38 protein-coding genes, 3 pseudogenes and 1 riboswitch (1 of these 42 only partly in view) are annotated in these 42,425 nt (G+C 72.4%); of the genes and pseudogenes, 11 read left to right on the forward strand and 30 right to left on the reverse strand.

Features of this window, described 5'->3' with window-relative positions; genetic code table 11:
• The 3 genes from ACFYOJ_RS21805 to ACFYOJ_RS21815 all read left to right on the forward strand — a co-directional run.
• Positions 1-1,001, forward strand: the 3' end of a protein-coding gene (locus ACFYOJ_RS21805) for a hypothetical protein (RefSeq protein ID WP_356554616.1). It extends 1,057 nt beyond the left edge of the window; the window shows 1,001 of its 2,058 coding nt (coding positions 1,058-2,058); its start codon lies beyond the left edge, outside the window; it ends in the stop codon at positions 999-1,001.
• Positions 998-1,789: a hypothetical protein gene (locus ACFYOJ_RS21810; protein ID WP_356554615.1), complete on the forward strand. Its 792-nt coding sequence runs from the start codon at positions 998-1,000 to the stop codon at positions 1,787-1,789. The genes ACFYOJ_RS21805 and ACFYOJ_RS21810 overlap by 4 nt, the downstream gene beginning before the upstream one ends.
• A 431-nt stretch (positions 1,790-2,220) precedes the next feature.
• The gene (locus ACFYOJ_RS21815; protein ID WP_356554614.1) at positions 2,221-2,361 is read left to right on the forward strand and encodes a hypothetical protein; all 141 of its coding nucleotides are present in this window, start codon (positions 2,221-2,223) and stop codon (positions 2,359-2,361) included.
• 405 nt (positions 2,362-2,766) lie between these two features.
• Here ACFYOJ_RS21815 and ACFYOJ_RS21820 read toward each other — a convergent pair whose 3' ends face one another.
• From ACFYOJ_RS21820 to ACFYOJ_RS21830, 3 genes are all read right to left on the reverse strand, one after another.
• Entirely contained in the window at positions 2,767-4,002 is a 1,236-nt protein-coding gene (locus tag ACFYOJ_RS21820; protein ID WP_388597533.1) for an MBL fold metallo-hydrolase, read from the reverse strand.
• A gap of 165 nt (positions 4,003-4,167) precedes the next feature.
• The gene (locus ACFYOJ_RS21825; RefSeq protein WP_356554752.1) at positions 4,168-4,953 is read right to left on the reverse strand and encodes an SGNH/GDSL hydrolase family protein; all 786 of its coding nucleotides are present in this window, start codon (positions 4,951-4,953) and stop codon (positions 4,168-4,170) included.
• Between the two features lie 229 nt (positions 4,954-5,182).
• Complete coding sequence (locus ACFYOJ_RS21830; protein ID WP_356554612.1) at positions 5,183-6,127, reverse strand: LysM peptidoglycan-binding domain-containing M23 family metallopeptidase; 945 nt, start codon at positions 6,125-6,127, stop codon at positions 5,183-5,185.
• A 4-nt stretch (positions 6,128-6,131) separates the two neighbouring features.
• Positions 6,132-6,290: riboswitch (cyclic di-AMP (ydaO/yuaA leader) on the reverse strand.
• Between the two features lie 462 nt (positions 6,291-6,752).
• Here ACFYOJ_RS21830 and ACFYOJ_RS21835 point away from each other — a divergent pair.
• Positions 6,753-7,550, forward strand: a complete 798-nt coding sequence (locus ACFYOJ_RS21835) for a tyrosine-protein phosphatase (protein WP_356554611.1) — start codon at positions 6,753-6,755, stop codon at positions 7,548-7,550.
• A gap of 23 nt (positions 7,551-7,573) precedes the next feature.
• Here the strand turns inward: ACFYOJ_RS21835 and ACFYOJ_RS21840 are convergent, their stop codons facing one another.
• From ACFYOJ_RS21840 to ACFYOJ_RS21930, 19 genes and pseudogenes are all read right to left on the reverse strand, one after another.
• Positions 7,574-7,693 carry a DUF6126 family protein gene (locus tag ACFYOJ_RS21840; RefSeq protein WP_356554609.1) on the reverse strand — a complete coding sequence of 40 codons (120 nt, stop codon included), beginning with the start codon at positions 7,691-7,693 and terminating at the stop codon, positions 7,574-7,576.
• A complete protein-coding gene (locus ACFYOJ_RS21845; RefSeq protein ID WP_356554608.1) occupies positions 7,690-8,355 on the reverse strand; it encodes an XRE family transcriptional regulator in 666 nt (221 codons plus the stop codon). Before ACFYOJ_RS21845 ends, ACFYOJ_RS21840 begins: the two co-directional genes overlap by 4 nt.
• 76 nt (positions 8,356-8,431) lie before the next feature.
• Complete coding sequence (locus ACFYOJ_RS21850) at positions 8,432-9,817, reverse strand: aspartate aminotransferase family protein (RefSeq protein ID WP_356554606.1); 1,386 nt, start codon at positions 9,815-9,817, stop codon at positions 8,432-8,434.
• 39 nt (positions 9,818-9,856) lie between these two features.
• Positions 9,857-10,195 (reverse strand): annotated as a pseudogene (locus ACFYOJ_RS21855) (1-deoxy-D-xylulose-5-phosphate synthase N-terminal domain-containing protein); the annotation flags it as partial.
• A 245-nt stretch (positions 10,196-10,440) separates the two neighbouring features.
• A complete protein-coding gene (hpnH, locus tag ACFYOJ_RS21860) occupies positions 10,441-11,463 on the reverse strand; it encodes an adenosyl-hopene transferase HpnH (protein ID WP_356554604.1) in 1,023 nt (340 codons plus the stop codon).
• 6 nt (positions 11,464-11,469) lie between these two features.
• Complete coding sequence (locus ACFYOJ_RS21865; RefSeq protein WP_356554602.1) at positions 11,470-12,111, reverse strand: 1-hydroxy-2-methyl-2-butenyl 4-diphosphate reductase; 642 nt, start codon at positions 12,109-12,111, stop codon at positions 11,470-11,472.
• Complete coding sequence (gene shc / locus ACFYOJ_RS21870; protein WP_356554600.1) at positions 12,111-14,171, reverse strand: squalene--hopene cyclase; 2,061 nt, start codon at positions 14,169-14,171, stop codon at positions 12,111-12,113. The genes ACFYOJ_RS21865 and shc overlap by 1 nt, the downstream gene beginning before the upstream one ends.
• 118 nt (positions 14,172-14,289) lie before the next feature.
• Positions 14,290-15,429 (reverse strand): polyprenyl synthetase family protein, encoded by a 1,140-nt coding sequence (locus ACFYOJ_RS21875; protein ID WP_356554599.1) that lies wholly within the window; start codon positions 15,427-15,429, stop codon positions 14,290-14,292.
• Positions 15,426-16,862: a hydroxysqualene dehydroxylase HpnE gene (hpnE, locus tag ACFYOJ_RS21880; RefSeq protein ID WP_356554598.1), complete on the reverse strand. Its 1,437-nt coding sequence runs from the start codon at positions 16,860-16,862 to the stop codon at positions 15,426-15,428. Before hpnE ends, ACFYOJ_RS21875 begins: the two co-directional genes overlap by 4 nt.
• On the reverse strand, positions 16,859-16,996 hold the full coding sequence (locus tag ACFYOJ_RS21885) for a DUF6380 family protein (RefSeq protein WP_356554596.1): 138 nt from the start codon (positions 16,994-16,996) through the stop codon (positions 16,859-16,861). Before ACFYOJ_RS21885 ends, hpnE begins: the two co-directional genes overlap by 4 nt.
• A complete protein-coding gene (gene hpnD / locus ACFYOJ_RS21890) occupies positions 16,993-17,943 on the reverse strand; it encodes a presqualene diphosphate synthase HpnD (protein ID WP_356554595.1) in 951 nt (316 codons plus the stop codon). The genes ACFYOJ_RS21885 and hpnD overlap by 4 nt, the downstream gene beginning before the upstream one ends.
• On the reverse strand, positions 17,940-18,842 hold the full coding sequence (gene hpnC / locus ACFYOJ_RS21895; RefSeq protein ID WP_356554593.1) for a squalene synthase HpnC: 903 nt from the start codon (positions 18,840-18,842) through the stop codon (positions 17,940-17,942). The genes hpnD and hpnC overlap by 4 nt, the downstream gene beginning before the upstream one ends.
• Positions 18,843-19,200: 358 nt before the next feature.
• A complete protein-coding gene (locus tag ACFYOJ_RS21900) occupies positions 19,201-19,983 on the reverse strand; it encodes an ABC transporter ATP-binding protein (protein WP_356554591.1) in 783 nt (260 codons plus the stop codon).
• Positions 19,976-20,905, reverse strand: coding sequence for an ABC transporter permease (locus tag ACFYOJ_RS21905; RefSeq protein ID WP_356554589.1), 930 nt, complete (start codon positions 20,903-20,905; stop codon positions 19,976-19,978). The genes ACFYOJ_RS21900 and ACFYOJ_RS21905 overlap by 8 nt, the downstream gene beginning before the upstream one ends.
• Positions 20,906-21,002: 97 nt before the next feature.
• Positions 21,003-21,875 (reverse strand): glycosyltransferase, encoded by an 873-nt coding sequence (locus ACFYOJ_RS21910; protein ID WP_356554588.1) that lies wholly within the window; start codon positions 21,873-21,875, stop codon positions 21,003-21,005.
• Positions 21,876-21,883: 8 nt separating this feature from the next.
• Complete coding sequence (locus tag ACFYOJ_RS21915) at positions 21,884-22,663, reverse strand: CDP-alcohol phosphatidyltransferase family protein (RefSeq protein WP_356554586.1); 780 nt, start codon at positions 22,661-22,663, stop codon at positions 21,884-21,886.
• Positions 22,641-23,702 (reverse strand): iron-containing alcohol dehydrogenase family protein, encoded by a 1,062-nt coding sequence (locus ACFYOJ_RS21920; protein ID WP_356554584.1) that lies wholly within the window; start codon positions 23,700-23,702, stop codon positions 22,641-22,643. The genes ACFYOJ_RS21915 and ACFYOJ_RS21920 overlap by 23 nt, the downstream gene beginning before the upstream one ends.
• Positions 23,690-24,442, reverse strand: coding sequence for a phosphocholine cytidylyltransferase family protein (locus ACFYOJ_RS21925; RefSeq protein WP_356554582.1), 753 nt, complete (start codon positions 24,440-24,442; stop codon positions 23,690-23,692). Before ACFYOJ_RS21925 ends, ACFYOJ_RS21920 begins: the two co-directional genes overlap by 13 nt.
• Entirely contained in the window at positions 24,439-26,307 is a 1,869-nt protein-coding gene (locus tag ACFYOJ_RS21930; protein ID WP_356554580.1) for a DUF5941 domain-containing protein, read from the reverse strand. Before ACFYOJ_RS21930 ends, ACFYOJ_RS21925 begins: the two co-directional genes overlap by 4 nt.
• Before the next feature lie 465 nt (positions 26,308-26,772).
• Here ACFYOJ_RS21930 and ACFYOJ_RS21935 point away from each other — a divergent pair, with 465 nt between their 5' ends.
• On the forward strand, positions 26,773-27,711 hold the full coding sequence (locus ACFYOJ_RS21935) for a cation diffusion facilitator family transporter (RefSeq protein WP_356554578.1): 939 nt from the start codon (positions 26,773-26,775) through the stop codon (positions 27,709-27,711).
• Between the two features lie 214 nt (positions 27,712-27,925).
• Positions 27,926-28,519: an isopentenyl-diphosphate Delta-isomerase gene (idi, locus tag ACFYOJ_RS21940; RefSeq protein ID WP_356554577.1), complete on the forward strand. Its 594-nt coding sequence runs from the start codon at positions 27,926-27,928 to the stop codon at positions 28,517-28,519.
• 36 nt (positions 28,520-28,555) lie between these two features.
• On the opposite strand, the gene ACFYOJ_RS21945 is transcribed toward idi, so the two are convergent.
• The gene (locus ACFYOJ_RS21945; protein ID WP_356554750.1) at positions 28,556-29,005 is read right to left on the reverse strand and encodes an ATP-binding protein; all 450 of its coding nucleotides are present in this window, start codon (positions 29,003-29,005) and stop codon (positions 28,556-28,558) included.
• Between the two features lie 202 nt (positions 29,006-29,207).
• Here ACFYOJ_RS21945 and ACFYOJ_RS21950 point away from each other — a divergent pair, with 202 nt between their 5' ends.
• Complete coding sequence (locus tag ACFYOJ_RS21950; protein ID WP_356554575.1) at positions 29,208-29,975, forward strand: enoyl-CoA hydratase-related protein; 768 nt, start codon at positions 29,208-29,210, stop codon at positions 29,973-29,975.
• On the opposite strand, the gene ACFYOJ_RS21955 is transcribed toward ACFYOJ_RS21950, so the two are convergent.
• Together ACFYOJ_RS21955 and ACFYOJ_RS21960 are read right to left on the reverse strand one after the other, a co-directional pair.
• Entirely contained in the window at positions 29,962-30,597 is a 636-nt protein-coding gene (locus ACFYOJ_RS21955) for a DJ-1/PfpI family protein (protein ID WP_356554574.1), read from the reverse strand. The two genes, ACFYOJ_RS21950 and ACFYOJ_RS21955, sit on opposite strands and share 14 nt — an antisense overlap.
• A gap of 30 nt (positions 30,598-30,627) precedes the next feature.
• Positions 30,628-31,635 (reverse strand): GlxA family transcriptional regulator, encoded by a 1,008-nt coding sequence (locus ACFYOJ_RS21960; protein WP_356554572.1) that lies wholly within the window; start codon positions 31,633-31,635, stop codon positions 30,628-30,630.
• 113 nt (positions 31,636-31,748) lie between these two features.
• On the opposite strand from ACFYOJ_RS21960, the gene ACFYOJ_RS21965 reads away from it, so the two are divergent.
• From ACFYOJ_RS21965 to ACFYOJ_RS21975, 3 genes are all read left to right on the forward strand, one after another.
• Positions 31,749-32,618: a hypothetical protein gene (locus ACFYOJ_RS21965; RefSeq protein WP_356554571.1), complete on the forward strand. Its 870-nt coding sequence runs from the start codon at positions 31,749-31,751 to the stop codon at positions 32,616-32,618.
• Between the two features lie 145 nt (positions 32,619-32,763).
• On the forward strand, positions 32,764-32,895 hold the full coding sequence (locus ACFYOJ_RS21970) for an LPFR motif small protein (protein WP_356554569.1): 132 nt from the start codon (positions 32,764-32,766) through the stop codon (positions 32,893-32,895).
• A gap of 126 nt (positions 32,896-33,021) precedes the next feature.
• Positions 33,022-35,367: a Tex family protein gene (locus ACFYOJ_RS21975; protein ID WP_356554567.1), complete on the forward strand. Its 2,346-nt coding sequence runs from the start codon at positions 33,022-33,024 to the stop codon at positions 35,365-35,367.
• 115 nt (positions 35,368-35,482) lie between these two features.
• Here ACFYOJ_RS21975 and ACFYOJ_RS21980 read toward each other — a convergent pair whose 3' ends face one another.
• The 5 genes and pseudogenes from ACFYOJ_RS21980 to ACFYOJ_RS22000 all read right to left on the reverse strand — a co-directional run bounded on the left by ACFYOJ_RS21980 (position 35,483) and on the right by ACFYOJ_RS22000 (position 41,301).
• Positions 35,483-37,126 carry an ABC-F family ATP-binding cassette domain-containing protein gene (locus ACFYOJ_RS21980; RefSeq protein WP_356554565.1) on the reverse strand — a complete coding sequence of 548 codons (1,644 nt, stop codon included), beginning with the start codon at positions 37,124-37,126 and terminating at the stop codon, positions 35,483-35,485.
• A gap of 35 nt (positions 37,127-37,161) precedes the next feature.
• On the reverse strand, positions 37,162-38,193 hold the full coding sequence (locus ACFYOJ_RS21985; protein ID WP_356554564.1) for an oxidoreductase: 1,032 nt from the start codon (positions 38,191-38,193) through the stop codon (positions 37,162-37,164).
• A gap of 219 nt (positions 38,194-38,412) precedes the next feature.
• Positions 38,413-40,143: a BCCT family transporter gene (locus ACFYOJ_RS21990; protein ID WP_356554562.1), complete on the reverse strand. Its 1,731-nt coding sequence runs from the start codon at positions 40,141-40,143 to the stop codon at positions 38,413-38,415.
• A gap of 164 nt (positions 40,144-40,307) precedes the next feature.
• A pseudogene (locus ACFYOJ_RS21995) lies at positions 40,308-40,658 on the reverse strand (CocE/NonD family hydrolase C-terminal non-catalytic domain-containing protein); the annotation flags it as partial.
• A 196-nt stretch (positions 40,659-40,854) separates the two neighbouring features.
• Positions 40,855-41,301: an ATP-binding protein gene (locus ACFYOJ_RS22000; RefSeq protein WP_356554560.1), complete on the reverse strand. Its 447-nt coding sequence runs from the start codon at positions 41,299-41,301 to the stop codon at positions 40,855-40,857.
• A 163-nt stretch (positions 41,302-41,464) separates the two neighbouring features.
• Between ACFYOJ_RS22000 and ACFYOJ_RS22005 the strand changes: the two are divergent.
• Positions 41,465-42,334: pseudogene (locus ACFYOJ_RS22005) on the forward strand (Scr1 family TA system antitoxin-like transcriptional regulator); the annotation flags it as partial.
• Between the last annotated feature and the right edge of the window lie 91 nt (positions 42,335-42,425).

Here is a 42,425-nt window from a genome sequence, read left to right on the forward strand (position 1 = left end):
ATGGCTTGGACGAGGCCGTTCTCTCACACGTCTGGGCCCAGCGACCGCACCTGCGGGACGAACTGCTGCAGTGGGCATCGCAGATCACCGGGCCGAAAGGCATCGCGGTCAAGTATCGTGCGCAGGTCGCCGACGCGCTCACCCGCCTGGCCACGGGTCCAGGAGGGCAAGCGGTCCTGCGGATCGTCACACAGTGGATCGCCTCGGACAGCGAGACCCACCGCCGCCTGGCCGCAGGCATCCTGGAGAGCACCGCGACGCATCCGGGAATCGGTGTGGCGGTCCGCAAGTACCTCTACGACGCCGCGAACCAGAAGAACCTGAGTGAAGCGCTCGCCCGGACGGTGGCCGACGTCTGCGCGGGCGAGCTTGGGCGTGCCTACCCGCGTGTCGCTCTCACCCGCCTGAGGCTCCTGGCGAGCCGCGCGGACCGGCGGGGAGCCGATGCTGTCGCGCGGGCGATTCGTGAGCTCGCCGCCGAGCCGAAACTCCGCAATTTGGTTCTGGGTGAGATCGTCGACTGGGCCGAGACCGACGATGCTGTGATCCGCCAGGCCGGGGCGCAGGCGTTTCTCGCACTGACCGACCTGACTAGTCTGCCGGGCGAGACACCACTCGCCTTGGCGCTGGTGAACGACCTGACCGCGAGCGACGAAAATGGCTCGGAGGATCAGCTATTTGTCCGCGGATGGCGCGCGGCCTGGCGCCATGAACCCGCCGCCGACCAGGCCCTGACATCGCTGGCCGCCTGGCTGGACTCGCCGGCAGTGCCGGAGGAGCACGCCGTCGGTATCGCCGTGGCCGTCTTGTCAGGGCGCCTGAGGGACGCTCGCGTCTCCGAGTTGCTGGTGGGACAGAGCGTGCCGACCGGCCCCGGTCGCACACGGCGTATAGCGGTACTCGGCCATCTCCTGCCCGCTGCCCCAGACCCGGCCCAGCCATCGGAAACGCCTGGTGAATCACAGCCGTCGCCAGATGAGTTGAGTACGCCCGACGCATGAGCCTGTTCTCCAGGCGGAACCGGCGGCCGGGACCGCCGCCCGCCCCGCCAGGAGTGGCGGCGGTCCCGGCCGAGGAGCAGGCCGGGCGGCATGTGCTCATCGAGGATGAGCACATGCCCAGTCGGATGACCGGCGTCCACTTCACCGTACGGATCGAGGGCACCTGGCATCCTCTGGGCGAAACGACGGCAGGACACCATGCTCCAGCTGCACTCGCTCGGCATCACCTGCGCGAGCACACCGCCCGGATCCTTCGCCATTACTCCGTGCAGGAGCTGCTCGCGGCGCGGGATGCCGTAAACGCGACGATCGCGCGCCCGATGTCTCCCGAGCCGTGGCTCGAGACGCGGGGCACCGCACACCTGACGGTCGCCGCCGCGGACCGGACCCTGGCCGAAGAGCACCTCCGACGCGCGCAACAGGACGCTCTCGAACGAGAGGAGACCCTCCACCGCATCGCCTTCCTCCAAGCCATCCTGTCCGATCCGGACCAGCACGTTGTGTGGTGGATCGACCAGTACCCCGAGCGCCTCGGCGAACTTGCTCAGCTGTCCACCGCCGTGAAAGACCTCAGGCCACCACGGGACTCCACCCGCGACGGCCTGCACGCGGAAGTGGCCTGGTTTGTCGAGCAGCTGCTTACCGATCTTCACACCCCACACCAGCGTGAGGTCTTCCTGCGCGCCCTTACCCAGACCCTGCGCACGCTCGGCAGCACCGATCTCCAGAACATGGCCGGCCGCTGGCTGTCCACCTTCGACACTCAACCCGGAGCCGATACGGCATGACCGTACGCACCAGACGCTGGATCCTCGCCCCACTGCGCCAGTGGCGCGCCCACCACCTCATACGACAGCACGGCCCGTCCCTCGACTACCCGACCGCCTGGGCGCTCATCACTCTGGCGACCAGCCCCCGCGAGTTCGCGTACATACAGCAGGCCACGAACGAGGCCGGCTCGACCGCCGACGCTGGCCTTCACCGCGACAGTTGGGAGGCGCTCAGTCCGGAGGAACGTACTCGGAGGAAACACTGGCTCGCACGGCATGGGAAAACGCCGATACAACGACTCGGTATAACCCCTGACCAGCTGAAGAGGGCCGGGCTGCGTGTTGTGGACTGGTCTCTACCGGAAGGCGACACCTGACCTCGCGACGCGCGCAGCGAACTGATTGAGTTCGGCGGCCAGACCAATGGTCAGCCCCGAGAGGAAAATGCGGTGACCGGCTCCTGGACATCGCCCGGCGTCCTGGCCGCGATCCACTGCGCGGTCACCGCCGACACCGAGACGTCTCGCATGCGAGACAGCGCCCCGGCCGCCGCGGCCGCGCTCGACTACGCCTGTCCCAACGCGCCCTGATTGCCGTCTCCAGCCGTACGGACATCGTCGAGGAGCCTAATCACCCGCCGCCTCGCCACGCTCGCCCACAGCGGCCTCCAAGCCCCGGACACCGCCACGGTGCGCGCCATGGTCCGCCAAGCCGTCCGCGACGTCCGCACCGCCCAGCCGCCACCGCCCGCCGATCCGCCGACGGGCCCCTGCCCAGTCGGCCCCCCTCCTGCAAAGCTCAGCGCCGCACGATGCGCGTTCGGACGACAACCCGAGACGGGCCTTCCAGGGACGGCAAGGGCCTGACGCGCTGGGCAGTGACTTCGCACTCCACGCGGGACGCTCCGTCCAAGGCGCGCAGCAAACGATCCTGCTCGTCAGCAGGGAGACGCTCCAGCATCTGGACCATCTCCCCCAGCTCCTGCCCGACCGACGTCACCTCTCCCCCGCGAGGTCGAGATCACCCTTGCTCGTCTCGGCCACGCCTTGAGCGATCCGGGGACGGCGCCAAGGGTGCGCGATCGGACCGGAGACCGCCCGCCACCACGCCTCCACCGGCAGCTTCCCCGCCGGCTCGAACGGCTCCCCCGGCCGCGGGAACGCCACCGTCTGCCCGACCTCCTCGGCCGCGTCCCTCGTCCACTCACCCGGCTCCGCCCACGGATGCGGCGCCAGGTTGAACGTCCCCCAGTGGATCGGCAGCAGCACCCCTCCCGGAGCGCCTCCCTGCAGGTCAAGATGGGCCTGCACCCCCTGCGCAGGCGTCATGTGAATGTCTGGCCACATGCCGGGCAGCGGCGTATAGTCCGTGTGGTTCTTGGGCCAGAAGTCGGAGTACGCCCCCAGCTGGATCATCGTGGCGTCGAACGGGCCGTGGGCCGCGCCGATGTCGCGGAAGCCGTCGAAGTAGCCGGTGTCGCCGCTGTGGTAGACGCGGTGCCGTTCCCCGGCGACGACCCAGGACGCCCAGAGGGTGTGCTGGGTGTTGCGCAGCCCGCGTCCGCAGAAGTGGCGGGCCGGGGTGGCGGTCAGGGTGAGGCCGCCGACGCGCGTCGACTCGTGCCAGTCCAGCTCGCGCAGCCGGGAGGCGGACACGCCCCAGTGTTCGAGGTGGGCGCCGATGCCGAGCGGCACGGCGAACAGGGTGTCCGTGCCGGCCAGGGCCTTGATGGTGGGCAGGTCCAGGTGGTCGTAGTGGTCGTGGGAGATGACGACGACGTCGACCGGGCCGAGGGCCGCGAGGGGCAGCGGGACCGGATGCAGCCGCTTGGGCCCGGCGAAGGGTACCGGGGAGCAGCGCTCACCCCACACGGGGTCGAACAGCACCCGCTGCCCGTCGATCTCGGCGAGCACGCTGGAGTGTCCCGTCCAGGTCAGCCGCAGCCCGGTGGCGGGCGGCCGGGCGAGGTCGGCGAGGGTGGTGGCGTGCACCGGGACCGTGCCGCGCGGTGTGCGGCGAAGCCGCGACTCCCGGTCGAAGTAGACCTTGGCGAAGTCGCGGCCCGATCCGGACGGCCCGCTCCGGGCGGCGCCCCCGGGGTTCTGGAAGACACCGTCCCGGAAGTGCGGCGAGTTGCGGATGCGCGCCATGCGCTCGCCGCTCGGGTCCGCGCCGAAGGCCGCGGGCAGCGGTACGCGCAGCCCGGCGCGCGGGGGACGGGGACCGGCCACGGTACCTCCAGTGGGGAGTGGATCAGGCAGTCGTCTTCGTCGTCTCGTCCGACAACACTCGAACGACGGACGTGACTTCCGGGTTCCCTCCGCTCAGGAACGGCGGCACGGCGGCCGCCACGGCGGAGACCGGGCGGCCGTTTCCGTCCCGTGGCCCCGCGCTTCTCACGCCACGGCGGCGATCCGCATCTTGATGTCGTCCGGCGACAGCGTCCCCTTGGCGGTGACGTGGTCCCCCGAGGAGACTCCGCGCAGCCGGCGCCCGATCCACGGCACCAGGTACTCCCGTGCCCAGTGGACGTCGTCCCGCCGGACCTCGAGGGTGCCGCGGGGCGGCAGCGGCGGCCAGGGCTGCTCCGGGTCGGCCGGGATGCGCAGGCCGAGGGCCTGGCCGGCGCGCAGGGCCACGCGGGTGTGGCCCTCGGGCGACAGGTGCAGCCGGTCGGCGTCCCAGGCCCTCGGGTCCTGGACGCTGCGCAGCGACCACAGGTCGAGCACGGGGCAGCCGTAGCGGTCGGCGACGGCGCGGACGTGCCCGTTGTAGGTGGCGATCTTGCCGCGCAGGTGCTTGAGGAGGGGCACCCTGCGGGTGTCGAAGCCGGTCGTCACCAGGACGGTGCCCGCGGTGGAGGCGAGCGCGGCCACGGCTCGCTCGAACCGTTCGGCGACCTCGTCGGGGTCGGTGCCGGGCCGGATGATGTCGTTGCCGCCGGCACAGAAGGAGACGAGGTCCGGGGCGAGTTCGACCGCTCTGGGTACCTGCTCCTCCACGATCTGGTCGAGCAGCCTGCCGCGCACGGCGAGGTTGGTGTAGGTGAAGTCGCCCTCGGGGCGGCGGTCCGCGAGCAGGACGGCGAACCGGTCGGCCCAGCCGACGAACGCCCCGTCGGGGCCGGGGTCGCCGACGCCCTCGGTGAAGCTGTCCCCCACCGCCACGTACGACCCGATCACTGCTCTGCTGTCACTCTTCGAATCGTCTGCCACATCGGCCCATCATTCACCTTTCAATGTGACCTACGCGACCGTAGGAAGGGGTTGACGGGCGGTGAGAAAGGCCACTCCTAAAGTGTTCGCCAATTCAGGAATAAGCGTTCCGGGCGGCAGGGCGCGCCCGTTCCGGCGCGCCGAAGGCCGGACCCGGGGATCGGGGTCCGGCCTTCGGCGGTGCGAGGGGGCGTCGTCAGAGGGAGACGCCGTGCGAGCGCAGGTACGCGACCGGGTCCACGTCGGAGCCGTAGTCCGGCGTGGTGCGGATCTCGAAGTGCAGGTGCGGTCCGGTCACGTTGCCGGTGGCACCGGAGAGGCCGATCTGCTGACCGGCGGTCACGGACTGGCCGGCGGAGACGGAGAGCGAGGACAGGTGGGCGTACTGGGCGTAGTGGCCGTCGGCGAGCTTGATGACGACCTGGTTGCCGTACGCGCCGCCCCAGCCGGCGGAGACGACCGTGCCGGCGCCGACGGCCTTCAGGGAGGTGCCGGTCGGGACGACGAAGTCGGTGCCGGTGTGGTAGCCGCTGGACCACATGCTGCCGGACTGGTGGTACGGGGTGCCGACGCCGGCGCCGGCCACGGGGGCGGTGTAGCCGCTGCTGGTGCCGGCGGATCCGGCGCCCGCCTCCGAGGAGGACGAGGAGGACGAGGGCTGCGACGCGGCGGTCTTCGCGGTGTCCGACGACTTCGCGGCCGGCGCGGCGGAGGACTTCTTCGTCCCCGCGGGCTTCTGGGCCGTCTTCCCGGCGGAGGAGCCGGCGGTGCCGGTCGCGGCCTTCTGACCGATCGACAGCTCGAGCCCCGGGTGGATCAGCGACGGGTCGGAGCCGATGGCCTCGCGGTTGTCCTCGTACAGCTTCTTCCAGCCGCCGTCGACATGCTGCTCGTCGGCGATCTTCGACAGGTAGTCGCCGCTCCGCACGGTGTAGGTGTCCGCGCCCTTGCCGGCGGTCTTCTGCGCACCGGCCGGGGCGGACTGGGCCGCCTGTCCGGGAGCGGACTGCGCGGGGGCGGCCTGGGCGCCGGCGGCGCCCATCAGCGGGAGGGCGAGCGCGGCGCCGCCGGTTCCGGCGACGGCGATGGCACGGGCTATGCGCTGGACCTTGGTACGGCGGTGCTTACCCTTCGCGGGCATGTCGCATTCCTCTCCGGCGCCTGCGAGGTGAGCTGTCGGGTGCGGACTGGAGATGCCCGGCCGCGCGGTGACGCGGCTTTACCCCGAGCCTGTCCCGGGAACCGGAACAGGCGGTGTTGCCTGTGGGTCCCCCGCTCCTGCCGTGTACGGGTGGTTGATGAGTACGGGCTCCGGTCGGCGGCAGGATTAGGCGTCCGTCCGGATCGGTGGTGAACGTAAGGGACCGGGACGCGCACAGACAAGCGAGGGGTTCCGCGGACGGAAGTTTCTCTTGATCCTTCAGGGGAAAGGGCGGTCACACTCCGTCGATTCCGGAAGCCTCCGTTTTCCCGAATGTCCTTGAAAAGCGCATGAATTACGTGAACATGACGGGCAACGCACGGTCACTCTTATGACGCTGCTCACGGGGAACATCCCCAGCACCGCCCATATCGCAGCAAGTTGAGAGAAAAGCGTCAATTCAGACAGACGGGCCGGACGTCGCGCAGCCGGGCCCGTCGTGCACCTGCCGTATGCCCGTCTCACGCCGTACGGACGACTCGTTGCCGCGGACAGGGAATGCCGTATCGTCGGCTGGGCGCCCGCCGGCGAGCCGCGCCGTCGGGGCCGAGTGGGAGGAGCCCCCGTGACGCAGCAGGTCCCGTCGACCGAACCCGAGCTGACCGGTGTGCGCAACTTCCGTGACGTCGGCGGGCTGCCGACCGTGGACGGACGGCGCGTACGGCAGGGGGTGCTGTTCCGCAGCGGTCATCTCGCGCACGCGACCGCGGAGGACGCCGCGTTCCTCGCCTCGCTGGGACTGCACACGATCTTCGACTTCCGCAACGCCGCCGACCAGAAGCTCGAGGGCCGGGACGTCGAACTGCCGGGCGTGCGCAATGTGAACCTGCCGCTGAGCGATCCGGCCGACGGCGCCGAGTTCTGGAAGATGGTCCGCGACGGCGACCTCGACCAGCTGCGCGGCATCCTGGCCGACGGCCGGGGCGCGGACCGGATGATCACCTCCTACCGGATGATGATCAAGGAGCGCACGGCGGAGCACTCCCGGGTGCTGCACGCGCTCGCCGAGGACAGCGTCCCCGCGCTGATGCACTGCGCGGCCGGCAAGGACCGCGCGGGACTGTCGGTCGCGATCACGTTGCTCGCCCTGGGCGTGGAGCGCGACGCCGTCGTCGAGGACTACCTGAAGTCGAACGCACCGCACCGCCGCTACAAGGTGCGCCGCAGCGGCTCCGCCGCCTCGGCCTACTCCCCCGAGGTCATGGAGCTGCTCAGCCCCCTGTTCGACGCGCGCGCCGAGTATCTGACGGCGGCCTTCGAGACCATCGAGGAGACCTGGGGCGGCGTCGACGCCTACCTGGGGCAGGGCCTGGGGATCACTCCCGGGACCCGGGCCCGGCTGCGCGAGCGGATGCTGGACTGACGGCGAGGCCGCGGGCCGGGCCGCTACTTGGCTCCGACCTCGAACAGCAGGTAGAGGAAGCCGCCGAAGACGTGCCCGAGGGCGATGTAGATGAGAAGTCGCACCCACAGGGCGCGGGGGAACTTGTCCTGGATGGTGCTCATGGCGTCTCTCCGGCGGTGGGATGGGCGGACGTGGCGGCGGGCCCGAGACACAGGGTCGCCGTGGGGCTCTGCAGCAGGGTGTGGACGAAGAGGAGCTCGAGCCCGTCGGCGTCCTGGGCGGCGATCCGGTGCGGGGTCAGGGAGTCGAAGTGGGCGCTGTCGCCCGGCCCGAGCAGGTGCACGGCGTCCCCGAGGCGCAGCCGCAGCCGGCCCCGCAGGACGTAGAGCCACTCCTCACCGGGGTGCACGCGCACGATGTCGCCCTGGGAGCCGTGCGGCACGCGGACGCGCAGGGCCTGCATACCGCGGCCGGACCCGCCGGCCTGCCAGTACGTCCAGCCGCCCGCGCCGGTCGGCTCCATGTCGCCGGCCCGTACGACGGCGTCCCGGTCCGCGGCCGTCTCGCCGAGCAGCTCCGAGACGGTCGTACCATAGACGCGCGCGAGCGAGAGCAGCATCGGCAGCGAGGGCTGGCGCTGCCCGGTCTCCAGACGGGAGAGGTGGGCGGGTGACAGCCCGGCCGCACGGGCCGCCGCCTCCAGGGTGAGGCCGGCCCGGCGCCGCAGGCCGCGCAGCTGCGGCGCGACCACGGAGGCGACGGCGTCCGGCGGTCCGTCCTGCCGGTCGTCCGGCGGGCCCGGCGGGTTCGCAGAGGAGGACATGCCTCCATTCAGCACCGATTTTGCCCGTAAGGCAATTTAATTGCCCCACAGGCAAAACCGCCGCGGGTCCCCTGCGCTAGCGGTTCGCCACCGCCTGCTTCACCAGCGTCTTCCCGAAATCCCACATCAGGCCGCCGCCGCTGTGCGCGTCGTCCATCACCTCGGTGAAGGCGTCGACGAAACGGTCGGCGTCCGCCGTGTCGATGATCAACGGCGGGATCAGCTTGATCACCTCCAGACGGTCGCCGGAGACCTGCGTCAGGATGCGGTGCCGCTGCAGCAGCGGCACCACCACCATCTGCGCGAACAGGCCCTTCCGCGCGGCCTGCAGCATCGTCCAGCGGCTGCGCAGCCGCAGCGACCTCGGCCGGCCGAACTCGATGCCGATCATCAGACCCCGGCCCCGGACGTCGGCGAGCAGCTCGTAGCGGTCCACCAGCGCCGCCAGCCGGGACCTGAGATGCTCGCCCACCGCGGCGGCGTTGGCGACGATCTCCTCGTTCTCGATCACCGACAGCACCGCGAGCCCGGCCGCCATGGCCTGCGCGTTGGACCCGAAACTCGCCGAGTGGACCAGCACGCGGTCCATCGAGGAGTACACCTTCCGGAAGATCCAGTCCTTGCCGAGCGTCGCTCCCACCGGCACGTACCCGCCGGACAGCGCCTTGGCCACGCACACCAGGTCCGGTTCGACGCCGTCCTCGTGCTGGTAGGCGTAGAACCTCCCGGTCCGGCCGAGGCCCGTCTGCACCTCGTCGGCGATCAGCAGCGCCCCGTGCCGGTGCAGCAGCTCCTGCGCGGCGCGCAGATAGCCGGGCGGGGCCTCGTGGACGCCCTTGCCCTGGATCGGCTCCACGATCAGCGCCGCCACGTCCCCCTTGCCCAGCTCCCGCGCCAGCGCGTCCAGGTCGCCGAGCGGCACGGCGGTGTCGGGCAGCAGCGGGGCGAAGCCGTCCCGGAAGCCGCTCTCGCCGTTCACGGACAGGGAGCCGGTGGTCAGTCCGTGGAAGGCGTGCGTGCAGTACAGGACCCTCGGCCTGCCGGTCGCGTACCGGGCGAACTTCAGCGCGGTCTCCACCGCCTCCGTGCCGCTGTTGCCGAAGAACACCCGGTCCAGGTGCGGGCTGTACGACAGCAGCCGCTCGGCCAGCAGTCCGGGCAGCGGCGCGCAGTCGAAGCGGGTCAGGTCGGCCAGCGAGGCGTCGAGGACGTCGTGCAGCGCCTTGCGGACGACCGGATGGTGGCGGCCCAGGCCCATCACCGCGAACCCGGCGAGCATGTCCAGGTAGTCGTTGCCGTCCGCGTCCCAGAAGTGCGCGCCCTCGGCCCGCTCGTAGACCTTGTCGAAGCCGATGGTGCGCAGCATGCGCGGCAGTTGGTGGTTGAGGTGCTTCGCGTGCAGCTCGTACCGCTCGGCACCGCGTTCGGCCAGCAGCGCGCCGAGGTCGAACTCCTTGGCCATTCAGCTCTCTCCTTGCCCTGGCATGACGATACGGCCGTCCCCGGCGGCGCGGCTGTTGTCCTCGATGACGGCAACGGCGTGGCCCTGTTCCCCCCGGACCCGGCGGGCCTTGGCGGAGAAGCCCTGACGGCCGGTCGGCGGCTTGTGCGCGTAGCCCTGGTGGCCGGTTTCCCCCAGGATGCGGCCGGCCGGTGACTCGAAGACCCGGTGCAGGGCGACGGTGAGTTCCACCACGCCGGGACCGGGGCCGAGGTGACCTCCGGTGCGGGCGACCGCGTGCACCAGGAAGTCACGTACCTCGTGGGAGAGTTCGCCGAGTTCCGCCTCGGACAGCGCCTTCAGGTCGTGCGGTCCCCCGATGTTCTCCGGAATCGTCACGATCGGTCCCCCTTCGGTCCGTGCTCCTCAGCTCACGGTGACGGCCGGCTCCCCCCGGCGCGCCGTCCTTCTCCACCTGCCCGGTGATCCGCCGCGGCCTCCCCCGGCGCCGGGCGTACCGGCCGTGCCGGCTCCGGGCCCCGCCCCCGACCGCCACCGGCCCGGCCTGGGTCCGCCGCGACACACGTCGTCCGGCGGCCGGCCGGGCCGGTACCTCGTGGGCCCCCGGTGGGGCGGTCGTCCCGTCAGTCCCTGTTCGCGGAGACCGTCTCGCGCATGGCCCGCAGGGACTCCTTGAGGGAGCCCATGGTGGCCAGGACGGCGGTGGGCTCGTAGCCGCAGTGGGCCATGCAGTTGGCGCAGCGCGGGTCCTTGCCGCGGCCGTACTTGTCCCAGTCGGTGTCCTCGATCAGCTCCCGGTAGGTGGGCACGTAGCCGTCGCTCATCAGGTAGCAGGGGCGCTGCCAGCCGAAGAGGGAGTAGTTCGGGATCGCCCAGGCGGTGCAGGGGAAGTCGACCTTGCCCTCGAGGAAGTCGAGGAAGAGGGGCGAGTGGTTGAGCCGCCAGCGGGCCCGGTTGCCGCCCGCGAACGCCTTCCTGAACAGCTCCCGGGTCTGCTCCACGCCCAGGAAGTGCTCCTGGTCGGGCGCCTTCTCGTAGGCGTAGGCGGGCGAGATCATCATCTCGTCGACCTTCAGGTCGTCGTTGAGGAAGTTGAGGACCTCGACGATGGTCTGCGGGGTGTCGGTGTTGAAGAAGGTCGAGTTGGTGGTGACCCGGAAGCCGCGCCGCTTCGCCTCCTTGATGGCCTCCACTGCCTCGTCGAACACGCCCTCCTTCGCCACCGACTCGTCGTGCCGCTCGCGCAGCCCGTCGATGTGCACCGCGAAGGCGAAGTAGGGGGAGGGCGTGAACCTGTCCATCTTCTTGCGCATCAGCAGCGCGTTGGTGCACAGGAAGACGTACTTCCGCCTGGCGACCAGCTGGCGGACGATCTCGTCGATCTGCGGGTGCATCAGCGGCTCGCCGCCGGCGATGGACACCATCGGCGCCCCGGACTCGAGCACCGCGCCGACGGCCTGGGCGACCGGCATGCGCTGCTTGAGCACCCCCGCCGGGTGCTGGATCTTGCCGCATCCCTCGCACTTCAGGTTGCAGGCGAAGAGCGGCTCCAGCTCGACGATGAGCGGGAACTTGTCCCGCCGGCGGAGCTTCTGTTCGGCCAAGTATGTAGCGACCTTGATGGACTGGCGCAGCGGCATGGCCATCTGGGCTCACCTCCTGGGGAGCGGCAGGGAACGGTGCCATTCGAAGAACGCGGGAAGGACGGACCGAAGGACGCGGAAAGCCGATATTCCACCGCGCAGGGTGCCGATCCGTACGAGTTCGTGTTCGGGAGCGTCCACGACCACCCGGACGGCCGCAACGGGGCGCGTGCCCGTGCGGACGGCGCTCAGGAGCGTGGCGGCGGACTCCATGTCGGCGGCGATCGCGCCGGTCGTGAGCAGGCCGGCCCGCTCGGGCCCGCGGACGACGTGGTCGGAGCCGGTCAGCGGACCGGTGTGGACGGTGCGCCCGGGCACGGCTCGCTGGAGCTCCTTGACGAGCCGGTCGGTGCCCACGCATCCGACCGTGCCGCGCGGGTCGCGGGTCTCCTCGGCGACGACGAGGTCGCCGGGGTGCATGCCGGGGGCGAGGCCGGCGCAGAAGCCCGTGGCCAGCACGGCGGCCCCGTCGAGCGCCGGGCCGGCCAGGACCCGGGTGACCGAGCGTTCGGCCGCCTTCGGTCCCATGCCGGTCCGTACGACGGTGACCGGCCCGGCGGCCCCGCCGCGGTCGCCCGCGCGCAGGGCGAGGTGCTCGATGCCGAGCGCGCAGGCGATCAGCAGCGGGGCCGGGCCGGGCTGTTCGCTCATCAGCTGCCCTTCGCCTCGGTCAGCGACTTCGTCTCGGTGAGCGACTCGGCGAGCGCCTGGACCGTGCGGGGCGCCTTGGAGAAGGGTTCGCCGTGGACGTACCGGCCGAGCGCGGTCAGCGGGAAGACCTGCCGGTACAGGTGGTAGTTGATGGAGAAGTCCCAGGGGAAGCCGGTGCCGGTGAAGTACGGCTCGTCCCAGGAGCCGTCCTCCCGCTGGGTGGCGGCGAGCCACTCGATGCCGCGCTCGACGGCCTTGGACGCCCTCTCCCCCGCCGCCAGCAGCGCCATCAGGGCCCAGGCGGTCTGCGAGGCGGTCGAGGCGCCCTTGCCGCTCCACTCGCGGACGTGACGGTAGGAGCGCAGGTCCTCGCCCCAGCCGCCGTCGTCGTTCTGGACGGACTCCAGCCAGCCCACCGCGCGCCGGATCGCCGGGTGCGAGGCGGGGACGCCCGCGGCGGTCAGGGCGGGGACCACGGAGCCGGTTCCGTAGACGTAGTTGACGCCCCAGCGGCCGAACCACGAGCCGTCCGGCTCCTGTTGGGCGAGCAGCCACCGGATGCCGCGCCGGGTGCGGGGGTCGTGGGCGAGGCCCTCGACGGCGAGCATCTCGACGACGTGCGCGGTGACGTCCGCGGACGGCGGGTCGATGACCTCGCCGAAGTCGCAGAACGGCAGCCGGTTGGGGAAGGGGCTGGTGTTGTCGACGTCGAAGGCGCCCCAGGCGCCGTTCCTCGACTGCATGCCGAGGTTCCAGCGCACTCCTCGGCCGATGGCCTTCTCCACCCGCTCCGGGTCGTGGTGGCTCACCCGGCGCAGGGCGAGGACGACCTCGGCGGTGTCGTCGATGTCGGGGTAGTTGTCGTTGTGGAACTCGAACGCCCAGCCGCCGGGCGGGAGTCCGGGCCGCTTCACCGACCAGTCGCCGGGGCGCACGATCTGCTCGCCGAGCATCCAGTCCGCCGCCTTCACCAGCTGCGGATGGTCCGCGGGCACTCCGGCGTCGGCGAGCGCGATGGTGGCCAGGCAGGTGTCCCACACCGGGGACTGGCAGGCCTCGATCATGCGGGCCCCGTCCTCGCGCCACACCGCGAAGCGGTCCAGGGACTCCAGGCCCGCGCGCATCACGGGGTGCCCAAGGTCGTAGCCGAGCAGGTGCAGGGCGATGACCGAGTACACGGCCGGCGGCTGGATGCCGCCCCAGCAGCCGTCGTTCTCCTGGCGTTCGACGATCCAGCGGGCGGCGGTGTTCATCGCCGCCCGGCGCAGCCGCCTGGGCGCGACCTTGCGGTAGGCGTGCAGTGCCTTGTCGATGCGCTGGAAGGCGCCGTCCCAGCTCGCCGCCGGTGCCAGGGGGCGGGGAGGGTTGGGCCGGGCCGGGTCGGTGTGGAGCTCGTCGAGCGGGAAGGGCGCGGGGCGCACCGGGCGCTTCGCCGAGACGATGGTCAGCGGCACGATGGTCTGCCGGGCCCAGCAGCCGAAGTCGTAGATGTTCAGCGGCACCCAGGACGGGAGGTAGATCAGCTCCGGCGGGAGTTCGGGCAGGTCCTCCCACTTCCACCAGCCGAACAGGGCGAGCCAGATGCGGGTGAAGACGCGGGAGGCGGCGATGCCGCCCCGGTCCCGGATCCACTCGGCGGCCTTCGCCATGTGCGGGGCGTCGGGGGCGTCGCCGGCCAGACGGAGGGCGACGTAGGCCTCGATGGTGGTGGACAGTTCGCCGGGGCCGCCGTAGAAGGTGGCCCAGGTGCCGTCCTCGCGCTGTTCTCCGCGGATGAAGAGGGCGGCGGCGCGTGTGGTGTCCTCGTCCCGGATGCCGAGGAACTGACGCAGGAGCAGGTCCTCGGCGTCCATCGTGACGTTGGTCTCGAGGTCGCCCTTCCACCAGCCCTCGGCGTCCTGCCGGGAGAGGAGGAAGTCGGTGGCGCGCCGTGTGGCGCGGACGGCGGTTTCGTACAGCCCGGCCGCCGTGCCGGGGGTCGTGATGTCGGCTGTTTCGCTGGCCGCGGCTGCGCGGGACGGCAGGGCCGCCCCGGTGCTTCCGTCGGTCGTCGCTGTCATGGCTTCCCCTTCGTGCAGTGTGCATACGGTGCGTCTGCTGCGGGTCCGCCGTCGGCCGGTGCTGCTGTGCTCGCGTCACCGGCCGGCGACTACGCGAGGGCTATTCGACCGATGGTGATCATCTCTTTCGTACGACGACGAAGTCCGCGAGGGCGGTGAACATCTCCCGTACCCGGTCGGGCATGTCCACGGCGTCGAGGGCTTCGATGGCGATGGTGTGCTGGCGGCGCGCCTCGTCGGCGGTCCACTCCCGTCCGCCGGCCTCCTCGATGAGGGCGGCACGGGCCGCGAACTCCTCCTCGGAGAAGGTCGCGAAGTCGCTGCTCTTGGCGTCGGCGGCGAGGATCTCGCCGAGCCGTTCGGAAGCCGGCCCGCCCGCGGCGAGGGCGGCCACGACCGGGAGGGACTTCTTGCGCTGGCGCAGGTCGCTCCAGGTCTGCTTGCCGGTGGCGTCCGGGTCGCCCCAGATGCCGAGGAGGTCGTCGACGGCCTGGAAGGCGAGGCCCAGGTGGTAGCCGTACCTCTCGAGCGTGTCGGCGGTGCGTTCGTCGGCGCCGCCGAGGACCGCGCCGACGGAGCTGGCGCAGGCGAGCAGCGCGCCGGTCTTGTTGCCCTCCATCTCCAGGCACTCCTCGACGCTGACCCGGTCACGGTGCTCGTAGGAGATGTCCTGGGCCTGGCCGTCGATCAGGGAGCGGGAGGCCTTGGTCAGGCGGTGGGCGGCGCGGCCCGCCTCGACGGTGCCGGGTTCCAGCAGCACCTCGTTGGCGAGGGCGAACAGGGCGTCGCCGACCAGGATGGCCTGGGCGGGGCCGTGCACCTTCCAGACGGTGTCGCGGTGACGACGCTGCTCGTCGCCGTCCATCAGGTCGTCGTGCAGCAGGGAGAAGTTGTGCACCAGCTCGACGGCGACCGCGCCGGGCACGCCCACCTCGGGCGCGGCGCCGGTGACCTCGGCGGAGAGCACCGCGAGCGCGGGGCGCACGGCCTTGCCGCCGTCGCCGTCGGCGGGGTTGCCCTGGGCGTCGATCCAGCCGAAGTGGTAGGCGGCGACGGTGTCCATGGGGGGCGCCAGCCGGTCGACGGCCGCTCGCAGGACCGGGGTGGTCAGGGTCCGGCCGCGCTCCAGGAGCGCGGTCACGTCCACCGTGGTCCGTCGATCGGCCTGCGGGGCGGCCGGGGGCACAGTGGGCACAGTCTCTCCTCCAGTTGCGGTACCGGGAGTGCGGGGGTCGGTCCCACGCCGATCGGTCCTCATGCCGCCTCCCCGAGGAAGCCGGGGAGGCGGTCGCGGGACCGGCCCAGGGCGGCGAGCGCGGCTCCCGCCGCCCCGACACCGCTGCGGACGGCACTCTCCATGGTCGCGGGCCACCCGGTGGCGGTCCACGCTCCGGCCAGGTACAGGCCGGGGGCCTTCGTGCGGGCGCCGGGCCTGAGCCGGCCGACGCCGGGGGCGGGGGCGAAGGTCGCGGTGCGCTCCCTGGTCACGAAGAAGTCCTTCACCGCGGCGCCCCGGGTGCGGGGCAGCAGCCGCTCCAGCTCGGGCAGGTAGCGTTCGCGCAGCACGGCCACGGGCGTGTCGATCTCGTCCTGGGCGGTCGACTGGGACAGCGCCAGGTACTGGCCGTCCTTCAGACCGGAGGCCTCGGTGCGGTCGAACACCCACTGCACCGGGGTGCCGAGGGCCGTGAGGAAGGGCGCGGTGAGCACCTTCCGGTCGTAGATCACGTGGATGTTGAGGATCGGGGCGGTGCCGATCTCCAGGAGGTCGTCGGGGGTGTCGAGCGCTCCGGCGGGCAGCAGGCCGTGCGCCTCGCGCTGCGGTACGGCGAGGACGACGGCGTCCGCCTGGAGCGTCTCACCGGGGACGTGGACGCTCCAGCCGCCCTGTCCGTCCTCCTCGAGGGCGGTGACGCGGGTGCGGAGCTCGGTGCGCACGCCGGCGGAGTCGAGCGCCTTGCGGGCCAGCCCGTCGTGCAGGTCGCCGAGCGGGACGCGGGCCCAGCCGATGTCGGCCGCGCCCGGATCGGACAGCAGTCCGGTCTTGAACACCATCGCGGCGAGCCCCAGGGAGGCGTCGCCCGCGACCGCGTTGAGGGTGGCGACGCCGACCAGGTCCCACAGGGCCTCGACGGCACGCGCCGACTGGCCGTGCGCCGTCAGCCAGCTGCCGAAGTCCTGGGTGTCCAGCGCCGGGTCGGCGGGGTCGAGCCCCTTGAGCGCGAGTGCGGCCCGCCCGACGCTCGCGCGCTCGGCGAGCGAGAGGTGCGGGTAGGTGGCGAGGCTGCGCCCCAGGTGCAGGGGTACGGGCAGCGCGTCGCGCCGCAGTCGGCCCAGCCGCCGGCCCTCGGGCCGGCCGAGATCGACGACGGGCACGTCGAGACGTTCCTGCACCGGTGCGAGCGCGGTGCCCTCGATGCGGTCGAGGAACCAGCGGTAGGCGGTGCAGCAGCGCAGGTAGACGTGCTGGCCGTTGTCGACGGTGAGGTCGCCGCGCCGGAAGGAGAAGGCGAGTCCGCCCAGCCGCGGCCTGCTCTCCAGCAGGGTGACGCGCACGCCCGCGTCGGCGAGGGCGAGAGCCGCGGTGACGCCGGCGAGCCCGCCGCCGACCACGACGGCGTGTCCGCCGAAGGGGACGGCGGAGACGTCCGTGAGCACCCCGCTCTCGCGCGTGCCGTTGCCCTGGGTCATCGCGCACCTTCCCCTGCCCGGTCGCCGTGGTGTGTGAACGCCGCACGGCCGACCGTCTCAGTCAGGGACGCCGCCCGCCACCGGAGGGTTGCCCGCCGTTCCCCGCCGGTGCCGTCGCCGTGGTCCGCCGTCACGGGCGCCTCCTGACGGTCCGCCGGGTCACGTGCCGGGCGTCCAGTCCCGACAGGCCGCGCACGGCGACGTACGCCTTCTCGCGTCCGGGCAGGGAGACCCGGCCGCGCAGCACGGCCTCGGGGTCGCGCTCGATGCGGTCCAGCAGGCGGCGGTAGATGCCGGCCATGGCCGCCACGCACGCGCCGCTGCGCCGGTCCAGCAACGGGAGCAGGCGGTAGCCCTCGGCGAAGAGGGCGCGGGCCCGGCGCACCTCGAAGTGGACGAGGCCCGCGAAGTCGGAGCCCTCCGGCGGGACCGGCCCGTCGAACCCGGCCGAGCAGCCGAACTTGGCGAGGTCGTCGGCGGGCAGGTAGGTACGGCCGTCCTGCGCGTCCTCGCGGACGTCGCGGAGGATGTTGGTGAGCTGGAGCGCGAGACCGAGCGTGTCGGCGTACTCGGGCGCGCGCTCGGTGCCGCGCGCCCCCGGTTCGGTGCCGAAGACGCCGAGCGAGAGACGTCCGATGGCGCCGGCCACGCAGCGGCAGTAGACCTTCAGGTCGTCCCAGGTCTCGTAGGTCTCGCCCCGCAGGTCCATCTGGACGCCGTCGATCAGCTCGTCGAGTCCGCCGAGCGGGATCGGGAAGCGCCGGGCGGCGTGGGAGAGGGCGACGGCGACCGGGTCGGTGTCGTCCTCGTCGACCGCGCCCTCGTGGATACGGCCGAGCAGCGACCGGGTCTCCTCCAGCCGGGCGACCTTGACGTCGGCCGGGAGCTCGCCGTCCCCGATGTCGTCGACGCGGCGCGAGAACGCGTACAGCGCCGACATCGCGCGGCGCTTGGGCGTGGGCAGGAGCCGGATGCCGTAGGCGAAGTTCCGGGCCTGCTGTCCGGTGACGGTCTCGCAGTAGCTGTAAGCGGCGAGTACCGGTGCGGACGCGGGTGCTGACGACTCCACGCTCCGGGTCACCCCTCTCCTCGCAGGATCGCGCCCGCCTCGCGCAGCAGCCGGACCTTGCCGGGCTTGGGCGGGCCGGGAAGTACGTCGTAGTCGGCGGCGGTGATCGCCCGGACGGCCGCGCGCCCCCCTGCCACGAATCCCGCGAGCAGCAGCTTCAGCCTTCCGTTGACGCTACCCACCAGGGGGGCGCCTTCATTCAGGAGATCGGCGGCGCGTGCGGTCTCGAACGCGATCAGGGCGCGCACCGAGGCGCCGGCGGTGGGCGCGGCGAGGTCGGACTCCCGGACGTGGAAGCGCTTCATGTCCTCGGCGGGCAGGTAGACGCGGTCGCGGCGCAGGTCCTCGGCGACGTCCTGAAGGTGCTCGACGATCTGCAGGGCCGTGCAGACGGCGTCGGAGCGGCGGATCCGCTCGGGCGTGGAGGTGCCGGTGACGGCGAGGACGAGACGGCCGACCGGGTTGGCGGACAGCTCGCAGTAGGCGAGGAGGTCGTCGTAGGTCTCGTACCGGCCGACGAGCTGGTCCTGCCGGTTGGCGGCGACGAGGCCGAGGAAGGGCTCAGGCGTGAGCGCGTGGCGGCGCACGGTGGGCTGCAGGCTCCGCAGCAGGGGGTGGCGGGGGGTGCCGTCGAAGACGCGGCGCAGGTCGGCCTCGAAGGCGTCCAGCATCAGCAGCCGGTCGCCGGCCTGCTCGGGCGGCACGCCGAGGGCGCGGGCGTCGGCGCCGCCGGGGGCCAGGTCGCCGTCGCCGATGTCGTCGGCCAGGCGGGCGAAGCCGTAGAGCGCCATGAGGTCGGTGCGCCAGGCGCGGGGCAGGAAGAAGGGGGCCACGGGGAAGTTCTCACCCGCGGCCTTGTCGAGCGTGCCACGCTCCGGATCGGCGTCCTGCGCCGCACCGGTCACCGTCATCGCCGGCTGCCCTGGACGGGGACGGCGCACGCTTCGCGGAGCAGGGGAGTTTCCGTAGCCATTGCCGTCACATCTCCCGTTCTACACTGCCTACCCAATACATACTATTTCGGACACGCCGCCCAGCTGCCCGCCCGGCGAGCCCGTGCGGGGTGACGGGCATTATCGCCCCATGTGCCGCGTTTCGGGACCGGTCCAGCTTACGTGGTGGGACTCACCGGGCCGCGCCGGGGTGCTCCGCGCACCGCGGGAACACATCATCCGGCCCCAAGGTTCCTCGCGGCGGCCGGAGTTGACGCTTCCTTCGCAGACGCGGGGCCCCGCCGGAACGGTACCGGCGGGGCCCCGGCGCGCCGGGCTACTTGCCCGTGAACTTCTCGTACTCCCTGAGCACCTCGTCGGTCGGCCCGTCCAGGCGCAGCTCGCCGCGTTCCAGCCACAGGACACGGTCGCAGGTGTCGCGGATGGACTTGTTGTTGTGGCTGACCAGGAAGACCGTGCCGGCCTGCTTGCGCAGCTCGCGGATGCGCGCCTCGGAGCGCGTCTGGAACTTGCGGTCGCCGGTGGCCAGCGCCTCGTCGATCATGAGGACGTCGTGGTCCTTGGCGGCGGCGATGGAGAACCGCAGCCGGGCCGCCATGCCGGAGGAGTAGGTGCGCATCGGCAGGGTGATGAAGTCGCCCTTCTCGTTGATCCCGGAGAAGTCGACGATCTCCTGGTAGCGCTCCTTGATCTGCTCGCGGGACATGCCCATGGCGAGCCCGCCCAGGATGACGTTCCGCTCGCCGGTCAGGTCGTTCATCAGGGCCGCGTTCACCCCGAGCAGGGACGGCTGGCCGTCGGTGTAGACCTTGCCCTTCTCTGCGGGCAGCAGGCCGGCGATGGCCCGCAGCAGGGTCGACTTGCCGGACCCGTTGGAACCGATCAGGCCGATGGCCTCGCCCCGGTAGGCGACGAAGGAGACGCCCCGCACGGCGTGCACCTTGCGCACACCGCGCTCCTCGCCGCCGCGCTTCAGGATGCGGCTGAGGGCCGCGGTGGCGCTGCCCTTGCCGGTCCTCGCGCCGTTGACGCGGTAGACGATGTGCAGGTCGTCCGCGATGACCGTCGGCACCCGCTCGTCCTGCTGCTGCTCAGCCACGGCCGTACCTCTCCTCTGCCTTCCAGAAGTAGACGAAGCCGCCGGCGGCGAGGAGCACTGCCCAGCCGAGGGCGACCGCCCACACGTGCGGCGGCAGGTTCTCGGAGCCGTATCCGTCGATCAGCGCGAAGCGGATCAGGTCCATGTAGACGGCGGCCGGGTTCCACTGGAGCACGTCGGCGAGCCAGGCCGGCTTGTCCTCCAGCATGATCGGGATGGAGAACATGACGCCCGACGCGTACATCCAGGTCCGCATGATGAACGGCATGAGCTGGGCCAGGTCCGGTGTCTTCGCCCCCATCCGCGCCACGATCAGCGCCAGCCCCGTGTTGAAGAGGAACTGCAGGGCGAGCGCCGGGACGACCAGCAGCCAGGACAGGGAGGGGTAACTGCCGAAGCCCACGACCACCGCGAACATCACGATCATCGAGGCGAGGAGCTGCTGGAGCTGCTGGAGCGCGAAGGAGACCGGCAGCGAGGCGCGCGGGAAGTGCAGCGCGCGCACCAGGCCGAGGTTGCCGGAGATCGCGCGCACGCCCGCCATCACCGAGGACTGCGTGAAGGTGAAGACGAACACGCCCGTGACCAGGAACGGGATGTAGACGTCCTTCGGCATGCCCTTGCCCGCGTTCAGGATCAGGCCGAAGATCAGGAAGTAGACGAGCGCGTTCAGCAGCGGGGTGGCCACCTGCCACAGCTGGCCGAGCTTGGCCTGGCTGTACTGGGCGGTCAGCTTCGCCTGGGAGAAGGCGAGGATGAAGTGCCGCCGTCCCCAGAGCTGGCGGACGTACTCGACGAGGGGCGGCCGGGCGCCGCTCACGGTCAGCCCGTACTTGGCGGCGAGCTGTGCCGCCGTGAGGCCCTCGTCGGGCGACACGGGCGCGGCCGTCGCGACCGTGCCGTCGTGCGTTGTCTCACTCACTGATGGAAACTTTCGTCTTCGTCGATGCCGGGCCCGTACGGGCCCGGCATGAGCCGGGCGGCCTCGGACGGCCGGGGTGCTCTCGGGTACGAGCTTGTCAGATCACCGGGGGCCGGCCCAGGCGGGTCAGCCGCCACACCGTACGCCACCTCATGGGACGGCGAGGACCGCACGGGGTGCTCCAGCCCTCCCGGAACCCGCCGAACCAGGCTTTCAGGGCCGGGCGCGAGGGGCGGCGCAGCAGCGTGAGCAGCAGCCACACCCCCAGGTAGACGGGGACGAGGAGCGCGGGGAGGTTGCGGCGGGCCAGCCAGACCCGGTTGCGGGCGACCATGCGGTGGTAGACGGCGTGCCGCGAGGGGGCGGTCGTCGGGTGGTACAGCACCATGTCGGACCGGTAGTCGATCATCCAGCCGGCGTCGAGGGCCCGCCAGGCCAGGTCGGTCTCCTCATGGGCGTAGAAGAACTCGTCCGGGAGGTTGCCGACCTCGGCGAGGACCTTGGTGCGGACCGCGTTGGCGCCGCCGAGGAAGGTGGTGACCCGGGAGGAGCGCATCGGATCGGAGGCGCGCAGCCGCGGCACGTGCCGGCGCTGGGTCTCGCCGGTGTCCGGGTCGGCGATGCGGAAGCTGATGATGCCGAGCTCGGGATCGTCCGTGAACGCCTTGCGGCACAGCTCGGCGGTGTCGGTGCGGGCGAGCAGACCGTCGTCGTCGAGGAAGAGCAGGATGTCGACGTCGCCGCCGCCCGGGCCGAAGGCCTCGATGCCGACGTTGCGGCCGCCGGGGATGCCGAGGTTCTCGGGCAGTTCGACGGTGCGGACGCCCTCGGGCACCTCCGGGACGGCCGAGCCGTTGCCGACGACGACGACCTCGACCGGGTCGCCGTCCTGCCAGGCGACCGAGTCGAGCAGGGCGCGCAGCTCCTCGGGGCGGTTGCCCATGGTGATGACGACCGCGCCGACCTTCATGGCCCCGCTCACTTCAGCCTGCTGGAGGCGAGGACGGACACCAGGTGCAGCAGGGTCTGCAGCAGCGCGATGCCGGCGAGGACGGCGGTGCCGAGGCGAGTGAAGAACAGGTCGCCGCGGCTCGCGTCCACGATGGCGAGGACGAGGATCAGCAGGGACGCCTCGATGCCGAGGATCAGCCGGTGGAACTTGAGCGCCGCGGCGGCCCGGCGGGCCAGCGCCATGCCGGAGGAACGCGGCTCGGACGCGGCCTCCTTGACCGGCGGCATGCCGGCCTGGTGACGGGCGACGCCCACGAGGTCGGTCTCGGCCTTGATCAGGATGGCGCCGAGGGCGGCCAGGGTGCCGAGGAAGGCCCACAGCCAGTCGATCCGGCCGGTGCCCCACAGGTCGGCGGCGCGCAGGCCGAGGCCGACCAGGACGGCGGCGTCGGTGAGATAGGCGCCGACGCGGTCCAAATAGACGCCGCCGAGGGAGTACTGCTTCTTCCAGCGCGCGATCTCGCCGTCGACGCAGTCCAGCAGCAGGTACAGCTGGACCGCGACGACGCCGAGCACGGCGCCCCAGACGCCCGGCACCAGCAGGGCCGGGGCGGCGAGGACGCCGCAGACGGTCATCAGATACGTGAGCTGGTTGGGCGTGACCCTGGTGTTCACCAGGTAGCGGTCGATCCGCAGCGAGACCTCACGCATGTAGAGGCGTCCCGCCCAGTGCTCACCGCTGCGCCGGTCCTTGACCCCGGCGGGGTGGACGACCGGGCGTAGTTCAGCTACCGATGGCCTTGACATAGTCGGCGTACATGTCCTTGATCTGGTCGGTCGTGAGGTCGAGGTGTTCGAGGATCGTGTAGCGGCCGGGCCGGGTCTGCGGGGCGAACTCCACGGCGCGGACGAACTCGTCCGGGGTGAAGCCGATCTCCTGCGGCAGCACCGGCAGTCCGTGCCGGCGCAGGACGCCGGCCATGTACGCCGACTCCTCGTGGGCCCCGCGCAGGTACATCGCGAAGGCCGCGCCCAGGCCGCACTGCTCGCCGTGGGCCGCCGCGCGCTGGGGGAAGAGCAGGTCGAAGGCGTGGTTGATCTCGTGGCAGGCGCCGGAGGAGGGGCGTGAGTCGCCGGACACCGACATGGCGATGCCGCTGAGCACCAGCGCCTCCGCCAGCACCTGGAGGAACTCGTTGTCCCCGACGCCACCGGGGTGCCGCAGCACGGCCTCGCCGGCCTGGCGGGCCATCGCGGCGGCGAGGCCGTCGATCCGCTCGCCCTTGACACGGCCCGCCAGCTCCCAGTCCGCGATCGCGGAGACGTTGGAGACGGCGTCGCCGATGCCGGCGCGTACGTACCGCACCGGGGCCTGGCGGATGACGTCCAGGTCGATGACGACCGCGATCGGGTTCGGCACGCCGTAGGAGCCGCGGCCCGCGTCGTTGTCGAGTGTGGCGACCGGGGAGCACAGGCCGTCGTGCGCGAGGTTGGTCGGCACGGCGACCAGCGGCAGGCCGACGCGCGCCGCGGCGAACTTGGCGCAGTCGATGATCTTGCCGCCGCCGAGGCCGACGACCGCGTCGTAGTGGCCGCTCTTCATGGCGCCGGCCAGCTTGATCGCGTCGTCCAGGGTGCCGCCGCCGACCTCGTACCAGGCGGCGCCGGGCAGGGAGGGGGCGACGCGGTCGCGCAGCCGGGCGCCGGAGCCGCCGCTGACGGCGACGGCGAGCTTGCCGGAGTGGGAGATGCGCTCGTCGGCGAGCACACAGCCCAGGTCGTCGAGGGCGCCCGGGCGGATGTCCACGACGACCGGTGACGGGATGAGCCTCGTCAGTACTGGCACGCGATCTCCCGTCCCCTGGCGAGGTCGTCGTGGTTGTCGATCTCGACCCACGGGACGTCGCCGATGGGCGCCACGTCGATCCTGAAACCGCGGTCGACGAGCTCCTGGTAGCCGTCCTCGTAGTACAGCTGCGGGTCGCGCTCGAAGGTGGTCCGCAGCGCGTCGGCCAGGTCGGCGGCGGCCTCGCCCTCGATGAGGGTGACGCCGATGTACTCGCCGGTCGCCTCGGCCGGATCCATCAGCTTGGTGATGCGCCGGACACCCTTGCCGGGGTCGACGACGACCTTCATCTCCTCGTCGGCGAGGGACTTCGCGGTGTCCAGGGCGAGGATGATCCTCTTGCCGTCGCCGCGGGCGGCGAGCAGGGTCTTCTCGACGGAGACCGGGTGGACGGTGTCGCCGTTGGCGAGGATCACGCCGTCCGCGAGGGCGTCGCGGCCGCACCACAGGGAGTAGGCGTTGTTCCACTCCTCGGCCTTGTCGTTGTCGATGAGGGTGAGCTTGACGCCGTACTTCTGCTCCAGTGCGGCCTTGCGCTCGTACACGGCCTCCTTGCGGTACCCGACGATGACCCCGACCTCGGTGAGGCCGACCTCGGCGAAGTTGCCGAGGGTGAGGTCGAGAACCGTGGGTTCGCCCTCTATGCCCGCGGGCCCCACCGGCACCAGTGCCTTGGGCAGGCTGTCGGTGTAGGGGCGCAGACGGCGTCCGGCGCCGGCCGCCAGCACGAGGCCGATCATGCGGGTTCTCCTTCGTCGTGTACGGCGGGTGCGCCGATCTTGTGGGCGGCGACCCAGAAGCGGATGCTCTCGACGAGCACCACGAGGGCCACGGCCACGGCGAGGACCGTGAGCGCGACCTTGAAACCGGAGGCGGTGAGCAGCACGGCCAGCACCGTGACCAGCAGCGTGCGCCCCTCGTGCCCCCCGATCGCCCGCACCAGCCAGTGCGGGGGCGCACCCGCGTTGCCGCGGATGCGGTAGACCGTGTCGTAGTGATGGTAGGCGACCGCGGCCACCAGCCCGAAAGCCGCCGGAAGCGCCCCGTTCACCTCCGCTTTCGCCGCCAGCACCAGGACGGTGCCGTACTCGGCGGCGCGGAAGAACGGGGGGACCAGCCAGTCGAGGGCGCCCTTGAGGGGACGGGCGACGGCGAGGGCGGAGGTCAGGACGTAGACGATCGCGCCGGCGACGGGCCAGGGGCCGCCGAGGCCGGTGGACGCGGCCGTCGCGACGACGGCGGCGCCGCCGAGGAGGGCGAGAGCGGGGGCGGTGAAGCCGGGCAGCCGGCGGGCGGGCTCGCGCAGGCCCGCGGCCGCGGCCTCGGCGAGCGGGCCGGAGTCGGCGAGGTCGGCCAGCGCCCGCGCCGCCCGGTCGGTCCGGGTGGCCCGGCGGGTGAGCGAGCGCAGCACGCGGCCGGCCGTGGTGTACGTGGCGGCGAAGGCACAGCCGATCAGCAGCGCGTAGAAGGTGGTACGGGGGGTGGTGGCCGCGGTGAGGACGGCGATCATGGCCCAGCGTTCGCCGATCGGCAGGACGATCATGCGGCGGACCCAGACCGTCCAGCCGACGCTGTCGAGCTTGTCGGAGAGGGCCGCGGTGGGGCTGGCCAGCGACAATTTACCGAGCGCGGTGGCGTCGTGGTTGGCCTCGTTGAAGGAGAAGTCCACGACGTGCCGGCAGGTCTGGAGGACCATCGCGCCGAGCGCGAGGGCCCATACGTCGTCGCCGCCTCGGGCGGCCCCGAGGGCCAGGCCCGCGTAGTAGGCGTACTCCTTGGCCCGGTCGAAGGTGGCGTCCAGCCAGGCGCCGAGCGTGGAGTACTGCAGGGAGTAGCGGGCGAGCTGCCCGTCGGTGCAGTCGAGGACGAAGGAGGCGATCAGCAGGACGCCGGCGGCGACGAAGCCGCCGCGGGTGCCGGTGGCGGCGCAGCCCGCCGCTATGAGCGCGGTGATCAGCGAGGCGGTGGTGACCTGGTTCGGGGTCAGGCCGCGGCGGGCGCACCAGCGGGCGATGTAGCGGGAGTAGGGGCTGATGAAGAAGGTGGTGACGAAGCCGTCGCGGGCCTTGACCGCCGACTTCAGGCGTACGGCCTCGTCGTCGACGGCGGCGACGGCCTGCCGTGCCTCGTTGCGGGCCTGCGGGTCGGCGGGGACGGTGGCGACGAGGCTGCCGAGCTCGGGCCGGTGCACTTCGGCGCCGTCGGCGTCCAGGGCAGTGGCGATGCGGTCGGCGAGACTGTCGGTGCTCCCGGCGTCCGGCTCGGTCCGCGCGGGCGCCCCCCCGTCCGCCGCGCCGCCGCACGCGGAGTTCTCGCGGGTCATCGCGCGGGTGAGGGCCTGACGGGCGTCCGGCCGGGCGGTCACGGCGCCGGGGATCGCGGCGAGCGGGAAGCGGGGATCGGTGAGACCGAGGCGCAGGGCGTGCACGTGCCCCACGAAACGGGCGTCGACGACGGCGACGCGCTCCCCGCTCGGCACCCGGGCCAGCAGCGTCTCGGCATCGGCCGGGCCGGAGGCGAGCCGCACGTCGAAGCCGAGGGACCGCAGCTCGCCCTCGACGGACGAACCGGGGACCGGCTGACCGGTGAGGATGGCGGTCGACAACCGAACTCACTCCCTGTGCCGACGCCAGCGCGCCGGGCCTGTGCATGGTGGGGCGCCCGTGCCCGGGGCATCCGGGCGGCATGTCGGCCGAGGTTATCGGATGCCTGGAACGCCGTGTTCACCGACCGTTTCCCGGTCGGACCACGCCGCGTGCATCCGCCCTGGCCGCGATCATCATCGGGGATCCGGGGGCCGCCCCACAAACCGCGCTCCCCAAACGGACATCAGGGGCATCGCACAGCGTCGACCGGATGTGCGCACAGCGTCAGCGGCGCGCGCTGGCGAGCCGTCCCGGCCGCGCGGGCGGCGCCGGTCACCGTCCCCCGGAACGCCTTGACCTGCGAAACGTTTACGCAGGTCAGGGCAGATGACAACGGTGTTCAGTGCCGCGTTGCCGGATACCCCCACCCGTAGTTGACTGTGCTCCGGGCTCACCGTTCCGGGCTCTACGAGGAGGCGGCTTTCATGGGGGCAGGGCACGACCACGGGCATGTGCACGGTCCGCCCGGCGGCGGAACGGCGACGGGCGCGTACCGCGGCCGGCTCCGGATCGCGCTGGCGATCACGCTCACCGTCATGGTCGTCGAGATCGTCGGCGGTGTGCTCGCCGACTCGCTCGCGCTGGTCGCCGACGCGGCGCACATGGCGACGGACGCCCTGGGTCTGGGCATGGCGCTGCTGGCGATCCACTTCGCGAACCGGCCGCCGAGCGACCGGCGCACCTTCGGCTACGCCCGTGCCGAGATCCTCGCGGCCCTGGCGAACTGTCTGCTGCTGCTCGGGGTCGGCGGGTACGTCCTGTACGAGGCGATCGACCGGTTCATCACACCGGCCGGTACGGCGGGCGGGCCGACCGTCGTCTTCGGTGCGATCGGCCTGGCGGCGAACATGGTGTCGCTGACGCTGCTGATGCGCGGCCAGAAGGAGAGCCTGAACGTGCGGGGCGCCTTCCTGGAGGTGGCGGCGGACGCGCTGGGATCGCTGGCGGTGATCGTCTCGGCGCTGGTCATCCTGGCCACGGGCTGGCAGCCGGCCGACCCGATCGCCTCGCTCGTCATCGGTCTGATGATCGTGCCGCGTACCTGGCGGCTGCTGCGCGAGACGCTGGACGTGCTGCTGGAGGCGGCGCCCAAGGGCGTGGACATCGCCGAGGTGCGCGCCCACCTACTGGCGCTGGACGGCGTCGAGGACGTCCACGACCTGCACGCCTGGACGATCACGTCCGGCATGCCGGTGCTGTCGGCGCACGTGGTGGTGGACGGCGAGGTGCTGAACACGACCGGTCACGAGAAGATGCTCCACGAACTGCAGGGATGTCTGGGCGACCACTTCGACGTGGAGCACTGCACCTTCCAGCTGGAGCCCGGCGGACACGCGGAGCACGAGGCGCGGCTCTGCCACTGAGCGGCGCTCCGGCAGGGGGCCGCGCACACCGGTCGTCCCCGGTCGGTTCCCCCTCGCACGTGCCGGGCACGGTCCTGGACCGGGTCCCTCCGCGATGCGGGCCGGTACCGGCCCGTGTTCCGTGTCACCGCGGGACATGCGGATGCCGGAAGTGCCGGGTGTGCCTGGATCGTGGGGCACACTTGGGGCGCGAGGACCGATGTGAAGGATGGGTATGCCGATCACTCCTGCCACCGCGACGCACAGTTCGTCGAACGGCACCGCAGACGCGATTTTGCTGGAACTGGTCGACGAGAACGGCGTGACGGTCGGTACCGCGGAGAAGCTCGCCGCACACCAGCCTCCGGGGCAGCTGCACCGCGCTTTCTCCGTGTTCCTCTTCGACGAGCGGGGCCGTCTGCTGCTCCAGCAGCGGGCCCTGGGCAAGTACCACTCCCCCGGCGTGTGGTCCAACACCTGCTGCGGCCATCCCTACCCCGGTGAGGCACCGTTCGCGGCGGCGGCCCGGCGGACGTTCGAGGAGCTCGGTGTCTCCCCGTCGCTGCTCGCCGAGGCGGGCACGGTGCGCTACAACCACCCGGACCCGGCCTCGGGGCTGGTCGAGCAGGAGTTCAACCACCTGTTCGTCGGCCTGGTGCAGGAACCGTTGCGGGCCGACCCGGAGGAAGTGGCCGAGACGGTCTTCGTGACCCCGGCCGAGCTGGCCGAACGCCACGCGAAGGACACCTTCTCCGCGTGGTTCATGACGGTCCTGGACGCGGCCCGGCCGGCCGTCCGTGAGCTGACGGGTCCGTCCGCCGGCTGGTGAGCGGCCCTGGCGCGGGGGCGTGTCCCAGCAGCCCTGTCACGGGGCGTGCTTGAGCGGCAGGGCGGCCCAGATCACCTTGCCTCCGTTCGCCGTGCGGGCCACGTCGCACGCCCCGCCCGCCTCCCGGGTGATCTCCCGGACCAGGAGCAGCCCCCTGCCGCCCGTCCGCCCGTGATCCGTCTCCAGAGCGGTCGGGCGGTAGGGGTGGCCGTCCTCCACGGACAGCCGGATCCACTCGGGCCCGACGGCGACCTCCACGGCGAGCTCCGGTGACAGCACCGCCGCGTGCCGGACGGCGTTCGTGACCAGCTCCGAGACGATCAGCAGCAGTCCCTGCGCCACGTCGTCGGAGACCGGCACGCCCTGGCGCACCAGCAGGTCCCTGACGGCGTGCCGGGCCTGCGGGACCGAGGCGTCGACGGCGGGCGCGGTGAACCGCCATACGCCTTCGTACGGCAGCGGCTGTGCGGGCCCGGTCTCGTCCATCGTCCGGTCGCCACCCTGGGGCTCGATTGTCACCACACCCCGAGTGTTGGTAACGCGCCGTTCCGCATCGGAGAACTGAACGCAAGTCAGCGGGTATCGAACGGTTCTGACCGTTGACGCATGACACGATCGCCTGTCGGATCGTTTCTGCACACTCGGCCCGCTCCGCGCGCCGTTCGGCCGGGCGGCTAGCATCCGGCCCATGGAGCCGCAGCTGCTGCACCGGGTCGCCGACTCGGTCGCCACCGTCGTCGTCCACCACCCGGCCAGGCGCAACGCCATGACGCCCGCGATGTGGCGGGCGCTGCCGGAGCTGCTCGACGCCCTGGCGGACGATCCGGCGGTGCGGGCGCTGGTGCTCACCGGCGAGGGCGCCACGTTCTGCGCCGGGGCCGACATCTCGGGGATGCGGGACTCCGCGGAGGAGGCGCAGCGCCTCGCCGTGCGCGCCGAGGAGGCCCTCGCCGCGTTCCCCAAGCCGACGCTGGCCGCGGTCCGCGGCCACTGTGTGGGCGGCGGTACGCAGTTGGCGGCGGCGTGCGATCTGCGGTTCGCCGAGGAGGGGGCTCTGTTCGGGGTCACCCCGGCGAAGCTGGGCGTGGTGTATCCGGCGTCGGCGACCCGGCGGCTGGTGTCGCTGGTGGGGCCGGCCACCGCGAAGTACCTGTTGTTCTCCGGCGAGTTGATCGGCACCGGGTGGGCGCTGCGCACGGGCCTGGTCGACGAGGTGCTGCCCGCGGGCGAACTCGGCGGGCGGGTGGCCGAGTTCACCCGCATTCTGGTCTCCCGCTCCCAGCTGACGCAGGCGGCGGCGAAGGAGTTCGCGAACGGGCGCACCGACCGGGACGAGCACTGGACGGCGCAGGCGCGCGGCAGCGGCGACACCGCGGAGGGCGTCGCCGCGTTCCTGGAGCGCAGACAGCCGCGTTTCGGCTGGAGCGTGCCGGCGCGCGCGTCTACGTCAGGGTGAACCTGCTCTTGTCGCGGAACTCCGCCACAAGGTGCGCCGGCGCCTTCTGCGGCGATCCGGCGTCGTAGGGCGGCTGCGGGTCGTACTCGGTCAGGAGCTGGACGGCCTGGGCGTGGTCGTCGCCGGCGATCCGGCCGAGCAGGGTGAGGCCCATGTCGATGCCGGAGGAGACGCCGGCCGCGGTGACGTACTTGCCGTCGGTGACCACCCGTTCCCCGGTGGGCTCGGCGCCGAACCGCCTCAGGTGCTCCAGGGCCAGCCAGTGGGAGGTGGCCCGGCGTCCTTCGAGGAGCCCGGCGGCTGCCAGCAGCAGGGAGCCGGTGCACACGGACGTCGTCCAGGTGCTGGTGGCGTCGGCGGAGCGCAGCCAGTCCAGCAGGGTCTCGTTCTCCATCTGGGGCGTCTGCCCGGGGCCGCCGGGGACGACGACGATGTCCGGGGACGGCACCTCGGCCAGGGTCCGGTCCGCGGTGAGCGCGAGCGCCCCGGTGTCGGTGCGCACGGGACCGGTCCGCTCGGCGACGAAGACGGTCTCCGCGTCCGGGAGGCGGCCGAGGGTCTCGTACGGGCCCACGGCGTCGAGGGCCGTGAAGCGGTCGAAGAGGACGATGGCGATCTGCATCGGGAATCCTTCCGGTGGGCGGAACGGGGTTCATCCGGCCGGTGACGCGGGACTCGGCCGGCCGGTGGCACGGGAACCGTCCGGCCCGGTCGCGGGCCGGAAGCGGCGGCGGTACTCGGCCGGAGAGCTGCCGAGGGCCTTGACGAAGGCGCGGCGCATGGCCTCGGGTGTGCCGTAGCCGCTGGCGCGGGCGACCTCCTCGACGCCGTCGCCGGTCTCCTCCAGCAGCCGGCGGGCGTGTTCCAGGCGGACCCGGTCGACGTACCGTCCGGGTGTCATGCCGGTCTCGGCGCGGAAGGCACGGGCGAAGTGGCGCGGGGAGAGCGCGGCGCGGGCGGCGAGGGCCTCGACGCTCAGATCGGCGTCAGGCTGCTCGGTGATCCACTGCTGGACCTCGCGCAGGGGTTCGCGGCGGGCGGTCTGGGCGGCGAGCTGGACGCTGAACTGGGCCTGGTTGCCGGGCCGGCGCAGGAAGACCACCAGGTGGCGGGCGACGGTGAGCGCGGCGTCCCGGCCGAGGTCCTCCTCCACCAGGGCGAGGGCGAGGTCGATCCCGGAGGTGACGCCCGCGGACGTGGCGACGTGGCCGTCACGGACGTAGATCGGGTCGGGGTCGACCTCGACGGCCGGGTGCTCGCGGGCCAGCCGGTCGCAGTACGCCCAGTGCGTGGTGGCGCGGCGGCCGTCCAGCAGGCCGGCCGCGGCGAGCAGGGCGGCACCGGTGCAGACCGAGACCAGGCGCGGGGCGCGGGGCCCGTGCTCGCGCAGCCAGTCGATCAGGCGCGGGTCGGGACGCCGGGTGCCCTGGCCGCCGGGGACGAGCAGGGTGTGCGGCACGGGCTCCCGCACGAGGGCCCCGTCCGGTACGACGGTCAGACCGCTGGAGGTGCGCACGGGGGCGCCGTCCAGCGACGCGGTGCGGATGCGGTACGTACCCGGCGTGTGCTTCCCGGCGCCCGCGAAGACCTCCACGGGGCCGGTGACATCGAGACTCTGGACGTCGTCGAAGAGGACGACGAGTACGGTGCGCTGCGCCATGCCCTCGATTCTTCGGGCACCCGGCGGTGGCCGCAATGACGGGCTCCCCACCTTTCCTGCCATGCCCCTCGCACGCCTGGAGGGCGTACTGAGCGGTTGGTAACCTGCCGGGCATGACACTCGCCGCCCTCGACGCCCGTGCCGGGCGCCGCTGCCACAACGTGCTCAACTCGCTGCACTCGACGCACTACTTCTCGCCCGATCTGGGCCGGGAGCTGGCGGCGCTCGGGGTCACCGATCCCCGTGCCGTCAACTTCGCGGTGCGGGCCGCCGCGCTGGGTCCGGTCGGGGCCGGTGCCGTGACGGCGACGTTCTACAACTACAAGCACGAGCTGGTGGCCCGGCACGTGCCCGCCGTGTGGGAGACCGTCACGCCGGAGCAGGCGCTGGCGGCGCGCCTGCGGGCCGTCGACGCGACGCTGCGCCGCCTGCTGGGCGAGGAGACCGTGGCGTCCCCGGAGACGGCGGAGGCCGCCGAGCTGGCGCTGCGGGCCGCCGAGGGCTGCTCCCGCGGCGCCCGTCCGCTGTACTCGGCCCACGCCGATCTGCCCGTGCCCGGCGAGCCGCACCTGGCGCTGTGGCACGCGGCGACCCTGCTGCGCGAGCACCGGGGCGACGGGCACCTCGCCGCGCTGGCGGCGGCGGGCCTCGACGGCCTGGAGGCGCTGGTGACGCACACCGCGACCGGCAAGGGCATGACCCCGAAGTGGGTCCTCGCCACCCGCGGCTGGACGCGGCAGGAGTGGGACGCGGCGGTGGACCGGCTGCGCGGCCGGGGTCTGCTGGACGAGGCCGGTGAACCGACCGAGCGTGGTGCGGCGTTGCGCGAGGAGATCGAGCGGGACACCGACCGGATGGACGCGGCCCCCTACGCGCACCTGGGCGCGGAGGGCGTGGCGCGTCTGACGGAGCTGGCAACGGCCTTCGCCCGTAAGGCGATCGGTGCCGGCGCCTTCCCGGCGGACCTGGTCGGCAAGCACTGAGGCAAACGCCGAGGCACGCGTTGAGGCAAACGCCGAGGCATGCGCCGGGCAGGTCCGCCGGGGTGCGCGGGGCATGCCGGGCGGATCCGGAGGTACCCGTACTGTCCCCGGCCGGCGCGGCCGGGGAGGAGGAAAGGGGCTTTTCGTGTTCCGTGCCATCGCAGACGTGCTGCGGCAGATCGGCGGCGCCGTCGCCACCGTCGTGACGCTTCCCTTCCGGGCCCTGGCCCGGCTCTTCGGCGGGGCCTCGTCCTCGGCCCGCGGCCACCGGGCCTGACGCCCCGTCCCGCCCCGCCCCGGGGTCGTCCGGCCGTGACGGCCCCGGGAGCGCCCTGATCCCCGGTCGCCGGCATCACCTGCCACAATTGCCGCCGCAACCTCTGTGAGAAGGCGGTACGGGATCGTGACGACACCCGGGTCCAGCGCGTCCAGCGACGCGAGGTCCATCGAGAGCAGGATCGCCGAGGAGCTCGGCGTACGGGAGCGGCAGGTGAGGGCCGCGGTGGAGCTGCTCGACGGCGGCTCCACCGTGCCCTTCATCGCCCGCTACCGCAAGGAAGCGACCGAGACGCTCGACGACGCGCAGCTGCGCACGATCGAGGAACGGCTGCGCTATCTGCGGGAGCTGGAGGAGCGGCGCACGGCGATCCTCGACTCGGTGCGCGAGCAGGGCAAGCTCACCGAGGAGCTGGAGGCCCGGATCCGCACGGCGGAGACCAAGGCCCGCCTGGAGGACATCTACCTGCCCTTCAAGCCCAAGCGGCGCACCAAGGCGCAGATCGCGCGCGAGGCGGGTCTGGCGCCGCTGGCCGAGGGGCTGCTCGCCGACCCGTCCGTGGACCCCCTCGCCGCGGCCGCCGCGTTCGCCGACGCCGGCAAGGGCGTGGCCGATCCGCAGGCGGCGCTGGACGGCGCCCGGGCGATCCTCACCGAGAAGTTCTCGGAGGACGCCGACCTGATCGGCGAGCTGCGCGAGCGCATGTGGGTGCGCGGACGGCTCGTCGCCAAGGTCAAGGAGGGCAAGGAGGAGGCCGGCGCCAAGTTCGCCGACTACTTCGACTTCGCCGAGCCGTTCACCGACCTGCCCTCGCACCGGATCCTCGCGATGCTGCGCGGCGAGAAGGAGGACGTCCTCGACCTCGTCCTGGAGCCCGAGGAGCCCACCGAGGGGCCGTCGTCGTACGAGGCGATCGTGGCGAGCCGGTTCGGGATCGCCGACCGCGGGCGGCCCGGCGACAAGTGGCTCACGGACACGGTCCGCTGGGCCTGGCGCACCCGCATCCTGGTCCACCTCGGCATCGACCTGCGGCTGCGGCTGCGCACGGCCGCCGAGGACGAGGCGGTGAACGTCTTCGCGGCGAACCTGCGCGACCTGCTGCTGGCCGCCCCGGCCGGCACGCGGGCGACGCTCGGCCTCGACCCGGGCTTCCGTACGGGGGTGAAGGTCGCCGTGGTCGACGCGACCGGCAAGGTCGTGGCCACCGACGTGATCCACCCGCACGTCCCGGCCAACCGGTGGGACGAGGCGATCGCGAGGCTGGCGCGGCTGGCGAAGGAGCACGCGGTCGAGCTGATCGCGATCGGCAACGGCACGGCGTCCCGGGAGACCGACAAGCTCGCCGGTGAACTCATCGCCAAGCACCCGGAGTTGAAGCTGACGAAGGTGATGGTGTCCGAGGCGGGCGCCTCGGTGTACTCCGCCTCCGCCTTCGCCTCGCAGGAGCTTCCCGACATGGACGTGTCGCTGCGCGGCGCCGTGTCGATCGCCAGGCGGCTCCAGGACCCGCTGGCCGAACTGGTGAAGATCGACCCGAAGTCGATCGGCGTCGGCCAGTACCAGCACGACCTGTCCGAGGTGAAGCTGTCGCGCTCGCTGGACGCGGTGGTCGAGGACTGCGTGAACGGTGTGGGCGTGGACGTCAACACGGCCTCCGCGCCGCTGCTGGCCCGCGTCTCCGGCATCACCTCGGGGCTCGCCGAGAACATCGTGGCGTACCGGGACGCGAACGGGCCGTTCCGGTCGCGGACCGAGCTGAAGAAGGTGTCGCGGCTGGGCCCGAAGGCGTACGAGCAGTGCGCGGGCTTCCTGCGGATCCGGGGCGGCGACGACCCGCTGGACGCGTCCAGCGTGCACCCCGAGGCGTACCCGGTGGTGCGGCGGATGGTGAAGACCACCGGGCAGGAGGTGGCCGGGCTGATCGGCAACACCTCGGTGCTGCGGTCGCTGAGGCCGGCGGAGTTCGTGGACGAGAAGTTCGGTCTGCCGACGGTGGCCGACATCCTGAAGGAGCTGGAGAAGCCGGGGCGCGACCCGCGGCCGGCGTTCAGGACGGCCACCTTCAAGGAGGGCGTGGAGAAGATCTCCGACCTGGCGTCCGGGATGGTCCTGGAGGGGGTCGTCACGAACGTGGCCGCCTTCGGGGCGTTCGTGGACGTGGGGGTGCACCAGGACGGGCTGGTGCACGTGTCGGCGATGTCGAAGACGTTCGTGAAGGATCCGCGGGACGTGGTGAAGCCCGGGGACATCGTGAAGGTGAAGGTGCTGGACGTCGACATTCCGCGGAAGCGGATCTCGTTGACGTTGCGGCTGGACGACGAGGCGGCTCCGCAGGGGGAGCAGAAGAAGGAGCGTGGGGGGAAGCCGCCTCGGCAGCGGAAGGCCGCCGGCGGGAAGGGGAAGGGGGCTGCGGCACCGGCGCCTTCCAACGGGGCGATGGCGGACGCGTTGCGGCGGGCCGGGCTGGCGTAGGCGCGGGGCGTGGGGCGGGGCGGGTGGAGCGCGTGGCCCGGCGCTGCCGGGGTGCCTCCCCCGGAGGGGGCCCCAGCGCCCACCCGTGCCGCCCCAGCAGCACGACTGCCCGCAGCTACGTGCGCTCTACTACTTTGCCGTCTGTGACCTCCAGGCGGCGGGTCACTCTCACCGCGTCGAGCATGCGGCGGTCGTGGGTGACGAGGAGGAGGGTGCCCTCGTAGGCGTCCAGGGCTGATTCGAGTTGCTCGATCGCCGGCAGGTCGAGGTGGTTGGTCGGCTCGTCGAGGACCAGGAGGTTGACGCCCCTGCCCTGGAGGAGGGCGAGGGCGGCCCGGGTGCGTTCGCCCGGGGAGAGGGTCGACGCCGGGCGCACGACGTGGTCCGCCTTGAGGCCGAACTTGGCCAGCAGGGTGCGGATCTCGGCCGGTTCGGTGTCCGGCGTCGCCGTGCGGAAGGCGTCGAGCAGGGTCTCGGGGCCGTGGAACAGGGCGCGGGCCTGGTCGACCTCGCCGAGCAGGACTCCCGAACCGAGCGCCGCGTGCCCGGCGTCGAGCGGCACGCGCCCCAGGAGGGCGCCGAGCAGCGTGGACTTGCCGGCGCCGTTGGCCCCCGTCACCGCGACGCGGTCCGCCCAGTCGATCTGGAGGGAGACCGGGCCGAGCGTGAAGTCGCCGCGCCGGACCTCGGCGTCGCGCAGGGTGGCGACGACCGCGCCGGAACGGGGCGCCGACGCGATCTCCATGCGCAGGTCCCACTCCTTGCGCGGTTCCTCGACGACGTCCAGGCGTTCGATCATGCGCTGGGTCTGGCGGGCCTTGGCGGCCTGCTTCTCACTGGCCTCGCTGCGGAACTTGCGGCCGATCTTGTCGTTGTCGTTGCCCGCCTTGCGCCGGGCGTTCTTGACGCCCTTGTCCATCCAGGCCCGCTGCATCTGCGCCCGGTCCTGGAGGGCGGCGCGCTTGTCGGCGTACTCCTCGTACTCGTCGCGGGCGTGCCTGCGGGCCACCTCGCGTTCCTCCAGGTAGGCCTCGTAGCCGCCGCCGTAGAGGTTGATCTGCCGCTGGGCGAGGTCGAGTTCGAGGACCTTGGTGACGGTGCGGGCGAGGAACTCGCGGTCGTGGCTGACGACGACGGTGCCGGCGCGCAGGCCGGTGACGAAGCGTTCGAGGCGTTCCAGGCCGTCCAGGTCGAGGTCGTTGGTCGGCTCGTCGAGCAGGAAGACGTCGTAGCGGGACAGGAGGAGGGAGGCGAGGCCGGCGCGGGCCGCCTGGCCGCCGGACAGGGACGTCATCGGCTGGTCCAGGCCGACGGTGAGGCCGAGTGCCTCGGCGGTCTCCTCGGCGCGCTCGTCGAGGTCGGCGCCGCCGAGGGAGAGCCAGCGCTCCAGGGCGGTCGCATAGGCGTCGTCGGCGCCGGGCGCTCCGTCCACCAGGGCCTGGGTGGCCTCGTCCATGGCGCGCTGGGCCTCGGTGACGCCGGTGCGGCGGGCGAGGAACGCCCGGACGGTCTCGCCGGGCCGGCGCTCCGGCTCCTGCGGGAGGTGGCCGACGGTGGCGCCCGGCGGGGACAGGCGCAGCTCGCCCTGTTCCGGGGCGGTGAGGCCGGCCAGCATCCGCAGGAGGGTGGACTTGCCGGCGCCGTTGGCCCCGACGAGCCCGATCACGTCGCCGGGGGCGACGACGAGGTCGAGCCCGGTGAACAGGGAGCGGTCGCCGTGGCCGGCGGCGAGGTTCTTGGCGACGAGGGTGGCAGTCATCAGACCGTCGATCCTAACGGCGCGGCGGTGTCCGTTCAGCCGGGTTCCCCGTGCCGCACCGCCGTCACCAGCACGCTTCCCGGCGTCCGCGCCACCAGGAAGGACTCTCCCCTGACCGTCTTCGCGTCCAGGGCGACGCGGTGGCCGCCCGGTCCGAGAACGCCGTCGAGGACCTCGTGGGTGCGGGTGCGGTGGAGACGGTCGAGGCGGTACGCGGTGATCCGCACCCGGCAGGGCGAGGTGACCTCGATCTGTGCCGCGTCGCCGGCCGCCGTCAGACGGGTCAGCCGGCGGCGTTCGGCCGGGGTGCGGTCCAGGGCGTGCTCGATCTGGGCGACGAGCAGCGGGACGATCGGGGCGAGGCCGTCGACGTGGGCGACGTCGACGCCGGCCCGGGTGAAGGCGTGGCGTACGGCGGCCCGTTGTTCCTCGCCGACCGCGCGGCCGAAGGCGACGGCGTCGTAGGCGCGCAGTTCCTCGGCGGGGATGCCGGCGGCGTCCTGGGTGATGTCGGCGCCGATGCCGATGGTGCGCAGGGCCGCGGCGAGCCTGGCGAGCACGGCGACGCGGGCGCCGACCAGCAGGACCCGGCGGGAGGCGGGCGCGGGTCCGTCGAGCAGGGCGGCCAGTGCCGCGCGGTACTCGGCGCCCGGGAAGCGGAACGGGCCGATGCCGTGGTAGCCGTCGAAGTCGAGATCGACGTGCTCGCCGGTCTGCCAGGCGAAGTCCCGCCAGACGAAGTCGTCGCCCTCGCGCCGGATGACGGCCGTCACGGCTCCGCAGGCCAGGTCCTCGCAGTCGGGGCAGCCGTAGAGGACGTACCGGCCGCCGGGCAGCGGGGCGTCGGTCTCCAGCAGCAGGCCGCGGACCTGCTCGGTGAAGATCGCGGGCGGCACGTCGGAGGCGAGCGGGGAGACGGCGTCCAGGTCGGAGAGCCGGAACAGCAGGGGACGTCCGTCCACGACGAAGTCCACGAAGTCGCGGTGGACCCGGTGGTCGCCGCCGGCGAGGACGCCCCCGGCCCGCATCGCCGGCGCCAGGCCGAAGGTCGCGTATTCGGCAGCCATGCGGTGAGCATTCCCGGGCCGGGACCGGTCTGTGCACGGAAGGGCGTTTCGGTTGACGTCCGCCTGGGGGAACCGAACCGGGTGACGAGGGAGTCGTGGCCGGCGGCGGGGGCGTCACCGTGGCGTGGGGCTGCGCGCGGAAAGGGGCCGGCACGCGGTGCGCGCCGGCCCCTTTCCGTCTCCTGTCCCCGTCCGCCCGTCGGGCCGGATCCGGGCCGGTCAGTGGTGCTTGCCGATCGGGTCTCCCTCCACGTCCGGGCCGGTGCCCGGGCCGATGCGGATCTCGAAGTCGCCCTCGTACTGCTTGTGGCCCTCGACGACGGCCATCTCGACGGCCTCGGAGGCCATCTCGCCCCGCACGATGAGGGGGTCGCGGCGCAGGTCCCGCATGAGGGCGACGCACATGAAGATCATCACGACGACGAAGGGCGCCGCCGCGAGGATCGTGAGGTTCTGCAGACCGGTCAGCGCGTCCCCTTCCCCGCTGCCGACCAGGAGCATGATGGCGGCGACCGCGCCGGTCACCACGCCCCAGAACACGACCACCCAGCGGCTGGGTTCGAGCGCGCCCTTCTGCGAGAGGGTGCCCATCACGATGGAGGCCGCGTCGGCGCCCGAGACGAAGAAGATGCCGACGAGGACCATCACGAGCAGGCTGGTGACGGTGGCGACGGGGAACTCCTGCAGCACGGCGAAGAGCCTGCCCTCGGGGGTCGTCTCGCCGCCGAGCCGGTCCTGCTCCTGGAGCCGCATCGCCGAGCCTCCGAAGATCGCGAACCAGACCAGGCTGACCGTGCTGGGGACGAGGATGACGCCGCCGATGAACTGGCGGATGGTCCGGCCCCGGCTGATCCGGGCGATGAACATGCCGACGAAGGGCGTCCAGGAGATCCACCACGCCCAGTAGAAGACGGTCCAGCTGCTCAGCCAGTCCGCGACGCCCTCCCCGCCGCTGATCTCGGTGCGGCCGGCCATTTCGGGCAGGTCGCCGAGGTAGGTGAAGACCGAGGTCGGCAGCAGGTCGAGGATGAGGATGGTCGGCCCCGCGACGAAGACGAACACGACGAGCAGCAGGGCCAGCACCATGTTGGTGTTGGACAGCCACTGGATGCCCTTCTCGACGCCGGAGACCGCGGAGGCCACGAACGCCACCGTCAGCACCGCGATGATGCCGACGAGCAGTCCGGTGCTGACCTTGTCCAGCCAGTCGAGCTTCTCGACGCCGGAGCCGATCTGGAGGGCGCCGAGACCGAGGGAGGCCGCGGAGCCGAAGACCGTCGCGATGATGGCCAGGATGTCGATGATCCGGCCACCCGTGCCGTTGGCGTGCTTCTTCCCGATGAGGGGGGTGAACACGGCGCTGATGGTCTGCCGGCGGCGCCTGCGGAAGGTGCTGTAGGCGATGCCGAGACCGACCACCGCGTAGATCGCCCAGGGGTGGAGCGTCCAGTGGAACAGCGTGGTGGCCATGGCCGTCTCCATGCGGTCGCCGGAGTCGGCGGGGCTGGTGCCCGGCGGGGCGGTCGTGAAGTGCGCGAGCGGCTCGCTCACGCCCCAGAACATCAGACCGATGCCCATGCCGGCGCTGAACATCATGGCCACCCAGGACACCGTGCGGAATTCGGGGTCCTCGCCCTCGGCGCCGAGGTGGATGCGGCCGTAGCGGCTGGCGGCGAGCCAGAGGGCGAAGACGACGAATCCGGAGGCGGCCAGCACGAACGCCCAGCCGCCGTTGTGCATGAGGCCGCCGAGCATGGTGCCGGAGGCTTTCTCCAGCGAGTCGGTGGCGGCGGCGCCCCAGACGACGAAGGCGAGGGTCACCCCGGCCGTGACGCCGAACACGACGCGGTCGGTCCGGGGCTTGTGCTCCTGACCCGGCAGGCCCGCTTCCGAACCCGGCAGCGTGCCTCTCTCGTGGTGTTCCTTGTCGCTTGGTCGGTCCTGCGTCACAGGCGGCACCTTTCGAGTCGGTGAGGCTGGGAACAATCCTCTGCCACGCCCCTACCACGCGCGACGCGGAACTCACCTCTTCAGCAGCGGGTGTCGGGTTCATCCACTGTCAGGCGGTACGTCGCGCTCGTCCAGGAGCAGCGGTACGAGGGCGCGCAGGCGTGTCATCGGTCTCCCTTCGGGACGCGGTGCGTGGTGCGCGGGGGGCTCACGCCGTCGAGGGGCGCGGGTGCGGGCGCGGCGGTGGCTTCCCGGGCGGTGGCCTCGGCGAACGCGGCGGTGCCGCCGACGAACGGCACGCGGGCCGAGGTGCGGGAGAGGTCCGGCGTGAGCGTCGGCGTGTCGGCGGGAGGGTCGATGAGGCCCTTGTCGGTGTCGGCGACGATCAGCGCGAGGCGGTGGCCGGAGGGGACGACGTGGTCGGTGGCCGCGAGGTCCAGGGTGACGGTGTACGCCTTGCCCGAGGTGAGCGGGCGGCCGTGCCGCTCGGAGGCGTGGTTGCCGAGGTCGGCGTAGGAGTACACGGGTTCGCTCCGTCGCGGGGGTGCGGGGTGCGCCGTCGCGAGCGGTCTCCAGATCGTGAAGCGCGTGCGTATCGGCATGCGCGGGACGGTACATCGGTCAACTGCCGTGCAGAAGAGGGCGTTCGGGGTTGCCGGGGCCGGTGGGGGTGTCCGCGGCGGGTGTCCGCGGCTCCTCCCCCCGGCCCGCTCACCGGCCTCCCAGGTCCAGTTCGGCGCGGACCGTCTTGCCGACGGGGACGCGGTCGAACACGCCCCACCGGTCGGCCAGCGCGTCCACGAGCAGCAGCCCCCGGCCGCCCTCGGCCTCCGGTGCCGCCACCACCCCCTCGGGTCCGGGCGGGCGCCGCTCTCCCCGGCTGTCGGACACGTCGATCCGCAGCGTGTACGCGTCGAGCCGCAGCACCACCTCGATGTCCCGTCCGGGCACCCGCCCGTGCGTCACGGCGTTCGCCGCCAGCTCCGCGACGAGCAGCGCGGCCGTGTCGGACACCGCCGAGCCGTAGGGGACGCCCCACGCGTCCAGGCGGTGCAGGGCGAGGTGGCGGGCCAGGCGGGCGCCGCGCGGGGTCGAGCTGAACCGCTGCGCGAACACACGCGCGGTGACCGGGAGTCGGGGGGCGGAGGCTGGTCTCATGCCGCCCATCCCACCTGCGGTGACGGCCCTTCACCAGCTCGCCGACCCGTACGCAGGGTCAGCGTACGGGTACGGAGAGTGGACGGTACGGGTGACCAACCGTGACCATGGGCCCGTTGGGCGGGTTGGCCCCGAGTGGATGTACGTGCGGGAGGTGTCCTGGATGTCGGACGGTACGGACGGCGCGGGTGGCGCGGGTGGCGCGGAAGTGCCCTGCGGGGGCGGTGAGCCGGAGCGGTCGGACAGCCTCAGGACCTTCGGCGAGGTCGTCAAGGCCTTCCGCAGACGGGCGGGGCTGACGCAGGAGGAGTTCGCGCCGCGGGTGCGGTACTCGGTGCCGACGGTGGCCTCGATCGAGCAGGGCCGGCGGTTCCCTCCGCCGGACTTCGTGGAGCGCGCGGAGGAGGTTCTCGACGCCTTCGGGGCGCTGCGGGGCGCGGCCCGGCATCTGTCGCGGCAGCCGGGGCTGGCGAGCTGGTTCCGGCAGTGGGCGCGGTTCGAGGCGGAGGCGGTGAGCCTGTACACCTACGAATGCCGGGTGGTGCCGGGGCTGTTGCAGACGGAGGGGTACGCGCGGGCGGTCTCGTTCAGCGTGCCGCCGCTGCCCACCGAGAAGGAGATGGACGACCGGATCACGGCGCGCATGGCCCGCCACGAACTCCTGGCGACGAGCCGGAACCCCCCGACGGCGTTCAGCTTCATCGTGGAGCAGGCGGTCCTGGAACGCGGCACCGGCGGCGAGGAGGTGACCCGCGAGCTGTACGACCACCTGCTGAGCGTGATCGAACGGCACTGGAACGTGGAGTTCCAGCTGATGCCGCTGCGGCAGCCGGTGCACGCGGGGCTGGACGGTCCGATGCAGTTGGCGGAGACGCCGGACAACCAGTGGTTCGGGTACTCGGAGGGGCAGGAGAACGGACGGCTGATCACCGATCGCAAGGAGATCAGCCGACTCCACCAGCGCTATGCCAAGATGCGTTCACAGGCCCTGACCCCCGAGGACTCCGTGGGCCTGCTGAAGCGAATGCGAGGAGTCTCAATGACGGTGTCAAGCTGTTTGCGGGACGGGCGGATCGGGGGTGAACACCCGGTTGTCGCGCAGCAGTGCCCACAAAACGCTCGCC

It is taken from the genome of Streptomyces sp. NPDC006384 (genome assembly GCF_042870695.1).
GTDB lineage: Bacteria > Actinomycetota > Actinomycetes > Streptomycetales > Streptomycetaceae > Streptomyces.

What these genes read in the sequence shown, in the direction of transcription:
- ACFYOJ_RS21950 (WP_356554575.1), top strand. Translation starts at nt 29,208, where the DNA reads ATGGAGCCGCAGCTGCTGCACCGGGTCGCCGACTCGGTCGCCACCGTC.
- ACFYOJ_RS21850 (WP_356554606.1), bottom strand. Translation starts at nt 9,817, where the DNA reads ATGGCCAAGGAGTTCGACCTCGGCGCGCTGCTGGCCGAACGCGGTGCC.
- ACFYOJ_RS21910 (WP_356554588.1), bottom strand. Translation starts at nt 21,875, where the DNA reads ATGAAGGTCGGCGCGGTCGTCATCACCATGGGCAACCGCCCCGAGGAG.
- ACFYOJ_RS21875 (WP_356554599.1), bottom strand. Translation starts at nt 15,429, where the DNA reads ATGAGGACCGATCGGCGTGGGACCGACCCCCGCACTCCCGGTACCGCA.
- ACFYOJ_RS21925 (WP_356554582.1), bottom strand. Translation starts at nt 24,442, where the DNA reads ATGATCGGCCTCGTGCTGGCGGCCGGCGCCGGACGCCGTCTGCGCCCC.
- ACFYOJ_RS21945 (WP_356554750.1), bottom strand. Translation starts at nt 29,005, where the DNA reads ATGGACGAGACCGGGCCCGCACAGCCGCTGCCGTACGAAGGCGTATGG.
- ACFYOJ_RS21955 (WP_356554574.1), bottom strand. Translation starts at nt 30,597, where the DNA reads ATGCAGATCGCCATCGTCCTCTTCGACCGCTTCACGGCCCTCGACGCC.
- ACFYOJ_RS21980 (WP_356554565.1), bottom strand. Translation starts at nt 37,126, where the DNA reads ATGACTGCCACCCTCGTCGCCAAGAACCTCGCCGCCGGCCACGGCGAC.
- hpnC (WP_356554593.1), bottom strand. Translation starts at nt 18,842, where the DNA reads ATGACGGTGACCGGTGCGGCGCAGGACGCCGATCCGGAGCGTGGCACG.
- idi (WP_356554577.1), top strand. Translation starts at nt 27,926, where the DNA reads ATGCCGATCACTCCTGCCACCGCGACGCACAGTTCGTCGAACGGCACC.
- ACFYOJ_RS21960 (WP_356554572.1), bottom strand. Translation starts at nt 31,635, where the DNA reads ATGGCGCAGCGCACCGTACTCGTCGTCCTCTTCGACGACGTCCAGAGT.
- shc (WP_356554600.1), bottom strand. Translation starts at nt 14,171, where the DNA reads ATGACAGCGACGACCGACGGAAGCACCGGGGCGGCCCTGCCGTCCCGC.
- ACFYOJ_RS21840 (WP_356554609.1), bottom strand. Translation starts at nt 7,693, where the DNA reads ATGAGCACCATCCAGGACAAGTTCCCCCGCGCCCTGTGGGTGCGACTT.
- hpnE (WP_356554598.1), bottom strand. Translation starts at nt 16,862, where the DNA reads ATGACCCAGGGCAACGGCACGCGCGAGAGCGGGGTGCTCACGGACGTC.
- ACFYOJ_RS21935 (WP_356554578.1), top strand. Translation starts at nt 26,773, where the DNA reads ATGGGGGCAGGGCACGACCACGGGCATGTGCACGGTCCGCCCGGCGGC.
- ACFYOJ_RS21865 (WP_356554602.1), bottom strand. Translation starts at nt 12,111, where the DNA reads ATGAGCGAACAGCCCGGCCCGGCCCCGCTGCTGATCGCCTGCGCGCTC.
- ACFYOJ_RS21915 (WP_356554586.1), bottom strand. Translation starts at nt 22,663, where the DNA reads ATGTCAAGGCCATCGGTAGCTGAACTACGCCCGGTCGTCCACCCCGCC.
- ACFYOJ_RS21830 (WP_356554612.1), bottom strand. Translation starts at nt 6,127, where the DNA reads ATGCCCGCGAAGGGTAAGCACCGCCGTACCAAGGTCCAGCGCATAGCC.
- ACFYOJ_RS21965 (WP_356554571.1), top strand. Translation starts at nt 31,749, where the DNA reads ATGACACTCGCCGCCCTCGACGCCCGTGCCGGGCGCCGCTGCCACAAC.
- ACFYOJ_RS22000 (WP_356554560.1), bottom strand. Translation starts at nt 41,301, where the DNA reads ATGAGACCAGCCTCCGCCCCCCGACTCCCGGTCACCGCGCGTGTGTTC.
- ACFYOJ_RS21845 (WP_356554608.1), bottom strand. Translation starts at nt 8,355, where the DNA reads ATGTCCTCCTCTGCGAACCCGCCGGGCCCGCCGGACGACCGGCAGGAC.
- ACFYOJ_RS21985 (WP_356554564.1), bottom strand. Translation starts at nt 38,193, where the DNA reads ATGGCTGCCGAATACGCGACCTTCGGCCTGGCGCCGGCGATGCGGGCC.
- ACFYOJ_RS21810 (WP_356554615.1), top strand. Translation starts at nt 998, where the DNA reads ATGAGCCTGTTCTCCAGGCGGAACCGGCGGCCGGGACCGCCGCCCGCC.
- hpnH (WP_356554604.1), bottom strand. Translation starts at nt 11,463, where the DNA reads ATGGCCATGCCGCTGCGCCAGTCCATCAAGGTCGCTACATACTTGGCC.